The following is a 56,537-nucleotide window of genomic DNA, read 5'->3' on the forward strand; positions in this document are numbered from 1 at the left end:
AGAGATCGCGTAGTCGGTCCCGCTCGGCGAGACCGTCGACCATCGTGTTGAAGCCGTCCTGCAGCACGCCGATCTCCGACGAGTCGTAGACGTCGACGCGGGTGTCGTAGTCGCCGTCGGCGACGCGCTCGACCGCACCGCGGATGTCGCGCAACGGGTCGGTGATGGACCGGGTCACCAGGGCGATCGCCCGCACGCCGCTCGCGAGACAGATGATGGCGAGGACGACCGTGGGGATGTCGAGGACCGTGTCACTCGGGGGCACCCAGCCGATGGCGCGCCCGACGTTGACCAGGACGATCCCGCCCAGCGGCACACCGCTGACGGCGAGCCACAGCACGATCATCCGTTCGCGGACGCCGAGGATCGGCTCCGGCGGCGGGGAGTCCTGCATGGCCGCGGCGACGAGCGGACGGCCGACGCGCTCCAGGATCATGTAGATCGCCGCGGCGCACGACGCACCGCCGAACGCGAAGGCTGTCGCGATGATGAGCAGGTCGATGGCCCCAAGGTCCCGGCCCGCGACGGACGCGTAGGCGACGACGCCGCCGACCCACCCGATCCCCGTCGCCGCCACACCGGTCATCGGCATGCGCTGCAGCGCGAGGCGCCGTCGTTTGTCGGCCGGGACTCCGGAGAGATACCAGCGGATGTGGGGTCGGAGCACGGCGATCGCGGCGACGAAGTCGATGGTCGCGCCGACGAGCAATCCCCAGAAGACACCGGAAACGCTCTGCCCGCCCGAACCGAGGGTCAGGTGACCGCCCGAGGTGGTGAGAGCGACCAGCAGCGCGGTCTCGAGACCGACCGCGACGGTGGCGACGATGATGCCGACCGTCGCCAAGCCCATCAAGCGGGACGCGACGGTGCGCCTGTCCTGCTGGTGGTGTTCGGTCATGGGTCGGCTCGTTTCCGTGTCGGCTGTCGTCGTCCGGCGGCCATCGCAAGTCGAGTTGCGTAAAGCCTACAGAGCGCAACCCCACTTGCGTTAGGGTCATTCCGTGTCGTCGACCACAGGGGGTCACCGTCGGGGCAAGGCGGTCCGCGACAACGTGCTCACCGCAGCCCTGAACGAGCTGCTCAACGTGGGTGTCGACGGTGTCACCGTGGCGTCCGTGGCCGAGGCGGCCGGCGTGCATGTGACATCCATCTACCGGCGCTGGCGGACGCGCGAGCAGCTGATCACCGACGCGGTGCTCAGCCATCTCGACCCGTTGTCGATCGACGTCCCCGACACCGGGTCGGTCCGTGACGACCTGATCGCCCTCCTCGCGAGCCTCGACGAGTCGATGTCGAGTCCGCAGAACTGGGCGCTGCTGCGCCTCGCGACGATGCCGATCGAGATCGACCGCCTGGAGGAGGCGCGCCGCCGGATCACCGACGAGCGCATGACCGAGGTCGCCACGATCCTCGAACGTGGGGTGGCGCGGGGGGAGATCTCCCCGCACGTGGATCATCGCCTCGCCCTCGAGGCGATGTACGGGCCCGTCTACGCCCGGCGACTGCTGACACACGAAGAGGTCGACGAGGCCTATCTCGCCGGCCTCGTCGACCTGTTCCTCGACGGCATCCGCGCCCGCTGACCTACCGGCGGACGCCGAGGTACAGCAGGGCGAGTTCCGCTCGCGCGGATCGTCGTTCCTGTTCGATGTGTTCCCGACGCCGACGGTGGTGCCGCTCGCGGTCGTCGCGGCTCATCGCGACGGAGCGCCGCGTGAGATGCGAGAACGGTTGCGCGAGAACGGTTGTCGGTGACGTGCGGCCGGAGACGGCCGGCGCCGGGACACGGGTCGTGATGACCATGGCTGCCTCCTCGGAGTCGGTGTGGGAAGTGACACCGAGGACGGTAGAGCGCGCCCGATCAGCCTGTCATCCGAATTTCCGCGCGCTCAGGCGGCTTTGGTGGCCTCGATCTCGAGGGTGATGGTCACCTTGTCACCCACGACGGTCCCGCCGGTCTCGAGCGGCATGTCGATGGAGATACCGAAGTCCTTGCGGTTCAGCTCGATCGACGCCTCGAAGCCCGCGACCTCGCCGTGGCCCATGCCCGGGTTCACGCCGTTGAACTCCAGCGGCATCGACACGGACTTGGTCACGCCCCGCAGGGTGAAGGCACCGGTCAGCACGTAGTCGCCGTTCTCGCCGGTGACCGAGGTCGAGACGAACGTGGCGGTGGGGTGGTTGTCGGCGTCGAAGAAGTCGGCCGAGCGGATGTGACCGTCGCGCTGCTCGTTCTTGGTGTTGATCGAGCGGACGTCGATCTCTGCGCGCACCGATGGGGTGCCGTCCTCGGCGATGGCGATCTCGCCGCTGAACGTGTCGAACGTGCCGCGGACCTTGCTCACCATCAGGTGACGGACCGAGAAGGCGATGGCGGAGTGGACGGGGTCGATGGTCCAGGTGCCGGTGTTGAGGCCGGCAGCGGTTGCGGTGGTCATGAGAACTCCCTCGGAGCACGGTGGGTCGGCCTGTCCGGCCCGTCGAGAACTATAAGCGGACCGCGGTCCGATTCATTCCGACAATCCCGGACGTGATCGACATCACGCCATCAGCGCATCGCGGGCCGTGCGGGGCGTCCGGCCGATCAGCTCCGTCAGCAGCGGGTCGACGCCGGCGAAGAAGCCCTGGGCCGCCGCGTCGTACATGCCGAGGGTGAACCGCGCCTGCGGCTCCGGCGCGCCGGCGGCCACCTGCTCGTCGACCCACTGCTGCGCGTCGACGACTTCGAGACCGATCGTCTCGCCGACCAGCTCCGATGCCACCTGGGCCACCTCCGCGAACGTCGGCGCCTCGGGTGCGGTGATCGTCACCGGGCCGTCGTACGCATCGTCGGCGAGGAGGACCGCAGCGGCGGCCTCGGCGGCGTCCTCGCGCGCCGTCCACGAGACGGGGCCGTCTCCCGGGACGCGGATGACACCCGTCGAGCGCCACGGCCCGGCCAACCAACCGAGACTGTGGGCGTAGAAGCCGTTACGCAGCGACGTCCACGGCAGGCCGCTGCGCGCCAGCAACTCCTCGGTCGCGGCGTGGTCGCGCGCCGGGGCGAACGGGCTGTCATGGGCGGCGCCCTGGTGGCTGGTGTAGAGGATCCGACCCACCCCGACCTCGACCGCGGCGTCGACGGCGTTCCGGTGCAGCGTCACCGCGTCGGCGAACGGGTCGTTCGACGACACCAGGAGCAGCTGGTCGGCGCCGTCGAACGCGGCGGGCAGCGACGCCGGGTCGGCATAGTCGCCGCGTCGGACCTCGACACCGCGATCGGCGAGGTGGCCGGCCCGGTCGGGGTCGCGGGTCACGACGACGAGGTCGTCGGCCGGCAGCTGCGTGAGCAGGTGGTCGGTCGTCGCCCCGTTGAGGCCACCCGTGGCCCCGGTGATGATGATCATGCTGGCCCTATCGTTGATCAGACTTTTATGTTTCCGACGATAAAATCGACGGTAACAGACGGTTGTTATCGTCGGAACGTGACGACTTCACCGCCCGAGGAGGACCGCGACGACGTGCGTTCCCGCATCGTCGAGGCGGCGTCTCACCTCCTCACCGACCACGGCGCGTCGGCGGTCACCACCCGGGGCGTCGCCCAGGCGGCGGGCGTCCAGCCACCGACGATCTACCGGCTCTTCGGCGACAAGGACGGACTGCTCGACGCCGTGGCCGAACACGTCATGGCCGACTTCGTCGCCCGCAAGGCCGCCGAGGTCGCCGCCTCGTCCGATCGCGTCGACCCCGTCGAGGACCTCCGCGACGGGTGGTTCCGTCAGGTCGAGTTCGGGCTCACCCACCCCGCGCTGTTCCACCTGTTCGGAGACCCCGACCGCGTCGTCGGGTCGGCGGCAGCGCAGGACGGCCGTCGGGTGCTCGCGGAGCGGGTGCGTCGCGTCGCCGCCACCGGTCGACTCCGCGTCGAGGAGTCCCGCGCTGCGGACATGCTGTCGGCCGCCGGCAACGGCGCTGTCCGCGTCCTCCTGTCGATGCCGGCCGATGGCGTGCACTCTCCACTCGCCGACGACATGTGGCGCGCCGTCGCGACCGCGATCCTCACCGAGGCACCGGATGACCCGACGGACGCCGTGACCGCGACGGTGACCGCGTTCCGTGCCGTCGCTCCCCACGTCTCCGGGCTGAGCGGGTCGGAGCGTCAGCTGCTCCTGGACTGGCTGGACCGCATCCGCACGACCGGGTGAGGCGTCAGCGCCAGGCGAACACCGGCTGCTCGAGGTCGGCGACCCGGGTCGGGCGCCCCGCGATCACCTCGGCGAACTGATGGATGATCGCGGCTGTCGGCGCATGGATCAGCGCGCCCAGCATGGGCAGCTGGATCACCGGTCGCGGGGACTCCGGGATCGTGATGAACCGTGGCGCGACGGCGATCTCGTCGAGGGTGGCGAAGTACAGGTGCGCCACCTCGGCGGGGTTCGGCGCCACCTGCCGGTCGGGGCCGGCCCAGCACACGATTGGCGACATCACGAAACCCGATCGGGTGGCGTAGTCGTCGAGGCGGCCCAGCACGGCGTCCCGTCCGACGTGCACGCCGACCTCTTCCTCGAGTTCGCGCAGTGCCGCGTCGATCTCGTCCTCGCCGGGGTCGATGGACCCGCCCGGGAGCGCGTACTGCCCCGGGTGTGACCGCATGTCGTCGGGACGTTTGAGAACCCAGATCCCGCACCGCTCGTCGACACTGGTCACGGTGACCGCGACGGCCGCTCGGCGTGCACCGGGGAGGTCGATCCTGCGCACCTCGAACGCGTCGAGGCGCGCGGCGATCTCGTCGGGGGTCACCCGATCACTGTGCACCCTCGTCGTCGGCGGCGGCCACGGCACCCGGCCGGGACACGGTCGGCGACACCGCGCCGACCAGCTTGCGCGAGACCTGCGCGACCGGGGTGTTGGTCTCCTGCGACAGCGTCGCGAGCATCGAGAACGCGCGGTCGGCGTCGACACCGAACCGCTCCATGATCATCCCCTTGGCCTGCCCGATCACGTCGCGCGAGGCCAGTGCCTGCACGAACTGCTCCTCGCGGCGCGCGGCGGAGGCGGCGATCGCCGCGTGGACGCCGAGCATCTGGGCGACCTCGATGCTGTCGGCGTCGAAGGCGTGGGGATGCTCGGAGTGCATCACGATGATGCCGATGTCGCGGTCGGCCGCCGTCATGGCGACGCACAGCGACGATCGGATCGGCGTGTCGCGCCGGACGACGTCCATCAGCTGCGGCCACCGGCGCTCGTCGTCGACGTCCTCGACGGTCACGACAGCCCCGGAGAGGATGGCCTCGATCCCCGGGCCGGCGCCGTCCTCCCACTGCGTGTTGGCGAACAGGCGGGACGGGCCACCGGTGGCCACCGTCTTCTCCCGCAGGACCCGTCCCGACCGGTGATGCCGGACGAGGGAGATCGAGACGTGGTCGACCGGGGGCAGCAGACGACACGCGGTCGACGCGACCATCTCCAGGACGTCGTCGACAGGGACGGCCCGCCCGTTCACACCATGCGCGGAGAGGGACATGCGAGCGATCTCGTCGTGGACGTCGACGCCACCAGCAATCCTCTGTGCACTGACAGTCATCTCATCACCACCGCTGTCGGATCTGACCCATTGTCGCAGCTTCGGCGCGACGGGTCCATCGAATCAACGAACACGAAACACGCACGCATGAAACACATCTCCGACCAGCGGTCGCACACCATAAGCCATCCCACGGCACGCGTGCGGAGCTGCAACCGTCAAGACACGACCGCGATGCGGCCGTCGTCGGAGCGACGCACAAGACCTTCCGACTCGAACGCGGTCAGCCACCCCTCCATCGGCCACCGACCCCAACGTCTGTGGAACACCGCGGAATTGGACACTATGTCCCCCAGGTGTTCACGCGGCGGCCGCGACACGGGGTGGTGCTGGTGGTAGGCGTCGGCCCCACCCACCCACGACATCCCCACGCCCAGTCTCGCAGCCGTGGCCGCGAAATCGGTGTCCTCACAGCCGTATCCGGCGTACTCGGTGCAGAAGCCGCCCACACGGTCGAACACCGCGGGACGCACCGCGAAGGACAGGGACCAGAACAGATCGGGATCGTCGACGCTCCACAGATGTCCCGCCGGCGGCGCCGGACGCGCGGGATGGGGCGCGGTGTGGACGGACCAGTCGTCGGGCCAGCCGTCCCCGGGGACACCCGGCGGCAGGTAGGTCACCGGCCCGCAGTGGATCTCGTCGGGACGCGCGACAGCCGCCGTCAGGTAACGGCGCAGGGTGTCCGGCGCGGGGATGCAGTCGACGTCGAGGAACACCATCAGCTCCCCGCCCGCGGTGCGCGCCGCGTCGGCGCCGAGATTGCGTGCTCGCGCCAGGGGCAGGCGCCCGTCGGGGTCGCGCGGACAGTCCACGACGACGGTGACGATGTCGGACCCGGCGACCACCTCCGCGATCGCGGGATCGTCCATCGCCACCACCACGTGGACGGGCTCGACGGTCGAGTCGGCGAGACCGCGTCGCTGCGCGCGCAGATGGTCGTGCCGCCCGGAGACCACCGTGATCACCGCGACGGTCGGTGTCACGCGGCGACCCCGGCGATGACGTCCGCGGCGCGTCCCGCGGCGCCGGCGGTCCGCAGGTCGGCCCAGCGCGACGAACCGACCGCGAGCGCATCGTCGACGGCGTCGGCGATGGTCCCCGGTGCCGGCCACTCGTCACGGACGGCGGCCACACGGTGGCCGGACAGGGCCGCAGCCGTGCGTGACTGCTCGGCGAAGGGCCTGCTCTGCGGGACGATCACGGCGGGTCGCGCGGCCGCCGCGACGTCGGCGACGGCGTTCTGCCCGGCGTGGGTCACCACCACCGCCGACGAGGTGAGCACCGGCCACACGTCCGCGGTCCAGGGGCCGCCCACCGCGCCGACGGCGCGGTAGTCGAACCTCGGGTCGGCGTCCTGCCATCGGGCCACGTCGCCGACGGTCACCGCACCACCACCGGCGCCGCCCAGCACGGCCACGGTCGGGCGGGCCCGTGGTCCCGGATCCGGCCGGACGCGGCCGTCGAACCGACTGATGCTGCCGACCCACGTGGTGGTCGCGGCCCGCGCGGACAGCCACGACGGGTCGTACACCGTGCGCGACCACGGCGCGATGATCGCGTCGGCGGCGTCGTAGGCCAGCGTGTGCGGGCGATCGTCACGATCGCCGGGCATCGCCATCACGACGACCGGCACGCCCATGAGCCGCACGAACAGGGCGACCTCCACGGACACGTCGACGACCATCACCGACGGGCGGGTCCGCGCCACCCAGTCCGCGATGGCCGCCATCCGCGCGGTGAGGCCGGGGGTGTCCCGGGGCGCCCAGTGCACGACGCCGCCCGCGCTGGGGTCGGCGGCGTCGGAGCCCGGGGCCACGTCCATGGGCAGCCGGAACCACACCGCGGCCGCATGGCCGGCCGGTCGGGGCCGGGAGGAGAGGACGGTGACGGGTTCGTCGAGCGCCCGGGCGATCGAGTCGGCGCGGTGCGCGTGGCCCATCCCCTGGTGGTGGACGTACCAACCGATCACGCGATCGACCTCGCGTCCTCACCGATCCGTCCGCGGGCGACCACCTCGCGATAGAGCTCGACGTAGGCGTCGACCATCTGCTCCGACGAGCAGTGCCGCTCGGCGCGGCGCCGCGCCGCGGTCCGCGACAGTCGCGCCGCACGCGGGATGGCGGCGGCGAGGCTGGCGACGTCGTCGGCCGGGGCGAGCACGCCGCAGTCCGCGTCGACGATCTCCGGCACCCCGCCCCGGCTGAACGCCGCCACCGGTGTGCCACACGCCAACGCCTCCGCGACGACGAGGCCGTAGGGCTCCGCCCACACCGGCGTCACCAGGGCCACCGACGACGACCCGACCAGCGCGGCGAGGTCGGCACGGCCGAGGTGCCCGACGTAGTCGACGCCGTCCCCGAGGCGGGGCGCCACCTCGTCGGCGAAGTACTGCGGGTCGTAGACGGGCCCGGCGACACGCAGGTCCACCCCGGCCAGCCTGGCGGCGTCGATCGCGAGGTGGGTCCCCTTCTCGGGGGTGATCCGTCCCGACCACACCGCCGCCGGGCCTCCGGGACCGACCGGCCAGTCCTCCAACGGGATCCCGTTGCGGATGACCGTGGCGTCGGGCACCACCGTCGCCCACTCGGCGGCGTTGAAGTGGCTGACCGCCGCATAGGTGTTCACGTCCCGCGGCGCCAGCGCCACAGCCGATTCCAGCCACGGCACCGGTGGCGTGTGCAGCGTGGTGATCATCGGCATCGGCAGCGTCGCCGACATCGCCGGGGGGAGATAGTGCAGTGAGTGGTTGTGGATCACGTCGAAGTCGTCCGCGAGATGACCGGCGAAGTCCAGCATCACGCCGAGATAGGCGTGATGCTCCTTCACCGCGGTCGGCGTCATCACGGGATCCACGAGCGACGCGGGGCTGAGATCCAGTGTGTGCACCGGCAGTGTCGTGATGTCCTTGTCGAGCGACGAGCCGGGCGCCGCGAACAGGCTCACCTGGTGACCGCGTTCCCGCAGGGCGCGCGACAGGTTGTAGACGTGCGCCTCGAGGCCACCCGCGAACGGTTGCTCGATCGGGAAGCTCGACGACGCGAGGACCGCCACCCGCAACGCATCGGGCCGGCTCATGCGCTCACCATCGCCCGGCGGTACACCTCGGCGTGTGCGGCCGCGACGGCCTCTCGCTCGCGTCGACGCTCGTCGGGGTCGGCCGCGCGTGCGGTCGCCGAGGCGGCGACGACCTCGTCGACCGCCGCGGCCAGCGACGCGACGTCGACACCGGACTCGTCGAATGCGTACGTGGCACAGCCGTGTTGCTCGTCGAAGTAGCCGCATCGCGGGGCGATCACCGGCGTGCCGACGTCGTGACAGGCCTCGAGCCAGCCGGAGTGGGTCCCGAACCGGTACGGGAGCACCGACGCGTCGATCTCCCGCAGGTACGCCCACAGTGCGTCGTCGTCGAACCGCGCATGGATCCGCAGGTCGAGACGGGGATCCTGCGCGAGCGACCGGAGTTCGTCGACGACGTGCGGCGCGAACCAGGTGCTGTCGGGGTCGACGACGGCGTCGTCGAGGTCGACGCGGACGCGGACGTCGCCGCGGTCACGGGCGATGTCCAGCAGTGCCCGCGCGACGGGGACCGGGTCGCTGTTCGCACGCAGGTGTTTCGCGTGCAGACCCAGCACGGCGGGCAGGGATCGTGTGGCGCGCTCGGCGAAGTCGTCGAGCGGGACCACGTGGGGATGCGGGACGACGGTCGCGGTCACGCCCCACCGCTCGGCGACCTCGCGCGCGGCACCCGAGGTGAGGGTGATGACCTCTGCGGCGGCGGGGACGAGCACCGCCAGCCGGGCCAGGTGCGCGGTCGGGTCGGCCTCGTGGGGGTTGTGGAGATCGTGCACGGTGAGCACCAGCGGCACGCGATGCGTCGCGAGCGCCGCGACGGTCTCGGCCAGGTCCGCGGGAGTCGACGACTCGAACCCGAAATGCACGTGCAGCACGTCGATCTCGATCGCGTGCTCGGCGATCCAGTCCGGCCGCAACATCACCGGCGGCCACCACTGCCCCGGCACGGTGACACCCGCGGGCGTCGGATCCGGCGGGCGGACGACACGGTCGTCGTCACCGACGGCGTCGACGGGTTGCAGGTGGTGCACGTAGACGTGCGCGGACGGGACTGATCCCACGGTGAGCATACGTCCTCTCGGCCACGACGAAGGGACGGGCCGCACTGCTGCACCCGATCGGGACATGCTGTGCCACAACGGTTCACAGCAGGAAGTTTCGAAAAGCGGTGCGTGACGGGGTGTACCGTGGGCACCGATGGAGATCGACGGTCGGACACGCCACTACGGCGGCTTCTACGGCGTAGGCGGCGCTGCGGTGGCCGCTGGCTCGACCGATCACCCGGTGGTGCTCGTGTGGGGCAACTGCCAGGCAGAAGCACTCCGGGTCGTACTGAACACTGTGAACACTACCCCCTGGGGGACCCTGCGTGTACCTCCGGTGCACGAGCTCACCGAGGACGACCTCCCCCACCTCGACAGACTCCTCCGCCGCACGCGTGCGGTTCTCTCGCAACCCGTCCGCCGCGGATACCGCGGCCTGCCCATCGGCCTCGACGACCTGCGCGAGCGGCTCCCGGCCGACGTGCCCGTCCTCCGTTGGCCCGTGGTGCGCTGGTCCGCACTGCATCCGTTCCAGGCGATCGTGCGGCACCCCGACGACCCGTCGATGGACCCCGACGGCGTCCCGTACCACGACCTGCGCACGGTGGCCGCCGCGCGTGACGGCCGGTCCGCCGACGACCCATGGGACGTCGACGTCCCCGACGAGGCGTTCCGCGAGGTGGCCCGCCGCAGCGGCGAGGAGCTCCGGCGACGGGAGGCCCGTGACACCGACATCGCGGTGTCCGACATCCTCGAGGCCGTCGGCGCCGAGGCGACCCACACCATCAACCACCCCCAGAACGGGGTGCTGCTCCGCCTCGGTCAGCGCATCCTCGACGAACTGGGATGGGCCGGCACCGTGCAGGAGCCCGGCCGGACCCTGCTCGGCGGCATCCGGGCGCCCGTCGAGCAGCGTGTCCTCGACGCCCTCGGGCTCACGGGGACAGCGCGGTCCGCGTGGTCGGTCCACCTGCGCACGGTGTCACCCGACGAGATCCACCGCATCCAGATGGACTGTTACGCAAGGCATCCGGGCTTCGTCGATGCCGCGGTCGCCCGCCACGGCGAGGTCATGGACCTGCTCGGTCTCGGCCCCTCGTGACCACCGTGACGCATCTCGTCGTCGGACCGGAGCGTCACGGTGTGGTCCGGTGGGCGTGCGACATCGCCGACGCACTCGGCGCGCCCGTCGTCCGGTCGGCCACACCCGACGAGGTCCCGACGTCCGTCGGCGACGGTCCGCTGCACATCCACGTCACCGACCGTCTGTTCGGGCCCGACGCGACCGCCGCCGCCGACCGCTTCGTCGACCTGGTCGAGACGCTCGGCGTGCCGGTGGGCGCGACACTGCACGACATCCCGCAGCCGTCGGACGGCGGCGCCTACGAACGCCGCGCCGCGGCGTACCGGCGGATCGGGGCGGTATGCCGCGGGGTCGTCGTCAGCAGTGACCACGAGCGGTCGCTGCTGCGCGAGTCCGGGTGGACCGCGCCGGAGCCCGAGGTCATCCCGCTCGCACTGACCGCACCGGAGCGTGGCCCGCGCCCGTCGTCCGCGACGACGCGAGACGTCGGCGTCTTCGGCTTCGTCTACCCCGGGAAGGGGCATGCCGAGGTGCTCGAGGCGGTGGCCCACCTCGACGACGGTGTCGGCGTGGTCGCGATCGGGTCCCCGTCGCCCGGACACGACGACCTCGTCGACGACCTGCGTCGTCGCGCCGACGAGCTGGGCCGGCCGTTCCGCATCACTGGGTTCGTCGACGACGCCGACCTCGACGCGACACTGCACGCCGTCGCGGTTCCGGTCGCCCACCACCGTCACATCTCCGCCTCCGGGTCGATCCCGACGTGGATCGCGGCGGGACGCCGTCCACTCGCGCCGCGAGGTCGCTACATCGACGAGTTCGCCGAGCGCTCGCCCGGCGTGCTGACGACGTACGACGACGACCACCTCGTCGACGCGCTGCGGTCGGCGCTCGACGATCCCGGCCGGACATGGCTGGGTGACGTCGACGTCCGACCGTCCTGGCGAGACGTGATCGCGATGCATCACGCGGTGTTCGCCCGGTGGGCGGCATGACCGGACGGCTCCCCGACGGGCGATGGCTGCTACCCGACGGCCGCTGCGTCCTGCCGGGCAACCGGTGGGATCTGGCCCCGCGTGACGTCGACCCCCCGACGGTGTCGGTTGTCGTCCCGTTCTACGAGCAGCAGCCTCAGCTCGAGCTCGTCCTCGCGGCGCTCTCGGTACAGACCCATCCGGCGACGCGGTTGCAGGTCGTCGTCGCCGACGACGGGTCGTCGGTGCCGCCCGATGTGGGTGCACTGGAGGGGACTGTCGTCGTCCGCCAGGAGGATCGCGGGTTCCGCGCGGCCGCCGCGCGCAACCTGGGTGCACGAGCAGCTGACGGGTCGGTGCTGTGTTTCCTCGACGCCGACACCGTGCCCGAGCCGACGTATGTCGACCGGGCCGTGCGCCTGTCGGCGGGTGCCGCCGATGTCGTCGCCGTTGGTCGACGACGGCACGCGGATCTGGCCGGTTGGTCACCGAGTCGGCTGCTGGAGTGGTTCGACGGCGGCGCCGCGCCGACGGAGCTGACCGAGCCGCGTTGGCTGCGTGACGCCTACCGCGAGTCCGACGACCTGCTTCACGCCGATCATCGGTCCTATCGCCACGTGATCAGCGCCGTCCTCACATGCGAGCGCGATTTCTTCTGGGCCGTCGGCGGTTTCGACGAGGGGTTCGTCGGCTACGGCGGCGAGGACTGGGAGTTCGCGGCGCGCGCGTGGGAGCGGGGCGGGGTGCTCGCGCACGTGGCCGAGGCCGTCGCGTGGCACGACGGGCCCGATTGGGCCGAGCGGTCGACGTCAGACCGCGTCGGCAAGAACGCGGAGGCGTTGGCCCTGGCGTCGCGGATCACCGATCCGGCCGCCCGGCGGCACGGCATCCGGTTCGCCCTCCCGGACGTCCGCGTCGTCGTCGACACCGACGGGCATTCAGCGGCAACTCTTCTCGTCACCGTCGGCGCAGTCCTGCGTGACCTGGACGCGACCATTCATCTCGTCGGTGAGAACGCGGGTGCCCTGCGCGCGAGCTGGGGCGATGCCGACCCGCGGATCGTTCTCGGCACCCCGGGAACAGGGGCGCGGTCACGCATCGTGGTGCACATCCGTCGACCGATCACCGCGGAGCCCGGCGCGCTCGGCGACCGCGTCGCCGAGCTCGACGACCACCGGGCCGGGCGCCTCGACGTCGTGGCCGGTGACGACGTGATCGTCGAGATCCGTTCCGTCCGTGCCGATGCCCGCGCGCAGCGGCACGCTGCGGCACTCGCGTGTGACGCCGCGACGCTGGCCGAGGAATTGTTCCCCGTCCTGCGCCGCGACGTCGCGACGACGGCGCTCGAACTCCTCGACGAGGAGCCGCGCCTCGACTGGTGAGCCCTAGGGCTTCAGGACGATCTTGACCGCGCCGTCCTGCTTCTTCTGGAAGATGTCGTAGGCGTGCGGCGCCTCGTCGAGAGGCAGTTCGTGCGTGGCGAAGTCGTCGACGCCGAGCGGGTCGTCGTCGGTGAGCAGCGGCATGATGTCGGGCACCCACTTCTTCACGTTGGCCTGCCCCATGCGCAGTTGGATCTGCTTGTCGAACAGCGTGAGCATCGGCAGCGGGTCGGCCATGCCGCCGTAGACACCGGTCAGCGAGATCGTGCCGCCGCGGCGGACGATGTCGATCGCGGAGTAGAGCGCCGCGAGGCGGTCGACGCCGGCGTGTTCCATCATCGGACCCGAGATGGCGTCGGGGAGCAACCCGGCCACCTGCTGGATGGCCTTGGTCGCCACCGACCCGTGCGCCTCCATCCCGACACAGTCGAGGACGGAGTCGGTGCCGCGACCGCCTGTGCGCGAACGGATCTCGTCGCCGAGATCATCGACCTCGTCCATGTTGACGACGTCGATGCCGCGCGCCTGCACCCGGGCGAGACGTTCGGGGACACGGTCGACACCGATGACGCGGTACCCCAGGTGGGTGGCGATGCGGGCGGCCATGTCACCGATCGGGCCCAGGCCCAGCACCGTCAGCGACCCGCCGTCGGGCACGCCGGCGTAGGCCACGCCCTGCCAGGCCGTCGGCAACACGTCCGAGAGGTAGACGAAGCGCGAGTCCGGCGGGCCGTCGGGGACGGTGATGTGGGTGAACTGTGCCTGCGGGACGCGCAGGTACTGCGCCTGGCCGCCTGGGACGGCGCCGTAGAGCGACGAGTATCCGAACAACGCCGCACCCATCCCCTGGTCGCGGACCTGGGTGGTCTCACACTGCGTGTAGAGGGTGTCCGAGCACATGTGGCACGACCCGCAGGAGATCTGGAACGGGATCACCACGCGGTCCCCGACCTTGAGGTCACCGGTCTCCGACCCCACCTCCTCGACGACACCCATCGGCTCGTGACCGAGGATGTCGCCGGCGGTCATGAACGGACCGAGCACCTCGTACAGGTGCAGATCGGACCCGCAGATGTTCGTCGACGTGACGCGGATGATCGCGTCACTCGGCTTCTCCAGCTTCGGGTCGGGTACCTCGTCGACGCTGACGTTCCGCTTTCCCTGCCATGTGACTGCACGCATGGGATGCGCATGCCCCAGGCTGCGCCATCTCAAACGCGCGTCGGGCTCCCGTCTCGGTAACATCCGACGCGCGGCGACCGACATGTCGCTGTCGGCCACGTGTCCAGCAGGGGGTGACGGCCCGATGACTGGGCGGATCGACCCTTCCGCGGAGCAGGCGGATCGTGTGCTCGACGCCGTCCCCGCCGCTGTCGGCCTGTGGGACCGGCAGATGCGCAACGTCGTCGCCAACGCGGCGCTCCGCCACCTGCTGGGTGTCGACGACGCACACGGACGCACGATCGCAGACCTCGTCGGGACCGACGTGTTCGACCGCGAGCGACCGCATCTCGAGGCCGCCCTGGCCGGTGAGCGGCAGGACTACACGCGGACCGTGGTCGACCCGGACGGTCGCACCAGACACGTCCACATCACGCTGACCCCCGACGTCGTCGACGGCGCGGTCACCGGCGTCGTCGGTCACGTGATCGACGTCCCGTCCGAGGCTGCCCTCGACTCGCAGCGCGACGAGGCACTGGGGCTGCTCGTCAAGACCCTCGAGTTCTCACCGGTCGCGACGGCCGTCATGACGACGACGGACCGCTGGATCGACGTGAATCGCGCGATGTGCGCGCTGCTGGGCTACACCACGGCAGAGATGCTGGAGATGTCGTTCGCGTCCGTCGCCCACCCCGACGACCTCGAGGTCTCGTTGGCCGAACGCGAGGCGCTCCTGAGCGGGACCACCTCGCACGTCGAGTCCGAGGCGCGGCTGATCCGACGCGACGGGTCGTCGGTGTGGGTGCACCGTCACGCGACGATCGTGCGGGCGGCCACCGCCGCGGGTGAGGACATCGTGATCGCGCAGGTGCACGACATCACCGAGCGCCGATCGCTCGAGAGAGCACTGACGCGTCAGGCCCTCACCGACCCACTCACCGGACTGGGCAACCGCCGTCGCTTCATGGGTCTGGTATCCGAACTCGCCGAGCAGGACGAGCGACAGGTGGGTCTGATCTACCTCGATCTCGACGACTTCAAGCGCGTCAACGACACCCACGGCCACTCCGTCGGCGACGAACTGCTCGTTGCCGTCGCCGATCGCATCGGCTCCGTGATCGGTGTGCACGACACGGTGTGTCGCATCGGCGGCGACGAGTTCGTCGTGCTGGTGCGCTCGGCGCGCACCGCCGACGACCTCGACGGCCAACGCATCCGCCTGAAGACGGTGCTCAGCGAGCCGTACACGCTGACGTCCACCGCGACGCCGGTGCGGGTCTCGGTGTCGGCGGGGTCGAGCTGGTCCGGGGACGACCCCGCGGCGCTTCTCCGCGTCGCCGACGAGCAGATGTACCGCGACAAGTCCGCCCGCCCGCGCTGATTTGTCCGAGATCCGCGCCCACACGGGCTTCCGTGGTCATGGCGACCACGGCGACACCTCACAGCGCGGAACTCGGTTCAGGTCCAGTAGAGGAACTGTGCGTCCGGCAGGACGCGGTCCAGTTCGTCGAGGAACCAGGACCTCATCTCGGCCATGGCCTCCTTCGGGTACACGTACTTCACGCCGCCGAACTTGGTCCGCTTCGCCGACCGCACAGACTCGTCCATCTCGAGCTTGGTCGCCGGGTACCAGCTCAGCAGGATCTCCTTGCTGGACTCGGTGAACCGATGGGTGATGATCTCGACCGTCAGGTCGAGGTCGGGCACGTCGCGCAGAGCCTCGGCGACGTCGGCGAGGAGCCGACCGTACTGCTCGCGCCAGTCGGGGACGGGCATCACCGGGGCGATCGTGAGGCCGACGCGATACCCCGCGAGTGCCAGCCGGCGAAGGGCGGTGATCCGCGCCGGCATCCGCGCCGTCCCGCCCTCGAAACGGTGCGCGACCTCGTCGGCGTTGACCGACATCCGCACTCGGGTGCGCCGCCCGTGGTCGATGGTGAGGAGCTCGTCGACGTCGTCGAACTTGGTGGTGAAGCGCAGGGACACCCCGTCCCCGTAGTCGCCCGCGCCGACGCGACGGACCGCCTCGGCCACCGAGCCGGTGACGTGTTCGATGCCCAACGGGTCGGTGTAGCAGGACAACTCGAAGGTGGTGCCCTCGTGTCCGCGCTCGAGCGTCCCCGACGTGACGGCACCGCGCCCCGCGTGGGTGGGGATGCCGTCGAGCACCTCGTCGAGATTGGCGTAGACGCGGGTCACGGGCGGTCCCGACAGCGATCCCGCGAGGTAGCAGTACTGGCAGTGCGCCGGACAGCCGCGGGCGAGGTCGATGCGCCAGTCCGCGCTGGGCGGGATGGGCTGCGGCTTCCGCGCGCTCGGCGGGGCGACCACGACAGCGAGGGTCTTCTTGGCCAAGGCGTACGTCTGGCGTTCGTTCTCGCCGCGCAGGCCGGTCAGACGGTCACCGGTGAGCATCTCGATGTCCTCGACGCCGGCGGCCTCGCACCGCCGCAGGATCTCCGCGCTGTGGGGGTGATCGGCGGCCGAGCGGGTGACCAGGACACGCGACGGCGTCCAGATGCGGGTGGGGGTGCTGAGCGGATCGGTCACCTCTGATGAACGCTCACGACAAAGACGACCATCCCGGCATCCGTGCCCTAGGCTCCATCCGGTGATGACAACGGTCACGTCGACAGACCGGACCCGTCCTGACAGGACCACCCCGCGTCGGCCACGGGTCGTCGACGTCCTCGGTCTCGTGAGCCTCGTCGTGTCGCTGGTGGTGGGGGTGACGGTCGACCCGTCGACGCTGTGGGGATTCCTCCCCATCGCTCTGTACGGGGTGCTCGCCGCGATGGGCATGCCGATCGTGCGGGCGACGATGATCGCTGTGCTCTCCGGGCTGCTCATCCTGCTGCCGGGACCGGCCATGGCGCTCGACATGGCATACGACGCGATCACCGACCAGGTCACCGTCATCGGTGTCGCGATCCTGTTCGGCGGTGCGCTGGCCGAGGTGCTGCGCGTGACCGGCGCCGCGACCACGATCGTCACGACGACGCTCCGCGGTGCCGGGACCACCAGCACCACCGCCGTCGCGGCCGGGATCATGACGACCTGCTGCGTCCTCGTCACCGCACTGGGGACGCTGGCCGGCGCACTCGCGGTCGCCGTGCCCGTGCTCCTGCCCGTCGCGGCCCGTGCGGGACTGACCCGGTCGGCGACGGCATCGGCCGTCTTCATCGGCGGCTGTGCGGGTTTCGGCATCGCGCCGTTCGCCGGCGGCACCATCGCGGTCATGCAGGCCGCCGACGTCGGTTACGTCGAATACCTCTGGCGCGGTGGCATCTGGCTGCCGGTGCTGTCCTTCGCGATCGGCATGCTGGTCGTCCCCTGGATCCAGCGCCGGACGGTGGACAACGACGACCACTACCCCGCCGAGCAGCTCGGCGCGGTGCCGCATGCGGTCGACGACGACACCCGACGACGAGCATCGCGCGCGGCGATCGCCTTCACCGTCACCCTGATCGTCGTGCTCAGCGTGGCGACCGTCCTCACCATCGGCGTGGTGCTGCCGCTGGTGGCGCTCCCCCTTCTCGCCGTGGTCACGGCGGTCGCGGGCGGCATGCGGCCGGCGGCGTTCCTCGGTGCCGTACGACGCGGCGCGTCGTCGTTGGCGTGGCTGTTCGCCCTATTTCTGTTGCTGGCCGTGCTGTTCACCGCGATCGCCCGCATCGATCCGTTCTCGGTTGTGCTCGGGTCCTTCGGCGACGACATCGGACACATGACGCCGTTCCTGTTAGCGATGACGATCGCGGTGATCGGCTGGATCGGCATCCCGGGAGCCACCGGAGCCCAGGTGGTGTTGGTGGACAAGGTCTTCGGTCCGCTCGCCGACGTCGCGGGTATCGGCGCGGCGGTGTGGGTGGTGGTCCTGCTGTTCTCGTCGAAGGCCGACACCTATGGGCCTCTACCGAATCCGACGATGGTCGGGGTGATGGGCCTGTGCCGCTCGACGAACCTGCGGGCGATCTTCCTCACCGCGTGGACCGTCCTCGTCCCGATCGTCGCGGTCTACACGCTGCTGATCCTCATCGGGACACGGTGAGCGGGAGGGTGTTCCGAGCCCCGATGATCGGTGGCGTGCAGCGAGCCCTCGACCTCGGGATCTGCGGGATGGCCGCCGACGACGAACGCGCGATCAGACGTGTCGAGCGCTTCGCCGAGGTCCCCGACGGCGCGTTCGTCTGGACCCGCGACGCCGACGGCGAGTACTTCCTGGGCCGGCTCACGGGGCCGCTGCGGCACGATGAGAGGGACGAGGCAAAGGCCGCAGGACTGACCGAGATCCGTTCCTGCACCTGGACCGAGCAGCCCGTCCCGGAACACGAGGTGCCCGCAGCCACCCTCGCGACCTTCGCCCGCGGCGGCCGCAACTTCCAACAGACCCATCACCCCGACGTGTGGGAGCAGTCGCTGGACGTGTGGCGGCGCCGCGGGCGGTGACTCAGTCCCGCAAGGGGAGCGTCGACGACCAGACGGTCTTGACCGGCGGGGCCGCGACGATCTCGCGCAGTCGGCTGGCGCCCTCCGGTGTGGTGCGCCACTGCGCGTAGGCCGCGTGGTCCTCGGTGCGGGCCCACTGCTCGACGATCATCACGTGGTTCGGGTCGTCGTCGTCGACGCGCACCTCGATGCCCTCGTTGCCCGGCCAGTTCCGGGTCGCGACCAAGGTCTCGTCGATGATGCTCGGCGCGGTGTCGCGCTGCGCGGGGTCGATCTGCAGTTCCAGGAGCACGAGGCATGTCATGCACCCATCGTGCCAAGTGGTCCCTACAGTGGACGCAGTGCGCCGACCGACCCCCGTGGAGAGGGAGACGATGACCTCGCACATCGATCGCTACCTGCGCGAGTTCGGCCGGTTCCAGGACGTCACCGAACGGATGGAGCGGGCGGTGTCGGCCCGCCTGACCGAGAGCTACATCGCCGTCCACGCGGTGCAGTCCCGCACCAAGGAACCCGACTCGGCCGCAGGCAAGTTCGCGCGGCTCGACGACGACGGGGAGCCGGTCTTCACCGATCCGCTCCGCGAGGTGACCGACCTCGTCGGCGTTCGCGTGATCACCTACCTCACGTCGGACATCGAGCGCGTCGAGCAGGCGCTGACGTCGGCGTTCGAGGTCCGCCACCGCGTCGACAGGACCTCCGTCACCCAGAGCGCCGGCACCTTCGGCTACGCGGGCACGCACCTGATCCTGCGCGCCGACGACGAACTGCACTTCGAGGTGCAGATCCGCACTGTGCTGCAACACGCGTGGGCCGAGATCGAGCACGGCATCCGATACAAGGGATCCCGGACGACGCCGTCGGCGCCGATCGACCGCGCCTTCACGCTCGCCGCAGGCCTCATCGAGCTTGCCGACGCCCAGTTCGCCGAGGTCGACACCCTCCACAAGAAAGAGGTGGAGGAGGCGCGTGCCACCGAGGAGATCGAGATCGGGACGCTGCAGGAGGTGCTGACCAAGGCTCTTCCCGACATCAAGCCGGCCCGCGCCGACGCCTACGAGTGGCTGGTCACCCTGCTGGACGCGAACGGGATCGAGGTGCGCGAAGATCTCGACGACTTCCTCGCCGAGGCCGACGTCGACGCGGTCGTGGCGGCCATGGACTACCGGTTCGAACCCACGCACGTCCGGCTCGTCGACGACCTGCTGCTCGCCCGGTTCGGCGAGGACCACATCGCCCGCACCGCCGACGTGACGTCGGACAGGGACCGGGAACCGAAGCTGCGGTACCGCCTGGGGAGGCTGAGCGGGAGAGACGAGACCGACTGAGACGTCGGCCCGGAGCAGGAGGAGTGGCCAGAGTCGGGATCGAACCGACGACCTTCCGCTTTTCAGGCGGACGCTCGTACCAACTGAGCTACCTGGCCGGATGGTGCCGGTGGCACCGATCTCCGGTGTCCACCGGACATCATGAGCGACCCTGACGGGACTCGAACCCGCGACCTCCGCCGTGACAGGGCGGCGCGCTAACCAACTGCGCCACAGGGCCTTGCTGTACTGCTGTGTTCTTCTCCCGCACCCTTCGGCTCGTGGCCTCGGACGCGGGGTCAGAGTACCCCCTACGGGATTCGAACCCGCGCTACCGCCTTGAAAGGGCGGCGTCCTAGGCCGCTAAACGAAGGGGGCCGGTTCTCCGTTGGGAGCCAGGAAAGCTTATGACACGCGCTCGACGATCCCCAAATCACCTGATCGTGGCGATCCCGGCACGACACCGCCCCCGCGACCGGACGGGTCGCGGGGGCGGTGTCAGCCCAGGTCAGGCGTGGACGGCGACCGCACCCTCCGGTGTGGCCGGCAGCTTCCCGGGCCGCACCACGACGGCCGCCAGCACGCCGCCGATCGCGAAGATGATCGCGGCCCACGCGAAGGACGTCGTGTAGCTGTGCACCGCCGCCGTCTGGGCGAGCTGCATCGCCGCGGTCTGGCTCGTCGCCGGGTGATCGGCGAGGTAGCCGGTCAACGCGCTCGACGCGATGGTGCTCAGCAGCGCGGTACCGACCGAGCCGCCCACCTGCTGCATGGTGTTGACCGTCGCCGACGCGACGCCCGCGTCGTCGGCGGAGACACCGGAGATCGCTCCCTGCATGGCCGGCGCCATCGCCGCACCGATGCCGAGCCCGGTGACGATCAGCCCGGGGAGGATGTTCGCCACGTAGGTGCTGTCGGTCGACAGCTGCGTCAGCAGGGTGATGCCGGCCGCGGCGGTCAGCATGCCGCCTGCCATCAGCCATCGCGGCCCGAACCGCGGCAGGATCACCGACGTCGACGTGGTCGCGGTCAGCACCAGGGCACCGATCATCGGCAGGAACGCCAGACCCGTCTTGATCGGCGTGAAGCCCAGGTTCTGCTGCAGGTAGTAGGTGAGGAACAGGAAGATCCCGAACATCCCGATGCCTGCGATGAACACGATGAGGTACGACCCACCGCGGGTGCGGTCGAGCACGATCCGCAACGGGAGCAGGGCGTGCTCGGTACGCGACTGCAGGCGGACGAACACGCCCAGGAGCACCGCGCCGGCGACCAACCAGGTGATGGTGGCCCAGTCGGCCCAGCCGTTGGTCTCGGCGTTGGAGAAGCCGTACACGATCGAGAACAGCGCGGCCGACACGGTGACGACACCAGGCAGGTCCAGCCGCGGACGGTGCTCGCTGCGCTGCCGACCGATGAAGGCCAGGGCGCCGGCGAGAGCGATCGCGGCGATCACCAGGTTGACGTACAGGCACCAGCGCCAGTCGACCCACTCGGTGAGCACGCCGCCCAGCAGCAGACCCAGCGCACCGCCGCCGCCGGCGATCGCACCGAAGATTCCGAACGCGCGACCCCGCTCCTCCGGGTCGGTGAACGTGGTGGTCAACAACGACAGCGCGGCCGGCGCGAGCAGCGCGCCGAAGACGCCCTGACCGGCGCGGGCCATGACCAGCATCTCGAAGTTGACCGCGGCGCCGCCGATCGCCGACATCACGGCGAAGCCGACGAGCCCGATGGTGAACGTCGTACGACGTCCCCACAGGTCCGAGAGCCGCCCGCCGAGCAGCAGAAGGCTGCCGAAGGCCAGCGCATAGGCCGTCACGACCCACTGTCGGTCGGCGTCGTCGAAACCGAGCGACTGCTGCGCGTGCGGCAGGGCGATGTTCACGATGGTCGCGTCGAGCACGACCATCAGCTGCGCGAGGGCCAGCACGCCGAGCACCAGCCACCGCAGTCGGTGATGCCGCTCCTGTCCGGTCTCCGGCGCACCCGATGGCGCCTGGGCCACAGAACTCGTTGTCATGTCGTTCCTACGATTCTCTGGAAGTCCTATGCGGAGACGTTTCCTCCGCTTGGTGAGAACGGTAACACCAACCGGAGATCTTGTCTCCACTTGTTAGACTGTGAGCATGACCACGGTGGACGCAGGCACGGCGACGACGCCGTCCGCAGACCCCTCCCCCAGGCCGCTGCGCGCCGATGCCGAGCGCAACCGGCTGCGCATCCTCGACTCGGCCCGAGAGCTGTTCGCGCAGAGGGGACCTGACGTCACGCTCGACGACATCGCGGCGCACGCCGGCGTGGGCGTCGGGACGGTCTACCGGCGGTTCGCGAACCGCGACGAGCTGCTCGAGGCAATCGTCACCGAGCACTTCGGACTCGTGCAGGAGCGCGTCCAACAGGCGCTCGAGGCGGACGACGCCTGGCAGGGCATCGTCGATCTGGTCACGTTCGTGAGCGAGTCGATGGCCACCGATCGCGGCCTCGCCGCAGTGCTGATGCGCGTCGACCCGTGCGCGGCGTCCGTCGAGCGGGCCAAGGAATCGCTGACGTCGTCGGTCGACGCCGTCTTCGAGCGCGGGCGGCGGACCGGGGTGCTCCGCGAAGACATCGCGGAGAGCGACTTCTTCGCGTTCTTCTGCATGGTGCGCTCCATCGCCGACCTCACCGAGTCGTCGGCCCCGGGCACCTGGCGGCGCTACCTGTCGCTGCTGTTGGACGCGATCCGCGCCGACGGCACACGGACACCGCTGACGATCCCCGCGCTCACCAAGGAGCAGATCCAGGCGGCGAAACACGGCAACCGCGGGGACTGTTCGGGCCGCTGAGGTCTGTAGACTCCTGCGACCAGTGGGTCTTTCGGGACTCCTGCCCCTATAGCTCAGTTGGTAGAGCTACGGACTTTTAATCCGCAGGTCGTAGGTTCGAGCCCTACTGGGGGCACTGCATCGCTCCGCGATGGGGCACGGTTCAGCCGCGATCGTGGTCGACCCGCGCAGCGAAGACGTCGTCCATGTTGTCCTGCGCCCACGTCTTCACCGCGCTGATCACGTCGTTCAACGACAGTCCGAGCGGCGTCAGTTCGTAGGAGACCGTGACGGGCACCGTCGGGACGACGGTCCGCGACACCAGCCCGTCCCGCTCCAGGGCGCGCAACGTCTGCGTCAGCATCTTGGGGCTGATCCCCGCCAACAGCCGCGACAGCTCCGAGTAGCGCATCGCCGTCGGGCCGTCACCGCCGCAGGGGCCGGTCCCCGCGAGACCGGCGATGATGAGCGCAACCCACTTGTTCGAGATCCGTTCCAGCAGATCACGACTCGGGCATCCGGCGAGGAATGCGTCGTACTCGGCCTTCGCCGCGGACCGCTTCTGCGCGGCCGTCGTCGTCGCCATGACCGTCTCCTCCCGAGAGCCGTCGGTGAGTAACGCACCTTCAGGTACCTACTTCCCACCGGGATGTTACCCGCCGAGGATCGAGACGACGCGAGTCAGAACGTACGAGAGGAGAGCCGTGACCACCCGACAGACATCACTGCCCGGCGACACCTGGCAGCTGGGAGACCTGACGATCACCCGATTCGGGTACGGAGCCATGCAGCTGACGGGACCGGGCGTCGTCGGCCCGCCCGCCGACCACGACGCAGCGCTCGCGGTGCTGCGAGCAGCGGTCGACGCCGGCATCACCCACATCGACACGGCCGACGTCTACGGCCCGAGAGTCGTGAACGACCTCATCCGCGAGGCCCTGCACCCCTACCCGGATTGGGTGCACATCGCCACCAAGGTCGGTGCGACGCGGGACGCCGACGGCAACTGGCCGACGGCTCGCGAACCCGACGACATCCGCCGCGCCGTGCACGACAACCTCGACGCACTCGGGGTGGATGCACTCGACGTCGTGAACCTGCGGATGGGCGACGCGACCGGCCCGCAGGACGAATCGTTGGCCCGGCCGTTCGAGACCCTGCTCGGCCTGCAGCAGGAGGGCCTGATCCGGCACCTCGGCGTCAGCAACGTGACGGTCGGGCAGGTCGCGGAGGCGCGGCGTCTGGGTCCGATCGTGTGCGTGCAGAACATGTACAACCTGGCGTCCCGGCACGATGACGACCTGATCGACGAACTGGCCGACGCGGGGATCGCGTACGTGCCGTTCTTCCCGCTCGGTGGTTTCACCCCGGTTCAGGCCGAGGAACTCTCCGCCGTCGCCTCCGCACGCGGCACCACCCCCGTCGCGGTCTCGCTCGCCTGGCTCCTGCAGCGGTCGCCGAACATCTTGGTGATCCCGGGAACGTCGTCGGTCGACCACCTCCGCGAGAACATCGACGGTGCCGGCCTCGTCCTCGACGACGCCGATCTCGCCGCGCTCGACCGGATCGGCCGGATCGGCCGACCGGGCCGCTGACATGCGGTACGGCGCTCGCGCGACCGTTCCTGCTTCCGGCGACCGTCGCACCGGTCGCGGGAGGTGGGAACGGTCGCGCTGAGGACGGGAACGGTCGCGGCGGGCGGAGTCGGTCGCGGGAACGCGAGACCGCCCGGCGTCGCGTGGGGTGCGACACCGGGCGGTGGGTAGACGGGTGTGGTCAGCGGCCGCCGAGGAACGACCCGAGCTGGGTCAGGGCGTTCGTTCCCGCGGTGCCGAGCTGGGTCTGACCGTTCGTGCCGGCCGTGCCGAGCTGCGTCTGACCGTTCGTGCCGGCCGTGCCGAGCTGCGTCTGACCGTTCGTGCCGGCCGTGCCGAGCTGCGTCTGGGCGTTCGTGCCCGCGGTGCCCAGCTGGGTCTGACCGTTCGTACCGGCCGTACCGAGCTGCGTCTGAGCGTTGGTGCCCGCGGTGCCCAGCTGCTGCGAGCCGTTGGTGAGGGCGGTACCGAGCTGCTGCGAGCCGTTCGTCAGCACGGTGCCGAGCGAGTCGGCCGACGCCGGGGAAGCGACCAGGACGGCAGCGAAAGCGCCTGCGGCAAGCGCAGATCCGGTGAGAGCGGTGATGCGTGCGACGCGTGTGGTGGAGGTCATGATCGAAAGCAAACACCGCCCCGTGAGCGCCCACCAGACATTCAGGCCCCCTACGCAACAGGTGTAGGGAAGTGCCCCGACTCCCCTAACGGCCCCCGATCCCCATCCCCCTGACCCCTACGCGGGGTTCACGATCTTGTATTCCTGCTTGGGGCGTCCGGTGGTCCCGTAGCGCAGGGCCATCTCCAACCGACCGTCGGCGACGAGACCGGCGAGGTGGCGACGCGCCGTCGGGGCGGAGATGCCGACGGCCTCGGCGATCTGGTCGGCCACCATCGGTCCGTCGTGCCCGGCGACCGCCGCCAGGATCGCCTTCTCCGTCTGCGACACCTCCGGTGCCCGGGACGCCTGCGGGCGCTCCCCGCGCACGGCACCCATGGCCGAGTCCACCTGCGACTGCGTCACCGTCGGCACCTCGACGATCCGTCGGTACTGCGCGTACCCGGCCAGCCGGCGCGCGAGGTCGGTGTTCTCGAACGGCTTGATGAGGTACGCCATCGCGCCCGCGGTGACGGCGTGTCGCAGGGCGGTCGCGCTGTCCTCGGCGGTGACGACGAACGCGTCGCAGCGCAGTTCGCGGATGAGTTCGACGCCGGACCCGTCGGGCAGGTGGACGTCGACGAGGGCGAGGTCTACCTCGCCGACCGTCGCGACGGCCTCGCGGGCCTGCGCGATCGTCCCGGTGCGGGCGACCGTCTCGAAGCCGATCACCGCATCGACGATCGAGGCGTGCAGGGCGGCGACACGGAAGTCGTCGTCGACGACGAGGACCCGGATCGGCGCACGCGCCATCAGCCACCACCTCGCAACACCCCGGGGATCCGCGCGACCATGATCGCACCGCCCAGCGGGTTCTCCGGACCGACGACGCCCCCCGGGTCACCGATGACGACGTCGCCGCCGTGCCCGCGGGCCGACTGCCGCGAGAGCGCGAGGCCCATCCCCCGCCCACCCGGCACGGTGGGGTCCGTGTGCGAGGTGACGCCCTCGGTGAACACCGACTGCGGGTCGTCGGCCATCGCGGCGTCGGTGCCGAGTCGGAGGCCACCGATGCCGTCGCCGCTGTCGGCGACGGTGATCAGCACGGTGTCACCCTCGGCGACGATCTCGACCTCCACCACCCGCGGGTCCCGCGACCCCTCCCGTGCGGCGTCGATCGCGTTGTCGACGAGGTTGCCGAGGATGGTGACGACGTCGACCGGGCTGACGAGCTCGCCGTCGACCCACGTCTGCGGGCCCAGCGTGAGCGTCACCCCGTGCTCGCGGGCTGCCGCCGCTTTCGCGTCGAGGAAGGCGTGCAGATGGGGTTCGGCGACGTTGTCGAGCCCGGGGACGTCGATCGCGAAACGCCCTGTGCCCGCGACCTCGTCGAGGTACTCCAGCGCCGCGTCGGCCCGCCCCTGCCGGATCAGCCCGGACACGACGTGGATCCGGTTGGCCGACTCGTGCCGCTGCGCGCGCAGGGCGTCGGTCATCGCCTTGATCGACGCGACCTCGCGGGTGAGGCCCTCGACGTCGGTGCGGTCGACGACGGACACCACCAGGCCGAGATCCCTGCCGTCCCTGCGGACCCGGCGCGACGACACCAGGACGATGCGATCGCCGACGGCGGCGGCGCGCGCCGTCTCGACCGGTTCGCGAGCGACCTCCAGCACCCGCGGCGTCAGCCCGATGTCCTCGACGCGGTCACCCACGGAGCCGGTGATCGCGAGCAGATCCCGGGCGCGGTCGTTGGCGACACGGACCACGCCGTTCGCGTCGACGGCCAGCACCCCGTCGCCCACCGAGTGCAGGACGGCCTCCTGCTCGCGGACGAGTTCGGAGAGCTGGTCGGGTTCGAGGCCCAACGTGAGGCGTCGCCACCGCCGCGACAGGGCGACCGAGCCGACGACGCCCACGAGCAATGCGCCCCCGGCGATGCCGGCGGTGGTGAGGAGGTCGTCGCGGAGGTCGCGGCCGAGCCGCCGCGTGGAGATGCCGACGCTGACCAACCCGACCACGCGTCCGTCGTCCGCGTAGATCGGGGTCTTCGCCCGGACCGACTCCCCCAGCGTCCCCCGGTCGGTGGAGAGGTCTTCCTGGCCGGACAACGCCCGTCGGGGATCCGTCGACAGCGGCGCCCCGATCTGGTCGGGTTCGGGATGCGCCAGTCGGATCCCGCGGTCGTTGGCGACGACGACGAACAACGCGCCGGTCCGTGCCGCGATCGCCTGCGACTGCCGTTGCAGCGCCGAGGCTTCCAGCGCCGCGCGCGTCGGCGTCAGCGGGGACGAGGCGTCGGCGGAGTACCGCGTCGTCTCCTCGCGGACCTGCGGGTCCACGGCCACCGACCGCGCGATGGCGAGCGCTCGCTGCGCGTACTCGTCACGCAGCCGCTCCCCCGATCCGGCGATGAGCACACCGAAACCGACACCGAGACTGAGGAGGATCACCACGATCTGCAGGACCAGGACCTGGGTGCGCAGCCTCATGCGCGACGACGCCCGACGCGAGATCCCTGCACGCGACAACAGTAGGCATCCGCCGGATCGCGATGGCGCGATCCGGCGGATGCCGTGGGGTGGAGCAGGGGTCACGCGGTCAGAACGGGATCGACCCGACCAGCACGCCGACTCCGAGCATGGCCACGGAGACCAGGCACGCCCGCCACAGCACCTTCTTGTGGTGATCGGCGAGGGAGACGCCGGCCAGCGCGACCAGCAGCAGGATGGCCGGCACCAGCGGGCTCTGCATGTGGACCGGCTGCCCGGTGATGGAGGCGCGGGCCACCTCGGCCGGGTCGATTCCATACTTCTGGGCGGTCTCCGACAGGACGGGGAGCATGCCGAAGTAGAAGGCGTCGTTGGTCATGAAGAACGTGAACGGGATGGAGAGCAGGCCGATCACGATCGCGAGGTGCGGGCCCAGGAACGTCGGCAGGATGCCGGTCAGCCAGTCGGCGATGGCCTCGACCATGCCGGTGCCGGAGAACACGCCGGTGAGCACGGCGGCGGCCAGGACCATCGACACGACGGCCACGATCGACGATGAGTGCCGCGTGATGGCGGCCGACTGGTCCTTCACCTTCGGGAAGTTCACGACCAGCGCGATACCGGCGGCGATCATGAACAGGACCGGGATGGAGATGACATCCATGCCGAGGACGGCGAGCAGTCCGATGGTCAGTGCGGCGTTGAACCACAACAGCTTCGGGCGCAGGGTCTCGCGGGTCGGGTCGAGCGCGCCGTCGGTGAAGGTGGGACGCGGCTTGTCGTCGGACGACGGCTCGTCGGCGTCGGGGCCGTCGAGGGCGATGTCGGCCGAGCCCGAAGGACGCTGCGGGGGGACTGTTCCCGTACCCAGGCCGTCGAGGACGGCGACACCCGAACCGGTTCCGCCACCCGAGCGGGCCAGCACCGACTCGCGGATCTCGATCTTGCCGATGCGACGACGCTCCAGAACCCCGAGGTGGTAGGCGAACAGCAGCACGATGACGAGGCCGACGACGAGCGACGGGATCATCGGGACGAACACCTCGGACGGCGAGATCTTCAGCGCGGACGCTGCACGGGCCGTCGGCCCACCCCACGGCAGGATGTTCATCGTCGCGTTCGACAGGCCGGCGACGACGGTCAGGACCACCGGGCTCACACCGAGTTTCAGGTAGAGCGGCAGCAGCGCCGACGTCGTGATGATGAACGTGGTCGAGCCGTCACCGTCGAGCGAGACGATCATCGCCAGCACCGCGGTGCCGACGACGAGCTTCGCCGGGTCGTCGCGGACCAGCTTGACGACGCCGCGGACCACCGGGTCGAACAGGCCGACGTCGATCATGATCCCGAAGAAGACGATGGCGAAGAAGAGCATCGCCGCCGTCGGGGCCAGGTCCTTGATCCCGTCGGTGATCATGTCGCTGATCCCCAGGCCCGCGCCGGCGAAGAGGCCGAACGCCACCGGGACCAGCATGAGCGCGACCACGGGGGTCGCTCGCTTGGTGATGATGAGGAACATGAACGTGACCACCATCAGGAGGCCGAGTGCCACAAGCATGTCGATACCGTCGCTTCCGTGAACTGCCGGAGTGATCTCCGCTACTGGTGAAGCGTCGAGGTGTCGACGATCACAGTCACGCTTGAGCGCGTAACCGCGACTTCTGCGCGTTTCGCGCGTCGCGCGGGGGTTCTGCGCGCGGGTGCGCTCAGCGGGCCTGCCGCGCGATCGCGTCGGCACCGACCGGCGTGAACAGGTTGACGAGGTTCCCGTCGGGATCGCGCATCAGCAGAGACCGGTTGCCCCATGGCATCGTCGTCGGGGTCTGGACCACGTCGTCGACGGCGGCCGACAACCGCTCCCACTCCGCGTCGACGTCGTCGACGCGGAACTCGACGATCGCGCTGTGGTTCTCGGCCGGTCGCGCCGAGTCGGCACCGAACAGCGCGACCGTGGCGACGTCACCGATCGCGAGCGTGCCGCCGGGCGTGACGATCTCGGCGAACACCGGCGCCGGCCGGTCCGCGGTGGTCCGGGTGACGGTCTCGTAGAACGCGACGAGACGGTCGACGTCGGCGGTGATCAGGCGGACGGAGACGAGCTGCATGAGGAGACTCCTGGGTGCGGGGCGGGACGTCGTCGACGCTAGGAGCGATTGCGGACGCCGACGGTCCGGTATCGCGCGGCGCCCGCCCGCGCCCGACCGTCTGGGCGTTTCCCGATCGATCGCTCGGTAGCACCTGGGATAGTGGAGGCCGTGATCGACATCGACCGTCCACAGATCGAGGGATCCGTCGCCGTCGGCGACGGCCGGCGGATCGGGTTCGCGGAGTTCGGTGACCCCCAGGGCCGGGCGGTGTTCTGGCTGCACGGGACACCCGGCGCGCGACGGCAGATCCCGCTGGAGGCCCGGCGGTGGGCCGGCGAGAACGGCGTCCGACTGCTCGGCCTCGACCGTCCCGGCGTCGGGTCGTCGACGCCGTACCGCTACTCGAACGTCCTCGGCTTCGCATCCGACCTGCGCGTCGTCGCCGACAACCTCGGGATCGACCGCTTCGCGGTCATCGGGCTGTCGGGCGGCGGGCCGTACACGTTGGGCGTCGCGAAAGCGATGCCGGAGCGGGTCGTCGTCGCGGGGGTGCTCGGCGGTGTCGCGCCGACCGTCGGTCCGGACGCCATCGAGGGCGGCGCGATGGAACTGGGGAAGCTGCTCGCGGGCACGCTCGAGATCGCCGGCGCACCGATCGGACGCGTGGTCAGTTCGTTCGTGCGGGTCGCACGTCCGATCGCCGATCCCGCGATCGCCGCGTTCGGGTTGATCTCGCCCCGTGCCGATCGACAGTTGCTCGCGCGGCCCGAGTTCAAGGCGATGTTCCTCGACGATCTGCTCAACGGCGGCAGGCACCGCATGGAGGCGCCGTTCGCCGACGTCGTCGTGTTCGCCCGCGACTGGGGGTTCCGTCTCGCGGATGTGACCGTGCCCGTACGGGTCTGGCATGGCGACGCCGACTGGATCATCCCGCACGAGCACGGCGAACACGTCGCGAGCAGACTGCCCGACGCGACGTTCCACACCCTGCCCGGCGACAGTCACCTGTCCGGTCTGCAGATGGCCACCGACATCATCGCGGAACTGCTGTCGGTGTGGGACAGCCGGGTGTGACCGCCCAGCGGCTCCTGTGCGCCTTGGCCATGACGGCGGTGACGATCACGGCCGCGTGCTCGACCGGCACGTCTGCACCCGACCCGTCGTCGTCGGCTGCCGCGCCCTCCTCCGGGGCCATCCCTGGCGTGGGCACCTTCGACTACCAGCTCGGTGGCGCCTCGGCCATCCCCGACGGCGCGCGCATCGTCGTCCGCGACGCGTCGGCGTGGCCCGCGCCCGGCGTGTTCTCCGTCTGTTACCTCAACGCTTTCCAGACCCAACCCGGCGATCGGTGGCCGACCGACCTGCTCGTCCGCGACGACGACGGGCGCCCGATCGTCGACCCCGACTGGCCCGACGAGAACATCCTCGACATCGCGAAACCGCAGCGCCGTACACAGGCGGCCGCACGGGTCTTCGCGACGCTCGACCGATGTGCACGAGCAGGTTTCGCCGGCGTCGAGCTGGACAACCTGGACTCCTACACGCGCTCGGACGGGGCCTTCGACGCCGACGCCGCCCTCGCGTTCGGGCGGGTGCTCGTCGAGCACGCGCACCGGGCGGGCCTAGTCGTCGCCCAGAAGAACGCCGTCGACCTCGCCCGGCGAGGCCGGGACGACGCAGGGTTCGACTTCGCGATCACCGAGGAGTGCGACCGCTACGGCGAGTGCTCCGAGGCGTCGGACGTCTACGGCCCGTCCGTCCTGGACGTCGAGTACACCGACAACCTTCGGGGCTCGTTCGACGAGGTCTGCGCGCGGACGCCGGTGCGCACGATCCTGCGCGACCGCGCATTGGTCCCGGCGGGTACGCGCGGGCACGTCTACGCCCACTGCTGACGCGGTCGGTGATTGGATCGGTCATGGCCTCTGTCCGGCGCGCGAGCGTCCGCATCTGCCTCGCCGTCCTCGCGGTCCTTCTCGCGACGGTCGCGCTCCCGATCGGACGCCCCGCCGCCCACGCGGCACCGTCGCTGCCGACGGTGGAACCCGGTGTCCTGACGGTCGGGACGGAAGGCACCTACTCGCCGTTCACCTACCACGTGAACGGCACCGGACCGCTCACCGGCTTCGACGTCGACGTCATCACCGACGTCGCCGAGAAGCTGGGCCTGCGAGTGAAGTTCGTCGAGTCGAACTTCGACAGCCTGTTCCCCGCGCTGGAGGCCGGTCGCTTCGACGTCATCGCCAACCAGATCTCCTATTCGGCCGATCGCGCTGCGAAGTACGACCTGTCCGAGCCGTACGTGCAGACCGCGAGCGTCGTCGTCGCACGGTCGGACGACGACTCCATCAAGTCCGTCGGTGATCTCCGCGGCAAGACAGCAGCGCAGTCCCTGACCAGCAACTACGCGCAGATCGCCCAGTCCGCGGGCGCGGTGGTGGAGCCGGTCAGCGGGTTCGACACCGCCATCCAGTTGCTGAAGGCCGGCCGGGTGCAGGCCACGGTCAACGACGAACTCACCGTCAAGGACTTCCTGACCAGGACCGACGACAAGTCCGTGAAGATCGCCGCCACCACACCCGACGTGAGCAGGCAGGTGTTCGCGGCCCGCAAGAACTCCGGACTCATCCCCGCCATCAACACCGAGATCACCGCACTGCGGGACGACGGCACCCTCGACAAGACCTACGCGAAGTACTTCGACGCGACGGACCGGGCTCCGAGCACGTGGTCGGTGGTGCGCAGCAACCTGGTGCCGCTGCTGAAGGCGACGGTCACGGGCACCATCCCGCTGACCGCGATCAGTTTCGTCATCGGCCTCGCGATCGCGTTGGGCGTGGCGCTGGCGCGGATGTCGTCACGGCGGATCGTCTCCTCGATCGCGCGGCTCTACATCTCGATCATCCGCGGCACGCCTCTGCTCGTGCAGCTGTTCATCATCTTCTTCGCGCTGCCCGAGCTCGGGATCGTCGTGAGCCCGTTCCCTGCGGCGATCGTGGCGTTCAGTCTCAACGTGGGCGGCTATGCCGCGGAGATCATCCGCGCCGCCATCTTGTCCATCGATCGCGGGCAGTGGGAAGCATCGGAATCCCTCGGTCTGTCCCGCTGGGAGACCCTGCGGTCGGTGATCCTCCCGCAGGCCGCGCGGACCGCTGTGCCGCCGCTGTCGAACACGCTGATCTCGCTGGTGAAGGACACGTCACTCGCCTCGACGATCCTCGTGACCGAGCTGTTCCGCCAAGCACAGATCGCCGCGGCGAGCACGTTCGAATACCTCGCGCTCTACAGCACGGCCGCGCTGTACTACTGGGTGATCTGCCTGGCGCTCTCGTTCGCCCAGATCCGCCTGGAGGTCCGCCTGAGCCGCTTCGTCGCCCGCTGACCCCGCCCCGAGCGTGCACCAGATCTCGTCGACCGTGCATCAGATCGCGCCGAGTGGTTCACGAGTGCACGGGCGCGGGGATCTAGTGCACGTTCGCGGGGATCTGCCGCACGATCGGCGAGCGGTTTCGGCACGGTCGGGGAGTCGTTTCGGCGCGGTCGGCGACTGGTTTCGGCACGGTCGGCGAGTCGTTTCGGCACGGTCGGGCAGTCGTTTCGGCACGGTCGTCGAGTTTGACCAAGCGTTTGCTTAGTATCGATCCATGTCCGGTTTCACGGCCGACGAGTTGTCGGCGGCGTTCGCGCGGTTCGAGGCGACGACGGAGGCATGCGCGGCGACCGGCGACTGGAACGCGTGGGCCGAGCAGTTCACCGTCGACGCCGACTACATCGAGCACGCGATGGGGACGATGAAGGGCCGCGAGGAGATCCGCCCGTGGATCGCGAAGACCATGGGCTCGTTCCCCGGCAACCACATGGTCGCGTTCCCCTCGCTGTGGCACGTCTGCGACCCGTCGACGGCCCGGGTGATCTGTGAGATCGACAACCCCATGCGCGACCCGGGCGACGGGTCGCGTGTCTCGGCCACCAACATCACGATCCTCACCTACGCCGGCGACGGGCAGTGGTCGTGCGAGGAGGACGTCTACAACCCTCTCGAGTTCGGCAAGGCTGCCCTGACCTGGTGCGTACGCGCCGAGGCCACGGGGCAGATCACCCCCGAGGCGCGGCGCTGGATGGAGACGACGGGGGCCTTCTTCCGCTGAGCCCGCACCCCGTCGACGGCGAGGTCGCGCGGGGTTTGGGAACAGTCACGACCACGCCTCGTGAACTTGGGCCGCACCGACCGCTCCCGTAGGCTGGACCACTGTTCGCGCACGTCGTCGAGGAGGGTGGACCCATGGCACGCGAGATGACGCAACTCGAGCTCCTCAAGGAGTTGTCGCCTGCTGCCGAGGAGAACGTCAATCGTCACCTGTCGGTGGCGAAGGACTGGAACCCGCACGACTACATCCCGTGGGACGAGGGACAGAACTTCGCCGCGCTCGGCGGCCAGGACTGGAGCGAGGACCAGTCGGAGCTCGGTGACGTCGCCAAGGCCGCGATGATCACGAACCTGCTCACCGAGGACAACCTCCCCTCCTACCACCGCGAGATCGCCAACAACTTCTCCACCGACGACGCGTGGGGCCACTGGGTCGGCCGCTGGACCGCCGAGGAGAACCGCCACGGTCTCGCCATGCGCGACTACCTCGTCGTGACCCGCGGCGTCGACCCCGTCGCCCTCGAAGAGGCGCGGATGATCCACATGACCAACGGCTTCACGTCGGTGGGCGTCGGCGGCGACCGCGCGGACGAGGTCGAGGCCCACGGCGGCGAGCTCGGTCTGCTGTACACGGTCGCGTACGTGACCTTCCAGGAGCTCGCGACCCGCGTCTCGCACCGCAACACCGGCCGGGCCTGCAACGACCCGATCGCCGACAAGCTGCTGCAGCGCATCGCGGCCGACGAGAACCTGCACATGATCTTCTACCGCAACATCGTGGGTGCGGCGATGGACCTGACGCCGGACCAGACGCTGCGCGCGATCACCGACGTCATCTGCAACTTCCAGATGCCCGGTGCCGGTATGCCGAACTTCCGTCGGCACGGCGTGCTGATGGCCAAGCACGGCATCTACGACCTGCGCCAGCACCACGAGGAGGTCGTCATGCCGATCCTCCGCAAGCTCAACGTCTTCGACCGAGACGACTTCGGCCCCGAGGGCGAGAAGGACCGCGAGCGCCTGCACGCGTTCACCGAGAAGCTCGCTGAGGACACTCTGAAGTTCGAGGAGATGCGTGACCGCGCCCTGGCCCGCGAGGCGGCCAAGCGCGAGGCCCGCGCGTCCTGAGGACCTGTGTGACAACACTTCTCGACCCCGCGACCGCCGCACCCGATCCCTCGGGCGCGGCGGTTTCGGCATCCGCTCGTGCCGCGCTGCGCATCGGTCCGTTCGACCTCGCCAGCCCCGTCGTGCTGGCGCCGATGGCCGGCGTCACCAACGTCGCGTTCCGCACGCTGTGTCGTGAACTCGAGATGGAACGCACCGGCACGGTGTCGGGCCTGTACGTGTGCGAGATGGTCACCGCACGCGCTCTCGTCGAACGGCATCCCACGACGATGCACATGACGACGTTCGGCCCCACGGAGACGCCGCGGTCGATGCAGCTGTACACCGTCGACCCCGAGTACACCTATGCCGCGGCGAAGATGATCGTCGACGAGGACCTCGCCGACCACATCGACATGAACTTCGGCTGCCCGGTCCCCAAGGTGACCCGCAAGGGCGGCGGCTCGGCGATCCCGTACAAGCGGCGTCTGTTCCAGAACATCGTCGCCGCCGCCGTCCGCGCTGTCGAGGGCACCGACATCCCCGTGACGGTGAAGTTCCGCATCGGGATCGACGACGACCACCACACCCACCTCGACGCCGGGCGGATCGCGGCCGCCGAGGGCGCGAAAGCCGTTGCGCTGCACGCTCGGACGGCATCGCAGCGGTATTCCGGCGAGGCCGACTGGTCTCAGATCGCCGCTCTCAAGGAGCACGTCACCGAGGTGCCCGTGCTCGGCAACGGTGACATCTTCGAGCCGACGGACGCGGTCGCGATGATGGAGCAGACCGGCTGCGACGGCGTCGTCATCGGACGTGGGTGCCTGGGTCGGCCCTGGCTCTTCGCCGAACTCAGCGCCCACCTCAACGGCCTGCCCGCACCGACACCGCCGACCCTGGGCGAGGTCGCGGACATCATCGTGCGCCACGGTCGCCTTCTCGCCGACCACCACGGCGAGGACAAGGGCATGCGGGAGATCCGCAAGCACGTCGCCTGGTACCTGCGTGGCTTCCCCGTGGGCTCGGATCTGCGGCGTGACCTCGCGCTGGTCACCACCGTCGAGCAACTGCGTGATCTCGTCGGTCGCCTCGACGCCGACGTGCCGTTCCCGCGGGACGGACACGGCCCGCGCGGACGGCAGGGGTCACCCGCCGCGGTGGCGCTCCCCGACGGCTGGCTCGACGACCCCGACGACGACTGCGTCCCCGACGGCGCGGAGGTCATGCACTCGGGCGGATGACCGGCCGGAATTGCCAGCTTGCGGCCGTACCATGGCCTGACCCCCGCACCTTCAGAGGAGTTCAGTGAGCGACGAGCAACCACCCGGATCCCCGGGTCCGGGCGATGCCTCGCGCCGCGACGACCCCTCCGACGGATCCGGACGTCTCAGCCGCGACGAGATCCTGCGTCGCCTCGAGCAACCCTCCGACGAGGTGCTCCGCGAACCCACCGACCGGGGGCGCATCCCGTCCGACGGCCGCCGCCGCACCGTCGCCGACCTCCTACGGGAGATCGAGCAGCGCGACGGTACGACGACGCCGCCGGCCGCGCCGCAACAACCCCGGCGCCCGAACCCCAGGTCTCGACCCGCGCCGCCCGCGCCCGGTCCGACTGCCCCGAGCGCGGACAGTCCGGCCCCGCCGCGCCCTCCGGAGGACGCCGACCGGACGGAGACCATCCCGCCCGTCGCCGACCCGCGGCCGGCGGCCCCGTCCGGCACCGACCGTTCGTCGACACCGGACCATGCCGAAACGACGACGATCCCGCCGGTCGTCGACGCACCGACAGCGGACTCGCCGGCCCCGGCACCGGGCGGTCGTCGTCGCCGTGCCGCCGGGCCGGCGGTGCTGCCGGCCAGCGGGACCCGCCTCGCCGCGGCGGACCGTCGGGCCCGTCGCCGTCGTACCGCGACGACGGGCGGGCGCGTCGTCGTCGCACTCGCCTGCGTGCTGTCGCTGGTCGGCACCGGGTTCGTGTGGGGGTATCTGCGCACCACGAACGGTGGTTTCCGCACCATCTCGGCGGTGAACGCCGACGACAAGAACATCCGCAACAAGGGCGCGCAGACCGGTGACCAGACCTATCTGATCGTCGGCACCGACACCCGCGCCGGCCAGAACGGCCGCGTCGGCGCCGGCACCACCGCCGAGGCCGACGGCGCCCGGTCGGACACGGTCATCCTCGTCAACGTCCCGGCCAACCGCAGTCGCGTCGTCGCGGTGTCGTTCCCCCGCGACCTCGCCGTCGACCGCCCCGAGTGCCGGAGCTGGGACAACAACACCGGCACCTACGGGACCGACATGGTGCCCGCCGAGACCGGCGCGAAGCTCAACACCGCCTACGGCGACGGCGGCCCCGAGTGCGCGGTCAAGGTGATCCAGCAGCTGTCGGGTCTCAACATCAACCACTTCATCGCCATGGACTTCTTCGGGTTCGAGCAGGTGGTCAACAAGCTCGGCGGGGTGCAGGTCTGTTCCCCGACGCCCCTCTACGACTACGAACTCGGCCAGATCCTGTCGCGCCCCGGCAAGCAGATCGTGCGGGGGTCCCGCGCGCTGAACTACGTCCGCGCCCGCACCGTCGAGAGCGAGGGCAACGGCGACTACGGCCGCATCAAGCGACAGCAACTCTTCATGTCCTCGCTGCTGCGGAGCATGCTCTCGGGTCAGGTGCTCTCGAACCCGGCGAAGCTGAACGGGATCATCAACACCTTCATCAAGTACAGCCTCGTCGACGGCATCGACACCGACAGCCTGTTGAACCTGGCCCAGTCTCTCGACGGCCTGCAGGCGGGTCGGGTCACGTTCCTCACCGTCCCGACCGCCGGAACCACCACCGACGGGTCGAACAACGAGATCCCGCGCACCGACGACATCAACGCCATCTTCGACGCGATCATCAACGACGATCCCCTGCCCGGTGAGCAGCGGGCCGCGACCCCGCCGTCGTCGTCGCGGTCCGAGTCGTCGACCCCGTCGCCGACCACCAGCGAGGCGCCCACGGAGGTCACCGTGAACGCGCAGTCACCCGAGAGCGTCGGCGTGCGTGTCCTCAACGCCACCGGCACCACGGGTCTCGCCACACGGGTGTCCGACGAGATGTCCACCAAGGGGTTCGACGTCCGCGGTGTCGCCGACGCGTCGCAGAACCAGGATCAGACCGTCGTCCGCTACGGCCCCGGCGCGCAGGCGGCCGCGGCGACGGTCGCGGCGATGATCCCGGGCGCGGTGATCCAGCCGGACCGGACCGTGAAGTCCGGCGTGGAGGTCCTGCTGGGCAGCCAGTTCTCCGGTTCCCTCGGCGAGGTGCCGACGCAGGGCTCGGCCGTGCGCGTCATGCAGAACCCGCAGTCGAACGAGACCGTCGAACTGCCCAACGACCTGAGCGTCACCAACGGGGCGGACACCAGCTGCAACACGTGACCCGGTTCACGTCCCGTTCACCGCTGCACAACCGTCTGATCGCCGGGTGTGAGTAGTCTCGGCGTATGCGTACTGCGTATCACGAGCAGATGGCGGAGTTGAACGCCGTTCTCGGCCAGATGTCCGAGCTCGCGGGCAAGGCCATGGAGCGGTCGACCCGGGCGCTGCTCCAGGCTGATCTCGCCGTCGCCGAGTCCGTCATCACCGACCACGAGGAGATCGTCCGACTCTCGGCGGCCGCGGAGGAACGGGCCTTCGCCCTCCTCGCCCTGCAGGCCCCCGTCGCGGGTGATCTTCGCGCCATCGTCAGCGGTTTCCAGATCGTCGCAGACGTCGACCGGATGGGCGCGCTGGCGCTGCACGTCGCGAAGGTCGCACGCCGCCGCCACCCGAACAAGGCGCTGCCCGAGGAGGTCAACGGCTACTTCGCGGAGATGGGCCGGCTCGCCGTGCAGATGGCGCTCAACGCCCGCGAGGTACTGAACAACCAGGACCCGACCGCCGCGCTGCGCCTCCAGAGCGACGACGACGCCATGGACGACCTGCACCGGCACCTCTTCACGGTCCTCATGGACCGCGAGTGGAAGCACGGTGTGGCCGCCGCCGTCGACGTGACGCTCCTCGGCCGCTACTACGAGCGCTTCTCCGATCACGCCGTCCTCATCGGACGTCGGGTGGTGTTCCAGGCGACCGGCAAGACCCCCGAGCAGTTCGCCGAGATCGACGCCTGACACCCCACTCGCCGCGCGCGAGTCCTCCCGGCGTCGAGTGGGCGTTTCCGGACGTCGAGTGGGCGGTTCCCGACGTCGAGTGGGCGGCCCAGCACACTTGATCGGTCCAACCGCCCAGTGAACGTCCACAGCCGCCCAGTCGACGTCGGTGACCGCCCAGTCGACGACGTTCAACCGACAGACGAAGGCCCCCACCGGATCCCGGTGAGGGCCTTCGTCGTGGCGCGGTCGATCAGCCGAAGCGGCCGGAGATGTAGTCTTCCGTGGCCTTCTGCTCCGGGTTGGAGAACATGGTCTCGGTGTCGTTGATCTCGATCAGCTGACCGGGCTGGCCGACGCCGGCGAGGTTGAAGAACGCCGTCTTGTCACTGACACGCGCGGCCTGCTGCATGTTGTGGGTGACGATGACGATCGTGTAGTCCTTCTTGAGCTCGGTGATCAGGTCCTCGATGGCGAGGGTCGAGATCGGGTCGAGCGCGGAGCAGGGCTCGTCCATGAGGAGCACCTCGGGCGAGACGGCGATCGCACGCGCGATGCACAGACGCTGCTGCTGACCACCGGACAGACCGCCGCCGGGCTTGCCGAGCCGGTCTTTCACCTCTTCCCAGAGGTTCGCGCCCCGCAGGCTGCGCTCGGCGACCTCGTCGAGCTCCTTCTTGTTGCGGACGCCCTGCAGCTTGAGTCCGGCCACCACGTTGTCGCGGATCGACATGGTGGGGAACGGGTTCGGGCGCTGGAACACCATGCCGATGGTGGAGCGGACGCTCACGGGGTCGATCCCGCGGCCGTAGATGTCCTCGCCGTCGAGGAGCACCTTGCCCTCGACGCGTGCGCCCGGGGTGACCTCGTGCATGCGGTTCAGGGTCCGCAGGACGGTGGACTTGCCGCAGCCCGACGGGCCGATGAAGGCGGTGATGCTGCGCGGCGCCACCTCGAGCGAGACGTCCTTCACCGCGTGGAAGGCGCTGTAGTAGATGTTCAGGTCTTTGACGTCGAGACGCTTGGCCATGATGTCGGTCCGTTTCGATCGTGGGTGGTCGGGGGCGGGAGCCGGAGCCCGCTAGGCCTTCTTGGGCGCGAACAGCTTGGAGACCAGCTTCGCGCCGAAGTAGACGACGGCGACGAGGATGACGAGGGTCAGGGCGGCGCCCCACACCTGGTCGAAGGCGTCGGAGCCGTTGTTGTACTGCTGCACCATCATCAGCGGCAGCGACTGCTGGTTGCCCTCGAACGGGTTGTTGTTGATCGCCCGCGTCGACCCGACGAGGATCAGGACCGGTGCGGATTCACCCATGACGCGGGCGACGGCGAGCATGACGCCGGTGACGATGCCCGACAGTGCGGTGGGCAGCACGATCGACGCGATGGTGCGCCACTTCGGGACGCCGAGCGCGTACGACGCCTCCCGCAGGTCCTGCGGGACGATCTTCAGCATCTCCTCGGTGGAGCGCACGACGATCGGCACCATCAGCAGCACCAGCGCGAGAGCGACGACGAAGCCCGACCGCGGGAGGCCCAGCGTCGTGCGCCACACGGCGTAGATGAACAGGGCGGCGACGATCGACGGGACGCCCGAGAGGATGTCGACCATGAAGGTGGTCACCCGCGCGAGCACCGACTTGCCGGTGGCGTATTCGACGAGGTAGATCGCGACGAAGATGCCGATCGGGATCGAGATGACCGCGGCGAGCAGCGTCTGCTGCAGGGTGCCGATGATCGCGTTGAACGCGCCGCCGTGCAGCTCGTCGAACTGCCACCACTCGACCGACAGGATGGGGCTGATCCCGCGGGCGACGAGGGTGACGATCAGCCACACCAGGGGCGCGAGGGCGATCAGGAGCGCCAGGCTCACGAGGATCAGCGCGATGTTGTCGGTGATCTTGCGCCGCAGGGTGACCGGGGTGAAGCCGGCCGGCGTGCGCTTGACGGGGCCGAGCTCCGGGCGCTCGGTGGTGGTCGCGGTCATCACTTGGCCTTCCGGGTCACGACCGAGCGGGCAGCCGCGTTGACGACGAACGTCAGCACGAACAGCGCGAGGCCGGCGGAGATGTACGCGCCGGTCTTGAGCGGCGAGTCGAACTCGGCGGCGTTGTTCGCGATCTTCGTCGCGAAGGTCTCACCGCTCTCCATCAGGTTGAAGTCGAGCGGGCCGGCCGTCGAGATGATGAGCAGCAGGGCCATCGTCTCGCCGAGAGCGCGGCCGAGGCCGAGCATCGATCCGCTGATGTACCCGGAGAAGCCGAAGGGCAGGATCGCGACCCGCACGACCTCCCACTTCGTCGCGCCGAGCGCGAGGGCGGCCTCACGGTGGCCGACCGGGGTCTGCACGAACACCTCACGGGTGACCGCGGTGATGATCGGCAGGATCATGACGGCCAGCACGATGCCACCGGTGAGCATCGTGCCGCCGGTCGACATGTTCGCGACCTGCGTCGGCTCGTTGAAGAACGGCAGGAACGACAGGTTCCCGACGAGCCAGGTGTTCACCGGGACCAGCGCGGGACCGAGGACGAGGATGCCCCACAGGCCGTAGACGATCGACGGCACGGCGGCCAGCAGGTCGACGAGGTAGGTGATCGGTCCGACGAGGCGCTTCGGCGCGTACTGCGTCAGGAAGATGGCGATGCCGAGCGACACGGGCATCGCAAGGATGAGCGCGATGACCGACACCACGACCGTGGCGTACAGCAGGTTGAGGATGCCGAACTGCAGGGTGTCACCGTCGGTGACCCAGGTGCCGGTGTAGGTGAAGAAGTTCTCGGAGTTCTTCGCCAACGCGGGGACGGCCTGGATGATCAGGAACAGCGCGATCAGGCCGATGATCAGGGAGACGAGGAGACCGGAGCCGACCGACAGCGTCCGGAAGATCCGGTCGCCGAGGCGGGTGACGGTGCCGGAGCCGTTCTCGGGACGGTCGGCGTTGTCGCCGGTGGGGATCGGACCGGGGATCACCCCGTCCATCGGGTCGGGTCCGCTGAGCGAGGATGTCGTCATGGATCCTTCGGGGTCGGCCGTTGCTCGACCGGCGCGCAGTTGGTCGCCGTGCACTTCGGTCATGTCAGGGGTCTCCCAAGTGTCTCAACCGGTGCCGCGGGGTTGCAATCTCACGCGTGAGATCGCGAACCCCGCGGCCGGGTCAGCCGACGATCAGCTGAGGGCGTTGATGGTGCCCATCAGGGTCTGCTTGTAGGAATCGGGCAGTGCGACGTACCCGATCTCGGACAGACCGCTCTGTCCCTGGTTCAGGATCGTGGTGAAGGCCGACTTCAGCACCGCACCCTTGTTCCCGGTGTAGCCCTTCGAGCACACGACCTCGTAGGTGGTGAGCATCAGCGGCCACGAACCCTGCGTCTTCGTCGCGAACAGCTTGTCGGTGTCGACCTGCAGGTCCTTGCTGCCCGGGGTCTTGAACTGCACCTCGGACAGGGCCTTCGCGGCGGTGTCGCCGGTCAGCTGGGTCGCACCCGAGCCGAAGTCCATCTGGGCCAGACCCAGGTTGTTCTGCTCGGCGAAGCCCCACTCGACGTAGGTGATCGCGCCGGCGGTCTTCTTGACGGTGTCGCCCACGCCGGTCGACTTGGCCGCTGCCGAGCCGCCCTGACCCTTGAAGGTCTTGTCGTGCTCGTAGGGCCAGTCGCTCTTCGCCGTGTCCGACAGGAACCGCTGGAAGTTGTCGGTGGTGCCCGAGCTGTCGCTGCGGTGAACCGGGACGATCTTCGTCGACGGCAGGTTCTTGCCCGGGTTCAGCGCGGCGATGGCCGGGTCGTTCCACGTGGTGATCTTCGAGTCGAAGATCTTCGCCAGCACGCTCGGGTTGAGGGTCAGGCCCTCGACGCCGCTCAGGTTGTAGGCGATGGCGACCGGGCCCGCGACCAGCGGGATGTGCCATGCGTCGTTGCCGGCGCAGCGGGTCTTGGCCTGCGCGGCCTCGCTCTCCTTCAGAGCCGAGTCCGACCCGGCGAAGTCGACGTCGCCGGCGAGGAACTTCTTGACGCCGTCCCCCGAGCCGCTGCCGGTGTAGTTGAGGACGATGCCGCCGTTGCTGGAGAGCACGTCCTGGAACTTCTGGACGGCCTTCTGCTGCGCGGTCGAACCCTCGCCGCTGACCGACTGCCCGCTGAAGCTGTTGTCGGCGCTCGAACCGCCCGACGAGCTGCTGGAATCCGCCCCGCCACTGCAGGCCGAGAGGGTGAGAGTGGCAGCGGCGACGATGCCTACGGCGATCGCGCCGGTCCGTGTCGCCGAGCCCCTGTTGAGATTCACGCCAGAGTCCTCCGATGGATGTGTGCCGGGGAGCAGTCGAGCACCTGCCCCGCGTCTCCTCACGAGGTGACGCGCGCAGGGGACCACCGCCCCGGTGCCGTGTGGTCGGGTTGAAAGCTATGGGCCGGTGGTGGACGGTCGACCGACGTCCGGTGAACGGAGGGTGAATTGATCCCACCTGCACGCGGCTCTCCGGCGAACACGTGACTCAGGTCGTTACCCGAGGTGACGAGGTGTTTCGTGCAACGATTCGGACCGCGGTCCGACGCCGAGTGATCCGGACCACCCGGCCACCGTTCAGCCGTAGGCGACGTCGACCGTGTGGCGGGTGAAACCGAGCCGGTCGTAGGTGTGCAGCGCGGCGGCGTTGTCGCCCTCGACGTACAGCTCGACGACGGTCAGTCCCTCGCGCTCGAGGTGCGCGATCCCCGCCAGCGTCAGCAGCCGGCCGAGGCCCCTCCCCTGCGTGCCGGTGTCGACTCCGACGATGTAGACCTCGCCGATCTCCGGTTCCTCGTCGGTCGCGGGATGCACCTTGGTCCAGTGGAACCCGAGGAGGGTGTCGGGGTCGGAACGGTCGAACACGAGGAACAGACCCTCGGGATCGAACCAGTCCGACGACGTCCGCGCGTCGATCTCGTCCTGCGACCACCCACCCTGTTCGGGGTGCCAGTCGAAGGCCGCGTTGTTGACGCGCAGGATCTCCGCGTCGTCCTCGGGTCCGGCGTAGGTGCGCAGCAGCAGGTCGTCGGGCACCTCGAGGTCGGGCAACGGGAGATCGGGGTCGTTCAGGGAACGTCGCATCGACAGCAGTTCACGCAGCGGCTTCAAACCGAGCGACGCCGCGAGTGCTTGCGCCGCAGGGAGATCCCCGTGGGCCCAGACACGCGCCGAGCCGGCGGACGCCTCGAATGCGGCCTGGATCAACGACTTCCCGTGACCGACGCCGCGGCGCTCGGGGTCGATCGCCGCCTCGATCATCGCGGGCTCGTCATCGCGGCCCGGGGTGATGTTGGCGTAGCCGACCACCCGCCCGCTGTCGTCACGCGCGGTCAGGTGTGTCACCCGGTCACCGTCGATGGCCGCGACCGCCTGCTCCGAGAGCCCGGCGACGCCGTCGGCGCGTTCGACCCGGTCGACGAGTTCGTGTGCGGCGCGGGCGGTCTCGGCGTCCAACGACTGCGACTCCGCGACGGTCAGGTCAGCCACCGTTGCTCATCGACCGCAGTTCGTCGTCCAGTTCCTCGGCGCCGTCGGCGAAGTCGTCGTCGAAGTCCTCGGCGGGGCCGTCGGAGTCGTCGCGGCCACGCGCGGGGCGGACCGCCTTGTAGCCGACGTTGCGCACGGTGCCGATCAACGACTCGTGTTCGGCGCCCAGCTTCGCGCGCAGACGCCGCACGTGGACGTCCACGGTACGAGTGCCGCCGAAGAAGTCGTATCCCCAGACCTCCTGCAGGAGTTGCGCTCTGGTGAAGACGCGGCCTGCGTTCTGCGCCAGGTACTTCAGGAGCTCGAACTCCTTGTAGGTCAGGTCGAGCGGGCGGCCGCGCAGCCGCGCGGTGTAGGTGCCCTCGTCGATGACCAGTTCCCCCAGCGACACCTTGCCCGCGGCCTCCTCGCTCTCCCCGCCGCGGGTGCGGACGACGAGCAGTCGCAGGCGGGCGTCCAGCTCGGCCGGTCCGATCGTCGGGAGCAGGAAGTCGTCGAGGCCCCACTCGGCGTTGACCGCCACGAGTCCACCCTCGGTCAGCACGGCGACGACCGGGACCGAGGCCCCGGTGCTGCCGAGCAGACGGCACAGTCCGCGGGCCGCGGCGAGGTCGGTGCGGGCGTCGACGATGGCGACGTCGGCGTTGCCGGCCTCCATCAACGACGACACCTCGGTCGGCGCGACGCGGACCGTGTGGGCGAGAAGCGCGAGTGACGGGACCACCGATTCCGGCGCGGGGTCGGCCGTCAGCAACAAGAGATCCATGGGAACTCCGATCTCCGACGGTGGTCTCTCACGTGTGTACGCTGCAGCGACGACGGTGCAGGGTAGGGAAAGAATAACGCCTGTCCCTGTACGAGCCCGTATCGGCGGCGCGGTGAGGAGCCTGGAGTGGTCGGCAGCCCCCGACTCCGTCGCCCCCTCCGCCGCATCCTGTGGACACTTCTCGTCGTCATCGTCGTGGCCGTCGTCGGGGCCCTCGGCGTCGACACCGCCATCGCGATCAACGCCGAACGCAGCTTCGCGAAGGCGCTGATGTCGTCTCGCTCGGACGACGGAGAATCCCCCGCGCTCCGCTTCGAGCCCGAAGTCACCATCTCCGGATTTCCTGCGTACAGGGCTGTCGAGGCGGGGCGGTATTCGCAGATCGGGATCACGGCCCGCGCGGTGGACGTGACCGGCCCCGCCACCTTCCGCTACAACCAGCAGCCCCGGATGCCGCATGGGTGCACGGGCGACGACCCGTGTCGAGCGGACGTGCGGACCCGGCTGACCGATGTCCGCGTCGGCGGCAAACATTCGATGACGAGACCCTTCAGCCCATGGGTGGGATTGAAGGTCGGTTCGGCGACCACCTCGACGACCATCGACTCGGTGGCGGTCGGCCGGATGCTCGGCATCGACGACCTGACAGTGAACACGCCCGCACCGGAAGGCGAGGCCGGCAGCGGCGGACCCCAGGACGGCCTGCTGTCGCGGACGAAGGGCGTCCTGCTGACCGGCACGGTGCGCACTCCGGCACCCGACAACCGTGACGTGAAAGTCAGCGTGACGGTCGACCTGTCCATCAGGGGCGGGGCGCTCCACCTGCAGGCGACCGGTTTCTACACCGGCCCCGAGGAACACTCCGACACAGTCGTGCCGAAGGCATATGCGGCGCAGGTCCTCGAGCGTTTCACCGCGACCCTGCCGACTCTCCCGACGTCGTGGGGCGCGATCCCGACATCAGCGCGCAGCAGCGGTAGCGACCTCATGGTCGAGGGCACGCCGAACCTCGAGTACGCGCAGTCGCCCGAACTGTTCCTCAATCCCGCCGGGAGCGCGTTCTTCATGTACACCTGCCGGTCAGGTGGTCAGTTCCACCGACCGCCCTGCTGAGCCGCCCGGCAGCTCAGGAGGTGACCTTTGTTACTGTCGGCCCCATGCAGTCGCGTCGTGAGTACCTGCTCACCCGCCGCCGGGCGATCGATTTCTGTCGACTCGCCACCTGCTGCTGTCGCTGACACAGGTCCGCGACGCGCAGTCGTCTCGTGGCCGTCCGTGCCGACGGTCTGAACCCCTCACCGTCCGCCGTGTCGGCTCACGCCCGTTCTCCTGCCGCTCGTCGCGGTCCCCGTGTCGGCTCGCTCGACATCCCGATCACCCACCGTCCCACCCGAAAGGACCACCATGGCTCGCTCCGATGTCCTGGTCAGCGCAGACTGGGCTGAGCAGAACCTGAACACCGACTCCGTCGTCTTCGTCGAGGTCGACGAGGACACCAGCGCCTACGACGGCGGCCACATCCAGGGCGCCGTCAAGCTCGACTGGAAGACCGACCTGCAGGACCAGGTCCGTCGCGACTTCGTCAACGCCGAGCAGTTCGGCGACCTGCTGTCCTCGCGCGGCATCTCCAACGACGACACCGTCGTGCTGTACGGCGGCAACAACAACTGGTTCGCCGCCTACGCCTACTGGTACTTCAAGCTGTACGGCCACCAGGACGTGAAGCTGCTCGACGGCGGCCGCAAGAAGTGGGAGCTCGACGGCCGTCCGCTGTCGACCGACACCGTCTCGCGCCCCGCCACCAGCTACAAGGCCTCCGACCCCGACCTGTCGATCCGCGCGTTCCGCGACGAGGTCGTCGACGCGATCGGCAGCAAGAACCTCGTCGACGTGCGCAGCCCGGACGAGTTCTCCGGCAAGATCCTCGCGCCGGCCCACCTCCCGCAGGAGCAGAGCCAGCGTCCCGGCCACATCCCCGGCGCGATCAACGTGCCGTGGAGCAAGGCCGCCAACGAGGACGGCACGTTCAAGTCCGACGAGGAGCTGGCCGAGCTGTACAAGGAGGCCGGCCTGGACGGCGAGAAGGACACCATCGCCTACTGCCGCATCGGCGAGCGGTCGAGCCACACCTGGTTCGTGCTGAAGGAGATCCTCGGCCACCAGAACGTCAAGAACTACGACGGCAGCTGGACCGAGTACGGCTCGCTGATCGGCGTGCCGATCGAGCTGGGAGAGGGCAAGTGATGTGCGCAGCACCCAAGCAGGGGCAGAAGTTACCCGCCGGCGTCGACGTCGAGAAGGAGACGGTCCTCACCGGGCAGGTCCTCGACGGTGACGGCCAGCCCGTCGGCGGCGCCTTCGTGCGTCTGCTGGACGGCACCGGCGAGTTCACCGCCGAGGTCGTGGCGAGCGGGACCGGCGACTTCCGGTTCTTCGCCGCACCGGGCATGTGGACGCTGCGGGCGCTCTCGCCCCGCGGCAACGGCGACGTGACCGTCCACCCGGACGGCACCGGCGTCTACGACCAGGACGTCACGGTCGCGAAGGCGAGCTGACACCGTTCTGTCCGATCGCCCCCGCTCGCGCCCTGCGAGCGGGGGCGTCGTCGTCTCCGGGCCCTACCGCGGGTCGAGGAAGGTGTAGAGCTCCGCGATCCGACCGTCCCGCACGTGACCGATGTCCATGCCGGACACGACCGTCGGCCCGTCGGCGGGACCCAGCGCCCAGGAGATGCGGCCGAGATCACGCACCGAACTCGGCGGGACCGTCACCGTGAAGACCAGCCCGGGCGTGTCCTGCTGCAGCGATCGGATCTTCGCGTCGATCGCATCGTGGCCGGTGACCGTCCCGTCCTCGTCGTGGAATGCCGCGTCGGGGTGGTAGAGCTCCTCGACCAGTCCGCGGCGCACCGCATCGTCGGTGGTGGTGAACACCTCGACGACGTTGCGCTGCATCACGTCCGCGATCATCGCGGCCGGGGTTGCGTCGTCGGACATGAGACCTCCCGGTGTGTCGACGGGCTACGCGACCGCGGCCGCCCGGTGCCGACCCCATCCGCGCCGGGGGCTCGTCGTAGACTGGTCGCGTGGTCATCTTCTTCGAGGTCCTGCTGGTGATTGCGACGGTCGCGATCGTGTGGTTCGGGCTGTACACGCTGTACCGCCTCATCACCGACGAGTCCTGACACCGCCCGCGTGAGCGACCCCTCCCCCGACGGCCCCGTCCCGGGCAGCGCCGACGAGGCGATCGCGGATGCCGCGCGCCGCGCGGAGACCACGGCGATCCGCAACATCCCCGTCCTCGCGGGTCTCGACGTCCCCGACGACACTGCCAACCTGCGCCAGGGCCCCGATCTGAACCCGGCACTGCTGGGTCTGCTGCCGCTCGTCGGCGTGTGGCGCGGCCTGGGCGAGGGGAACGACCCGGAGACCGGTGACTACCCCTTCGGTCAGCAGATCGTCGTCAGCCACGACGGCGGCCCCTATCTGATGTGGGAGTCGCGCACCTGGCGCATCGACGACGACGCCCACCACATCGGACCCGACCTCCGTGAGACGGGGTATTGGCGGATCTCGGGTCCCGATTCCGACGAGACGATCGAGTTCCTCGCCACGCACGCGGAGGGCTGGATCGAGCTGTTCTACGGCAAGCCGCTCACCCAGACGTCGTGGGAACTCGTCACCGACGTGGTCATCACCTCGGCGTCGGGATCCGCCGGCGGCCGGAAGGTCGGTGGCGCCAAGCGGCTCTACGGTCTCGTCGACGACGGCGACCTCGCCTACGTCGAGGAACGCGTCGACGCCGACGGCGATCTGGTGCCCCGGTTGTCGGCGAAACTGTCGCGACACGTCGGCTGACCCGCCACATCCGCCGGAGGACTGATGCACCGCCGCATGCGTGGTGGGAAGCTTGTCCCATGATGATCGCGACCGCCAGCATCCCCGGTGAACGGGAGACCCTGATCGAGATCTGGGGCGACCAGCGCAAGAGCCTGTTGGTGACCGTGGACGGCATCTCCGAGGAGCAGGCCCGCACGCCGGGACCGGTCGGGACACTCACGCTCGGCGGCCTGATCAAGCACCTCGCGCTGTTCGAGGAGTACTGGATCGCCACGATCCTGGCGGCCGATCCGAACGCCGAGTTCGACGTCGATCTCGAGGAGCGGTACCGCATGGCGCCGGACGAGACGTTCGCGGACTGGCTGGACCGGTATCGCCGTCAGGCCCAGCTGACCGAGGAGTTCGTCGCGACCGTCCCCGATCTCGACGCTCTCATCCCCATCCCGACCGCGCCGTGGGCGCCCGAGCGCCAGCACCACACCGTCCGCCGCATCCTGCTGCACATGTTCCGGGAGAACGCGCACCACTCCGGGCACGCGGACCTCATCCGCGAGTCGATCGACGGGCAGAGCACGACGAAGACGCTGGCCGCGGACGCCATCCGCAGCTTCGAGCGCGGCTGACACCGACCGACACGAACGAAACCCCCGCGTCGGGTGTCGACGCGGGGGTTCGTTCCCCAGACATGGGACGACCCCCGCACCGCCACTTGCGTGGCCGAACCCACCTGGACGGGTGGGGGTGCGGGGGCCGGGTGACCACCGTGGATTCGCTCGGGTGACGGCGCCGCTGCCATGGAGGCGGGCGACCCGCACCGGGTGAACCCCGGGCGTTGGCGCCACCTAGCTGATGGTCACCTCACGTGTCCATAAGTCATGCAACTTCAGACCACCTCCTTCCTCGTGTACGACCGAAGTTACGCGCGGATCCCGGACTCGGCAACGGCTTTTCGCCGGAGGCGAACGACGGGTCGAGCGCCGGAGGCGAAACTCGTTCGTTCCGGTGTCGGTGGGTGTCGCTCAGCGACACGTGGATGCACCGGAACCGACGGGCGTCGTGGCGGTGAGGTCGACGACACGGTCGGCGGTGCAGCGTCGCGGCAGCCGATGGGTGACCACCACGACCGCCCGGTCCGGCTCGACCAGTCCCGAGTTGCGGTCGAGGAGTGCGGCGGTGAGGACGTCGGCCTCGTCGGGGTCGACGTTCTCGCACGGTTCGTCGAGCAGCAGCACGGGCACCGGGCAGATGAGGGCACGGGCGAGGAGCAGTCGGCGCGCTTGTCCGGTGCTCATCGAGTCCGGACCGGAGGCGAGCAGGTGGTCGAGACCGCCGTCGAGCCCGCGCACCCAGTCGGCGAGGCCGACGCGGCGCAAGACGTCCCACAGCCGTACCTCGTCGGCGTCCCCGAGCGCGACGAGCAGGTTCTCGCGGACAGTGGTCGCGAAGACGTGCGCGTCGGATGCGAACCACCGGATCGTCTCCCCGGGGTCGACCGGGCCGTCGTCGTCGTGGACGGTCATGTCGCCCTCGACGGGTGGCACCAACCCCGCGATGGTCGCGAGCAGGGTCGTCTTCCCGGACCCGGACGGACCCACGACGGCGACACGGGATCCTGGGACCAGAGTGAGTCCACCGGCGATCGGCCCGCTCGGCAGACGTCCCGGGTGTCCCCAGCGCAGGTCCTCGGCGACGAGGACGGTGGGCGTCGCCCGCTCGACGGGGCGGACGTCGGCGACGACGGTCGGCTCACCCGCGGCGTCCACCACGGCGAGCACCCGCGATGCGGCGTCGCGGCTGCGGTGCAGTTGCCGGGCGGCGTCGACGAGCGGTGCGGCGGTCTCGAAGGCGCTGAGCGGCAGCAGGATCAGCACGCCGAGGGTGGTCGCGTCGACCGATCCAGCGACCGCCACGCCGACGAGGCACGCGACGAGTACGCACGCACCCGAGACCGCGGGCAGCACGCCGGCCGCCCAGGACCGCACCCGGGTGCCGGTGTCGGCGGCACGGCGAGCGCGTTCCTCGGCCGCAGCGGCGAGAGCCGCGACCTCCTCCCGCCGGCCGGCGATCTCGAGTTCGGCAGCGTGCCAGAGCAGGGTCATCGTCAGCGCCGTCGCCTCGTCCCGGGCGTCGGCGGCAGCCCGCTCGGCGAGCGCGGCACCCCGCACGGCGCACCAGGGTGCGACGACGGCCGCCGCAACCCATGCACCCGCGACCGCGAGACCGGTCCACGGCGAGATGACAGCGAACACCACGACCGTTGCGCACGCGCTCACCGCGGCGGCACCGATGGGGACGACAGCCCGCACGAGGGATTCACCCATGTCGTCGACGTCCCGCCCGGTGCGGGCGACGACGTCGGCCGGGCGGATCCGCGCTGCGAGGGAGCCGGTCCCACCGGCGATGGCGGCGTAGATCCGCGAGCGGGCAGTCGCCATCACCCGCAGCGCGAGGTCATGCGTCGCCAGGCGCTCGAGGTACCGGAACAGCGCCCGTGAGATGCCCAGCGCGCGAACGCTCGTCACCGCGATCGCCACCGACAGCACGGGTGGCATCTGCCACGCCCGGGTGATCAGCCAGGCCGAGAACCCCGCCAACGCGAGAGCGCTGAGCGCCGCGAGAGCGCCGAGCGCGAGCGACCGGACGAGCGGTCGGGTCGGGAGCCCGACGAGCCGCGCGGAACGGAGGAGCGGGTCGTCACGCATCGACCGTCACCGCCTCGTCCGCGCGACGCGACGCGGCGACGTCCAGGACGTGGTCGGCCGCGGCGACCACCGCAGGCCGGTGGCTCACGGCGACCACGGTGGCCCCGGTGGACGCCCGTGCCCGCAGCGCGGCGATGACGTCGGCCTCGGCGTCGCCGTCGAGGTGGGCGGTCGGTTCGTCGAGCAGCAGGAGGTCCACGTCCCCGGCGAGCGCCCGGGTGAGGGCGAGTCGCTGACGCTGTCCGCTGGACAGGCCGACCCCGCCCGCCCCGATCCACGTCGCCGGCCCGTCGGGAAGCTCGGCGAGGACGGCGTCGAACCCCACCGCCGCGGCCGCACGGTCGAGGGCCGCGGCCTCCAGCGGGCCCGCCGCTGCGAGGTTCGCGGCCACGGTGCCCGGGACGATCAGCGGCGGCTGAGCGGTCATCGCGATCCGGCCGACGAGAGCCGCCCGCGGGATGGCCGTGACGTCGACACCGGCGACGGTGACCCGACCCGCGTCCGGGCGGATCAGTCCTGCGACGGCGTGCAGCAGCGTGGTCTTGCCGACGCCGTTGACACCGGTCACGACGGTCAGCGACCCGGGACGCAGGAGACCGGTCACGCCGCGGGGCGCCCACCCGTCCCGGTCGCGGACACCGACGTCGTCGAGGACGACCCTCATCTCCCCCACCGCCGGCACGCCGTCGGTGGGGTGCGGCGTCGAACCCGAGTCGTCGATCAGGTCGAGGACGTCGGCCGCCGCCGTCCTCCCGGCGTCGGACTCGTGGAACCGCGCGCCGACGGCACGCAGCGGGAGGTAGACCTCGGGCGCGAGGATCAGGGCGAGAACACCGTCGTACAGCGACATCTCGCCGTAGAGCAATCGCAGGCCGATCCCGACGGCGACCAGTGCGACGCACAGTGTGGCGAGCAGTTCGAGCACCGCCCCCGACAGGAAGGCCAGGCGCAGCGCGCTCATGGTCGTTCGCCGCGACCGCTCCCCGAGGTCGGCGACGCGCTGCGCCGGTGCCTGCGCACGACGGAGCGCCCGCAGGGTCGGCGCGCCCGCCATCAGGTCCAGAGTCGCTGCGCCCTGGCGGTTCATGGCGTCGAGTCGCGCGCGGGTGCGGTCGCGGGTGAGCTTCCCGATGAGCACCATGAACAGCGGGATCAGCGGCAGCGTCACCACGATGATCAGCGCCGAGAGTGGATCCGCCAGCGCGACCACCACCAGGACGGCCGGGGTCACTGTCATGGTGAGGGCCAGGGTCGGGACGAACGACGTCAGGTAGGGCTCGAGCGCGTCGAGGCCCCGCGTGAGGGTGGTGAGCGCTTCGGCTCGTCGATGCTGCAGGTCCCGGGGCGACGTCCGAGCGGGGTCGGTCAGTGACGCGAGCGCCCGCCGTCGCAGGTCGGCGATCACACGGCCGGCAGCACGAGTGGCGAGGCGGTCGTGGACGACGGCGGTCGCCGCCCGGACGACGACCGCGGCGACGAGCACGATCAGGTGGGTACGGTGCGCCGCGAGCGACCGGGTGGCCGGGTCGCCGACGAGTTCGGACAGGATCGAGGCGACCATCACCGCGGTCACGACGACCGTTGCGGCGGAGACGATCCCGCAGACAGCGGTGATCAGCATCGTCCGTGCCGCCGCGGGCGACACCCGCAGCAACCGCGGGTCGACAGGCGCGCGGGACGTCATCGCGCACCCGCGTCGCGACGGAGTGGGACCCCGATCGACGCCGGGATCTGCTGCAGCGAGATGCGCTGTCGGAACACCCAGTACGTCCACGCCTGGTAGCCGATCACCACCGGCAGCACGACCAGGGACGCCCACGAGATGATCCGCAACGTGTACGCGCTGGACGCGGCGTCGGCGATGGTGACCGAGAACGCCGGGTCGAGCGTCGACGGGATGACAGCAGGCCACAGGGAGCCGAACAGCAGCACCGTGAGAGCGACGATCGCGACGGCGGTGGTCGCGAAGGCCACCGCCTCCCGACGCGCGCTGGGGGTGCCGTGACCCGAGGTGACGACGACCGACGTGGCGATCAGTGCCCCGACGCACGCGACCGCCGCGACAACGGTCAGCGCATGTCCGTGCTCGAGCTGGGTCCACCCGGCGAACGCCGCGACGACGACCGCGGCCGGTGGTGCGAGACGGCGGGCGGCACGCGTCGCCGCGATGCGCATGACGCCGTCGGTCTTGAGCCCGAGGAACACCGCCCCGTGCACCGCGAACAGCGCCACGGTCGTGAGCCCACCGAGCAGTGCGTACGGGCTGAGCAGGTCACCCAACCCGCCGACGAAGCGCCCGTCTCCGTCGATCGGCAGCCCGCGCACCAGGTTCGCGAACGTCAGACCCCAGATGAAGGCCGGGACCCATGAGCCGGCGCCGATGCCGATGTCGCACCAGCGCCGCCACCGGGGGTCGTCGATCTTGCCGCGCCACTCGATGGCGACGACACGCAGGATGAGACCGACGAGCACCAGCAGCATCGGCAGGTACAGCGCGCTGAGCATCCCGGCGTACCAGGCGGGGAACGCGGCGAACATCGCGCCGACGGCGGTGATCACCCACACCTCGTTGCCGTCCCAGACGGGGCCGATGGTGTTGAGGACGACCCGACGCCGCGTGTCGCCCTCGGCGACGGTCTCGCCGCGTCGTCGACCGAGCACGGGCATCAGCATCCCGACACCGAAGTCGAATCCCTCGAGCAGGAAGTAGCCGCCGAAGAGGACCGCGATGGCGAGGAACCAGATCTCGGGCAGGGACATGGCGTGCTCCTAGTAGGCGAACGAGAGGTGTTCGGCGGGTTCGTCGTCCGCGGCGTCGTCGTGCATACCCGGCTCGTCGGAGCTGGTGGGCGACGTCGTGGCGGACGGTCCGGTCTCCGCGTGGCGCTTGATGAGCACGAACCACGCGACGGCCAGCACGCCGTAGATCAGGGTGAACACGGTCAGCGACGTGGCGACCGTCGCGACGGATGTGGCGGACACGCCCTGCTGCACGGTCAGGTGGATGTTCGGGTCACCGTTCGGGTTCGGCACCACCATCCACGGCTGACGGCCCATCTCGGTGAACACCCAGCCAGAACTGTTGGCCAGGAACGGCGTCGGGATCGCGAGCAGTGCCAGTCGGCCCAACCACCGCGCCTGCGGTACGCGACCGCCGCGTGTGAACCACAGTCCGGCCAGCGCCAGCAGCGCCGACCCGGCGGCCCAGCCGATCATCGCCCGGAACGCCCAGTAGGTGACGAACAGGTTGGGGCGGTAGTCGCCCGGGCCGATCGTCTGCTGGTAGTGCTGCTGCATCTCGGCGACACCGGGCAGCGTCGCGTCGAAGGTGTTGGTGGCGAGGAACGATGTGAGATACGGGATCTGGATGAGGTGGGTGACCGAATCGCAGTTGTTGTGCGTCCCGATGGTCAGGACCGAGAACGACGCCGCGGTCTCGGTGTGGCACAGCGACTCCGCGGACGCCATCTTCATGGGCTGCTGCTCGAACATGAGCTTGCCCTGCACGTCGCCGGTGATCCCGAGCGCGATCCCCGAGGCGACTATCACCCACAGCGCCATCCGGGTGATCGGGCGGTGCAGGGTGCGCGCGTCGAGGCGCAGCACGGCGGCCTCGGCCGGCGTCGCGGCCACGTCGGCCCGACGGCGAGCACGGATCATCCACCACAGGCCGATGCCGGCGACGAATGTCCCTGCGGTGAGGAAGGATCCGGCCACGGCGTGCGGGAACGCCGCGAGGGTCGTGCTGTTGGTCATGACGGCCCAGAAGTCGGTCAGCTCGGGCCGACCGGTCTCCGGGTTGAACTGCGCACCCACCGGGTGCTGCATCCACGAGTTCGCCGCGATGATGAAGTACGCCGACGCGTTCACCGCGATCGCGACGAGCCAGATGCACGCGAGGTGGACCTTCTTCGGCAGGCGGCCCCACCCGAAGATCCACAGCCCGAGGAACGTCGACTCCAGGAAGAACGCGACGAGACCCTCGAGCGCCAGCGGCGCCCCGAAGACGTCGCCGACGAACCGGCTGTAGGCGCTCCAGTTCATCCCGAACTGGAACTCCTGCACGATGCCGGTGGCGACGCCGAGCGCGAAGTTGACCAGGAAGAGCTTCCCGAAGAACTTGGTGGCGCGGTACCACTGCTCGTTGCCGGTGACCGTCCACACGGTCTGCATCACCGCGATCATCGGTGCGAGACCGATCGTCAGCGGGACCAGGATGAAGTGGTAGACGGTGGTGATCCCGAACTGCCACCGGGAGATGTCGAGTGCGTTCATCGCCGACCTCGTCGTCGACACGGCCCGCGGGCGGGCCCGTGGGAGCTACTACTAGTCGTAGTACTACGACTGACCGTAGACCGCCATCCATGCCGTGACCAGGGATTCAGGGTGTTCGCTGGGACACAGAGACCCCGGTCACGCTCCCGCGCGGGCCTCGGCGGCCGCAGGGGATGCAGCGCGACGGACGACTGCACCCACAGACCCGGCGTGGATCAGGCGTCCACGCCACGTCTGTGGGTGCGGTGTTCGGTCGGCCCGGACGGGGCCGGCCGGGTCAGTCCTCGATCGCCTTCTCGACGAGGGCCGCGAAGTCCTTCGCCCGGGCGGGTTCCGGCATCTCGTAGCCGTTCAGTTCCCGGACGCGCGTCGCCAGGGTGACGCTCGACAGCAGCCACACCCCGTCGGCGACGATCAGGTCGGCCACACGCAGCGAGCGGTACTCGGTGCGCAGACCCTCCTTCTCC

General features: G+C 70.0%; 56 protein-coding genes and 4 tRNA genes (2 of these 60 running past the window's edge). 25 read left to right on the forward strand and 35 right to left on the reverse strand.

Features of this window, described 5'->3' with window-relative positions:
• Window positions 1–898, reverse strand: partial view of an adenylate/guanylate cyclase domain-containing protein gene (locus LX12_RS10625; RefSeq protein ID WP_253654491.1) — the 5' portion only. 737 nt of this gene lie to the left of the window's left edge; only the first 898 of its 1,635 coding nucleotides appear in the window; its start codon is at window positions 896–898; its stop codon lies off the left edge, out of view.
• Between the two features lie 103 nt (window positions 899–1,001).
• Between LX12_RS10625 and LX12_RS10630 the strand changes: the two genes are divergently transcribed.
• Window positions 1,002–1,583: a TetR/AcrR family transcriptional regulator gene (locus LX12_RS10630; protein ID WP_253654492.1), complete on the forward strand. Its 582-nt coding sequence runs from the start codon at window positions 1,002–1,004 to the stop codon at window positions 1,581–1,583.
• Between the two features lies 1 nt (window position 1,584).
• On the opposite strand, the gene LX12_RS10635 is transcribed toward LX12_RS10630, so the two are convergent.
• From LX12_RS10635 to LX12_RS10645, 3 genes are all read right to left on the reverse strand, one after another.
• Window positions 1,585–1,803 carry a hypothetical protein gene (locus LX12_RS10635; protein WP_253654493.1) on the reverse strand — a complete coding sequence of 73 codons (219 nt, stop codon included), beginning with the start codon at window positions 1,801–1,803 and terminating at the stop codon, window positions 1,585–1,587.
• Window positions 1,804–1,889: 86 nt separating this feature from the next.
• Complete coding sequence (locus tag LX12_RS10640) at window positions 1,890–2,438, reverse strand: YceI family protein (RefSeq protein ID WP_253654494.1); 549 nt, start codon at window positions 2,436–2,438, stop codon at window positions 1,890–1,892.
• Between the two features lie 102 nt (window positions 2,439–2,540).
• Window positions 2,541–3,386, reverse strand: coding sequence for an NAD(P)H-binding protein (locus LX12_RS10645; protein WP_253654495.1), 846 nt, complete (start codon window positions 3,384–3,386; stop codon window positions 2,541–2,543).
• Between the two features lie 78 nt (window positions 3,387–3,464).
• Between LX12_RS10645 and LX12_RS10650 the strand changes: the two genes are divergently transcribed.
• Window positions 3,465–4,184, forward strand: a complete 720-nt coding sequence (locus LX12_RS10650) for a TetR/AcrR family transcriptional regulator (protein ID WP_253654496.1) — start codon at window positions 3,465–3,467, stop codon at window positions 4,182–4,184.
• 4 nt (window positions 4,185–4,188) lie between these two features.
• On the opposite strand, the gene LX12_RS10655 is transcribed toward LX12_RS10650, so the two are convergent.
• The 6 genes from LX12_RS10655 to LX12_RS10680 all read right to left on the reverse strand — a co-directional run bounded on the left by LX12_RS10655 (window position 4,189) and on the right by LX12_RS10680 (window position 9,708).
• Complete coding sequence (locus LX12_RS10655; RefSeq protein ID WP_253654497.1) at window positions 4,189–4,779, reverse strand: NUDIX hydrolase; 591 nt, start codon at window positions 4,777–4,779, stop codon at window positions 4,189–4,191.
• A 4-nt stretch (window positions 4,780–4,783) separates the two neighbouring features.
• A complete protein-coding gene (locus tag LX12_RS10660; RefSeq protein ID WP_253654498.1) occupies window positions 4,784–5,563 on the reverse strand; it encodes a GAF and ANTAR domain-containing protein in 780 nt (259 codons plus the stop codon).
• 158 nt (window positions 5,564–5,721) lie between these two features.
• Window positions 5,722–6,549, reverse strand: coding sequence for a glycosyltransferase family 2 protein (locus LX12_RS10665; RefSeq protein WP_253654499.1), 828 nt, complete (start codon window positions 6,547–6,549; stop codon window positions 5,722–5,724).
• Entirely contained in the window at window positions 6,546–7,535 is a 990-nt protein-coding gene (locus LX12_RS10670; protein WP_253654500.1) for a glycosyltransferase, read from the reverse strand. The genes LX12_RS10665 and LX12_RS10670 overlap by 4 nt, the downstream gene beginning before the upstream one ends.
• Window positions 7,532–8,641: a glycosyltransferase gene (locus LX12_RS10675; protein ID WP_253654501.1), complete on the reverse strand. Its 1,110-nt coding sequence runs from the start codon at window positions 8,639–8,641 to the stop codon at window positions 7,532–7,534. The genes LX12_RS10670 and LX12_RS10675 overlap by 4 nt, the downstream gene beginning before the upstream one ends.
• A complete protein-coding gene (locus LX12_RS10680) occupies window positions 8,638–9,708 on the reverse strand; it encodes a glycosyltransferase family protein (protein ID WP_253654502.1) in 1,071 nt (356 codons plus the stop codon). Before LX12_RS10680 ends, LX12_RS10675 begins: the two co-directional genes overlap by 4 nt.
• Window positions 9,709–9,835: 127 nt before the next feature.
• Between LX12_RS10680 and LX12_RS10685 the strand changes: the two genes are divergently transcribed.
• Genes LX12_RS10685 through LX12_RS10695 form a run of 3 tightly spaced genes read left to right on the forward strand, consistent with a single transcriptional unit; the run spans window position 9,836 to window position 13,121 of the window.
• The gene (locus tag LX12_RS10685; RefSeq protein ID WP_253654503.1) at window positions 9,836–10,783 is read left to right on the forward strand and encodes a WcbI family polysaccharide biosynthesis putative acetyltransferase; all 948 of its coding nucleotides are present in this window, start codon (window positions 9,836–9,838) and stop codon (window positions 10,781–10,783) included.
• Window positions 10,780–11,760 (forward strand): glycosyltransferase family protein, encoded by a 981-nt coding sequence (locus tag LX12_RS10690; RefSeq protein ID WP_253654504.1) that lies wholly within the window; start codon window positions 10,780–10,782, stop codon window positions 11,758–11,760. The genes LX12_RS10685 and LX12_RS10690 overlap by 4 nt, the downstream gene beginning before the upstream one ends.
• Window positions 11,757–13,121 (forward strand): glycosyltransferase family 2 protein, encoded by a 1,365-nt coding sequence (locus tag LX12_RS10695; RefSeq protein ID WP_253654505.1) that lies wholly within the window; start codon window positions 11,757–11,759, stop codon window positions 13,119–13,121. Before LX12_RS10690 ends, LX12_RS10695 begins: the two co-directional genes overlap by 4 nt.
• Window positions 13,122–13,124: 3 nt before the next feature.
• Here LX12_RS10695 and LX12_RS10700 read toward each other — a convergent pair whose 3' ends face one another.
• Window positions 13,125–14,303 (reverse strand): zinc-dependent alcohol dehydrogenase, encoded by a 1,179-nt coding sequence (locus tag LX12_RS10700; protein WP_253654506.1) that lies wholly within the window; start codon window positions 14,301–14,303, stop codon window positions 13,125–13,127.
• Between the two features lie 124 nt (window positions 14,304–14,427).
• Here LX12_RS10700 and LX12_RS10705 point away from each other — a divergent pair, with 124 nt between their 5' ends.
• A complete protein-coding gene (locus LX12_RS10705; RefSeq protein WP_253654507.1) occupies window positions 14,428–15,663 on the forward strand; it encodes a diguanylate cyclase domain-containing protein in 1,236 nt (411 codons plus the stop codon).
• Window positions 15,664–15,740: 77 nt separating this feature from the next.
• Here LX12_RS10705 and LX12_RS10710 read toward each other — a convergent pair whose 3' ends face one another.
• Window positions 15,741–16,832: a spore photoproduct lyase family protein gene (locus LX12_RS10710; RefSeq protein WP_253654508.1), complete on the reverse strand. Its 1,092-nt coding sequence runs from the start codon at window positions 16,830–16,832 to the stop codon at window positions 15,741–15,743.
• Between the two features lie 64 nt (window positions 16,833–16,896).
• Between LX12_RS10710 and LX12_RS10715 the strand changes: the two genes are divergently transcribed.
• Complete coding sequence (locus LX12_RS10715) at window positions 16,897–18,330, forward strand: Na+/H+ antiporter NhaC family protein (RefSeq protein ID WP_253654610.1); 1,434 nt, start codon at window positions 16,897–16,899, stop codon at window positions 18,328–18,330.
• Between the two features lie 23 nt (window positions 18,331–18,353).
• Window positions 18,354–18,728, forward strand: coding sequence for a GAF domain-containing protein (locus LX12_RS10720; protein ID WP_372504984.1), 375 nt, complete (start codon window positions 18,354–18,356; stop codon window positions 18,726–18,728).
• A 1-nt stretch (window position 18,729) separates the two neighbouring features.
• On the opposite strand, the gene LX12_RS10725 is transcribed toward LX12_RS10720, so the two are convergent.
• The gene (locus tag LX12_RS10725) at window positions 18,730–19,032 is read right to left on the reverse strand and encodes a putative quinol monooxygenase (RefSeq protein WP_253654510.1); all 303 of its coding nucleotides are present in this window, start codon (window positions 19,030–19,032) and stop codon (window positions 18,730–18,732) included.
• A gap of 70 nt (window positions 19,033–19,102) precedes the next feature.
• On the opposite strand from LX12_RS10725, the gene LX12_RS10730 reads away from it, so the two are divergent.
• Complete coding sequence (locus LX12_RS10730) at window positions 19,103–20,056, forward strand: GTP pyrophosphokinase (protein WP_253654511.1); 954 nt, start codon at window positions 19,103–19,105, stop codon at window positions 20,054–20,056.
• A gap of 24 nt (window positions 20,057–20,080) precedes the next feature.
• Here LX12_RS10730 and LX12_RS10735 read toward each other — a convergent pair.
• From LX12_RS10735 to LX12_RS10750, 4 genes are all read right to left on the reverse strand, one after another.
• A tRNA-Phe gene (locus LX12_RS10735) sits at window positions 20,081–20,154 on the reverse strand.
• Window positions 20,155–20,202: 48 nt separating this feature from the next.
• Window positions 20,203–20,276: transfer RNA gene (locus LX12_RS10740), tRNA-Asp, on the reverse strand.
• 64 nt (window positions 20,277–20,340) lie between these two features.
• Window positions 20,341–20,413: transfer RNA gene (locus tag LX12_RS10745), tRNA-Glu, on the reverse strand.
• Window positions 20,414–20,543: 130 nt separating this feature from the next.
• Window positions 20,544–22,058 carry an MFS transporter gene (locus LX12_RS10750; protein ID WP_253654512.1) on the reverse strand — a complete coding sequence of 505 codons (1,515 nt, stop codon included), beginning with the start codon at window positions 22,056–22,058 and terminating at the stop codon, window positions 20,544–20,546.
• Window positions 22,059–22,164: 106 nt separating this feature from the next.
• Here LX12_RS10750 and LX12_RS10755 point away from each other — a divergent pair, with 106 nt between their 5' ends.
• Window positions 22,165–22,863 carry a TetR/AcrR family transcriptional regulator gene (locus LX12_RS10755; protein ID WP_253654513.1) on the forward strand — a complete coding sequence of 233 codons (699 nt, stop codon included), beginning with the start codon at window positions 22,165–22,167 and terminating at the stop codon, window positions 22,861–22,863.
• A 42-nt stretch (window positions 22,864–22,905) separates the two neighbouring features.
• Window positions 22,906–22,978: transfer RNA gene (locus tag LX12_RS10760), tRNA-Lys, on the forward strand.
• Window positions 22,979–23,005: 27 nt separating this feature from the next.
• Here LX12_RS10760 and LX12_RS10765 read toward each other — a convergent pair.
• Window positions 23,006–23,428, reverse strand: a complete 423-nt coding sequence (locus tag LX12_RS10765; protein ID WP_253654514.1) for a winged helix-turn-helix transcriptional regulator — start codon at window positions 23,426–23,428, stop codon at window positions 23,006–23,008.
• Window positions 23,429–23,546: 118 nt separating this feature from the next.
• Here LX12_RS10765 and LX12_RS10770 point away from each other — a divergent pair, with 118 nt between their 5' ends.
• Window positions 23,547–24,437, forward strand: coding sequence for an oxidoreductase (locus LX12_RS10770; protein ID WP_253654515.1), 891 nt, complete (start codon window positions 23,547–23,549; stop codon window positions 24,435–24,437).
• Between the two features lie 181 nt (window positions 24,438–24,618).
• On the opposite strand, the gene LX12_RS10775 is transcribed toward LX12_RS10770, so the two are convergent.
• The 5 genes from LX12_RS10775 to LX12_RS10795 all read right to left on the reverse strand — a co-directional run bounded on the left by LX12_RS10775 (window position 24,619) and on the right by LX12_RS10795 (window position 29,626).
• Window positions 24,619–25,050 carry a hypothetical protein gene (locus tag LX12_RS10775; RefSeq protein WP_253654516.1) on the reverse strand — a complete coding sequence of 144 codons (432 nt, stop codon included), beginning with the start codon at window positions 25,048–25,050 and terminating at the stop codon, window positions 24,619–24,621.
• Window positions 25,051–25,167: 117 nt separating this feature from the next.
• Window positions 25,168–25,842 carry a response regulator gene (locus tag LX12_RS10780; protein ID WP_253654517.1) on the reverse strand — a complete coding sequence of 225 codons (675 nt, stop codon included), beginning with the start codon at window positions 25,840–25,842 and terminating at the stop codon, window positions 25,168–25,170.
• Window positions 25,842–27,521, reverse strand: coding sequence for a sensor histidine kinase (locus LX12_RS10785; RefSeq protein WP_253654518.1), 1,680 nt, complete (start codon window positions 27,519–27,521; stop codon window positions 25,842–25,844). Before LX12_RS10785 ends, LX12_RS10780 begins: the two co-directional genes overlap by 1 nt.
• Window positions 27,522–27,630: 109 nt before the next feature.
• Window positions 27,631–29,079, reverse strand: coding sequence for a CitMHS family transporter (locus tag LX12_RS10790; RefSeq protein ID WP_253654519.1), 1,449 nt, complete (start codon window positions 29,077–29,079; stop codon window positions 27,631–27,633).
• Between the two features lie 148 nt (window positions 29,080–29,227).
• Window positions 29,228–29,626, reverse strand: a complete 399-nt coding sequence (locus LX12_RS10795; protein WP_253654520.1) for a VOC family protein — start codon at window positions 29,624–29,626, stop codon at window positions 29,228–29,230.
• A 150-nt stretch (window positions 29,627–29,776) separates the two neighbouring features.
• On the opposite strand from LX12_RS10795, the gene LX12_RS10800 reads away from it, so the two are divergent.
• The 8 genes from LX12_RS10800 (at window position 29,777) to phoU (ending at window position 39,016) form a co-directional block, all read left to right on the forward strand.
• Entirely contained in the window at window positions 29,777–30,682 is a 906-nt protein-coding gene (locus LX12_RS10800) for an alpha/beta fold hydrolase (protein WP_253654521.1), read from the forward strand.
• Window positions 30,679–31,503 (forward strand): endo alpha-1,4 polygalactosaminidase, encoded by an 825-nt coding sequence (locus LX12_RS10805; RefSeq protein WP_253654522.1) that lies wholly within the window; start codon window positions 30,679–30,681, stop codon window positions 31,501–31,503. The genes LX12_RS10800 and LX12_RS10805 overlap by 4 nt, the downstream gene beginning before the upstream one ends.
• Before the next feature lie 23 nt (window positions 31,504–31,526).
• Window positions 31,527–32,990 (forward strand): ABC transporter substrate-binding protein/permease, encoded by a 1,464-nt coding sequence (locus LX12_RS10810; RefSeq protein ID WP_253654523.1) that lies wholly within the window; start codon window positions 31,527–31,529, stop codon window positions 32,988–32,990.
• A gap of 262 nt (window positions 32,991–33,252) precedes the next feature.
• Window positions 33,253–33,756, forward strand: a complete 504-nt coding sequence (locus LX12_RS10815; protein ID WP_253654524.1) for a nuclear transport factor 2 family protein — start codon at window positions 33,253–33,255, stop codon at window positions 33,754–33,756.
• A gap of 134 nt (window positions 33,757–33,890) precedes the next feature.
• The gene (locus LX12_RS10820) at window positions 33,891–34,883 is read left to right on the forward strand and encodes an acyl-ACP desaturase (protein WP_253654525.1); all 993 of its coding nucleotides are present in this window, start codon (window positions 33,891–33,893) and stop codon (window positions 34,881–34,883) included.
• A 134-nt stretch (window positions 34,884–35,017) separates the two neighbouring features.
• A complete protein-coding gene (dusB, locus tag LX12_RS10825) occupies window positions 35,018–36,103 on the forward strand; it encodes a tRNA dihydrouridine synthase DusB (protein ID WP_253654611.1) in 1,086 nt (361 codons plus the stop codon).
• A gap of 64 nt (window positions 36,104–36,167) precedes the next feature.
• A complete protein-coding gene (locus LX12_RS10830; RefSeq protein ID WP_253654526.1) occupies window positions 36,168–38,285 on the forward strand; it encodes an LCP family protein in 2,118 nt (705 codons plus the stop codon).
• A 65-nt stretch (window positions 38,286–38,350) separates the two neighbouring features.
• Window positions 38,351–39,016 carry a phosphate signaling complex protein PhoU gene (gene phoU / locus LX12_RS10835; RefSeq protein WP_253654527.1) on the forward strand — a complete coding sequence of 222 codons (666 nt, stop codon included), beginning with the start codon at window positions 38,351–38,353 and terminating at the stop codon, window positions 39,014–39,016.
• Window positions 39,017–39,248: 232 nt separating this feature from the next.
• Here phoU and pstB read toward each other — a convergent pair whose 3' ends face one another.
• The 6 genes from pstB to LX12_RS10865 form a co-directional block, all read right to left on the reverse strand.
• On the reverse strand, window positions 39,249–40,025 hold the full coding sequence (pstB, locus tag LX12_RS10840; RefSeq protein ID WP_253654528.1) for a phosphate ABC transporter ATP-binding protein PstB: 777 nt from the start codon (window positions 40,023–40,025) through the stop codon (window positions 39,249–39,251).
• 51 nt (window positions 40,026–40,076) lie between these two features.
• The gene (pstA, locus tag LX12_RS10845) at window positions 40,077–40,982 is read right to left on the reverse strand and encodes a phosphate ABC transporter permease PstA (RefSeq protein ID WP_253654529.1); all 906 of its coding nucleotides are present in this window, start codon (window positions 40,980–40,982) and stop codon (window positions 40,077–40,079) included.
• Window positions 40,982–42,010, reverse strand: a complete 1,029-nt coding sequence (pstC, locus tag LX12_RS10850) for a phosphate ABC transporter permease subunit PstC (protein WP_253654530.1) — start codon at window positions 42,008–42,010, stop codon at window positions 40,982–40,984. Before pstC ends, pstA begins: the two co-directional genes overlap by 1 nt.
• Window positions 42,011–42,163: 153 nt before the next feature.
• On the reverse strand, window positions 42,164–43,279 hold the full coding sequence (gene pstS, locus LX12_RS10855) for a phosphate ABC transporter substrate-binding protein PstS (RefSeq protein ID WP_253654531.1): 1,116 nt from the start codon (window positions 43,277–43,279) through the stop codon (window positions 42,164–42,166).
• A 297-nt stretch (window positions 43,280–43,576) separates the two neighbouring features.
• Window positions 43,577–44,488, reverse strand: coding sequence for a mycothiol synthase (gene mshD / locus LX12_RS10860; RefSeq protein WP_372504978.1), 912 nt, complete (start codon window positions 44,486–44,488; stop codon window positions 43,577–43,579).
• A complete protein-coding gene (locus LX12_RS10865) occupies window positions 44,481–45,254 on the reverse strand; it encodes a winged helix-turn-helix transcriptional regulator (RefSeq protein ID WP_253654532.1) in 774 nt (257 codons plus the stop codon). Before LX12_RS10865 ends, mshD begins: the two co-directional genes overlap by 8 nt.
• A gap of 126 nt (window positions 45,255–45,380) precedes the next feature.
• Between LX12_RS10865 and LX12_RS10870 the strand changes: the two genes are divergently transcribed.
• The 3 genes from LX12_RS10870 to LX12_RS10880 all read left to right on the forward strand — a co-directional run bounded on the left by LX12_RS10870 (window position 45,381) and on the right by LX12_RS10880 (window position 47,809).
• Window positions 45,381–46,367, forward strand: coding sequence for an LmeA family phospholipid-binding protein (locus tag LX12_RS10870; protein ID WP_253654533.1), 987 nt, complete (start codon window positions 45,381–45,383; stop codon window positions 46,365–46,367).
• Between the two features lie 291 nt (window positions 46,368–46,658).
• Window positions 46,659–47,498, forward strand: coding sequence for a sulfurtransferase (locus tag LX12_RS10875; RefSeq protein ID WP_253654534.1), 840 nt, complete (start codon window positions 46,659–46,661; stop codon window positions 47,496–47,498).
• Window positions 47,498–47,809 (forward strand): DUF1416 domain-containing protein, encoded by a 312-nt coding sequence (locus LX12_RS10880; RefSeq protein WP_253654535.1) that lies wholly within the window; start codon window positions 47,498–47,500, stop codon window positions 47,807–47,809. The genes LX12_RS10875 and LX12_RS10880 overlap by 1 nt, the downstream gene beginning before the upstream one ends.
• 63 nt (window positions 47,810–47,872) lie before the next feature.
• On the opposite strand, the gene LX12_RS10885 is transcribed toward LX12_RS10880, so the two are convergent.
• Window positions 47,873–48,250 (reverse strand): nuclear transport factor 2 family protein, encoded by a 378-nt coding sequence (locus tag LX12_RS10885; protein ID WP_253654536.1) that lies wholly within the window; start codon window positions 48,248–48,250, stop codon window positions 47,873–47,875.
• A gap of 198 nt (window positions 48,251–48,448) precedes the next feature.
• Between LX12_RS10885 and LX12_RS10890 the strand changes: the two genes are divergently transcribed.
• A complete protein-coding gene (locus tag LX12_RS10890) occupies window positions 48,449–49,111 on the forward strand; it encodes a heme-binding beta-barrel domain-containing protein (RefSeq protein ID WP_253654537.1) in 663 nt (220 codons plus the stop codon).
• A 59-nt stretch (window positions 49,112–49,170) separates the two neighbouring features.
• Window positions 49,171–49,716: a DinB family protein gene (locus LX12_RS10895; protein ID WP_253654538.1), complete on the forward strand. Its 546-nt coding sequence runs from the start codon at window positions 49,171–49,173 to the stop codon at window positions 49,714–49,716.
• A 396-nt stretch (window positions 49,717–50,112) separates the two neighbouring features.
• Here the strand turns inward: LX12_RS10895 and cydC are convergent, their stop codons facing one another.
• The 5 genes from cydC to LX12_RS10920 all read right to left on the reverse strand — a co-directional run.
• The gene (gene cydC / locus LX12_RS10900; protein ID WP_253654539.1) at window positions 50,113–51,795 is read right to left on the reverse strand and encodes a thiol reductant ABC exporter subunit CydC; all 1,683 of its coding nucleotides are present in this window, start codon (window positions 51,793–51,795) and stop codon (window positions 50,113–50,115) included.
• A complete protein-coding gene (cydD, locus tag LX12_RS10905) occupies window positions 51,788–53,479 on the reverse strand; it encodes a thiol reductant ABC exporter subunit CydD (RefSeq protein WP_253654540.1) in 1,692 nt (563 codons plus the stop codon). Before cydD ends, cydC begins: the two co-directional genes overlap by 8 nt.
• Entirely contained in the window at window positions 53,476–54,555 is a 1,080-nt protein-coding gene (cydB, locus tag LX12_RS10910) for a cytochrome d ubiquinol oxidase subunit II (protein WP_253654541.1), read from the reverse strand. Before cydB ends, cydD begins: the two co-directional genes overlap by 4 nt.
• Window positions 54,556–54,564: 9 nt before the next feature.
• Window positions 54,565–56,070: a cytochrome ubiquinol oxidase subunit I gene (locus LX12_RS10915; protein WP_253654542.1), complete on the reverse strand. Its 1,506-nt coding sequence runs from the start codon at window positions 56,068–56,070 to the stop codon at window positions 54,565–54,567.
• Window positions 56,071–56,347: 277 nt separating this feature from the next.
• Window positions 56,348–56,537: the 3' portion of an aminodeoxychorismate lyase gene (locus LX12_RS10920; protein ID WP_253654543.1), read on the reverse strand. Its footprint extends 728 nt past the window's final position; 190 of the gene's 918 nt are visible here — the last part of the coding sequence; its start codon lies off the right edge, out of view; the stop codon is at window positions 56,348–56,350.

Origin of the sequence: Williamsia serinedens (assembly GCF_024171725.1) — a bacterium.
Classification (GTDB): domain Bacteria; phylum Actinomycetota; class Actinomycetes; order Mycobacteriales; family Mycobacteriaceae; genus Williamsia_A; species Williamsia_A serinedens.

Bases quoted from the DNA above. Each gene is read 5' to 3' on its own strand.
- LX12_RS10635 (WP_253654493.1), bottom strand. From the start codon at position 1,803: ATGGTCATCACGACCCGTGTCCCGGCGCCGGCCGTCTCCGGCCGCACG.
- LX12_RS10640 (WP_253654494.1), bottom strand. From the start codon at position 2,438: ATGACCACCGCAACCGCTGCCGGCCTCAACACCGGCACCTGGACCATC.
- LX12_RS10645 (WP_253654495.1), bottom strand. From the start codon at position 3,386: ATGATCATCATCACCGGGGCCACGGGTGGCCTCAACGGGGCGACGACC.
- LX12_RS10660 (WP_253654498.1), bottom strand. From the start codon at position 5,563: ATGACTGTCAGTGCACAGAGGATTGCTGGTGGCGTCGACGTCCACGAC.
- LX12_RS10675 (WP_253654501.1), bottom strand. From the start codon at position 8,641: ATGAGCCGGCCCGATGCGTTGCGGGTGGCGGTCCTCGCGTCGTCGAGC.
- LX12_RS10680 (WP_253654502.1), bottom strand. From the start codon at position 9,708: ATGCTCACCGTGGGATCAGTCCCGTCCGCGCACGTCTACGTGCACCAC.
- LX12_RS10685 (WP_253654503.1), top strand. From the start codon at position 9,836: ATGGAGATCGACGGTCGGACACGCCACTACGGCGGCTTCTACGGCGTA.
- LX12_RS10695 (WP_253654505.1), top strand. From the start codon at position 11,757: ATGACCGGACGGCTCCCCGACGGGCGATGGCTGCTACCCGACGGCCGC.
- LX12_RS10700 (WP_253654506.1), bottom strand. From the start codon at position 14,303: ATGCGTGCAGTCACATGGCAGGGAAAGCGGAACGTCAGCGTCGACGAG.
- LX12_RS10705 (WP_253654507.1), top strand. From the start codon at position 14,428: ATGACTGGGCGGATCGACCCTTCCGCGGAGCAGGCGGATCGTGTGCTC.
- LX12_RS10715 (WP_253654610.1), top strand. From the start codon at position 16,897: ATGACAACGGTCACGTCGACAGACCGGACCCGTCCTGACAGGACCACC.
- LX12_RS10720 (WP_372504984.1), top strand. From the start codon at position 18,354: ATGATCGGTGGCGTGCAGCGAGCCCTCGACCTCGGGATCTGCGGGATG.
- LX12_RS10725 (WP_253654510.1), bottom strand. From the start codon at position 19,032: ATGACATGCCTCGTGCTCCTGGAACTGCAGATCGACCCCGCGCAGCGC.
- LX12_RS10730 (WP_253654511.1), top strand. From the start codon at position 19,103: ATGACCTCGCACATCGATCGCTACCTGCGCGAGTTCGGCCGGTTCCAG.
- LX12_RS10750 (WP_253654512.1), bottom strand. From the start codon at position 22,058: ATGACAACGAGTTCTGTGGCCCAGGCGCCATCGGGTGCGCCGGAGACC.
- LX12_RS10755 (WP_253654513.1), top strand. From the start codon at position 22,165: ATGACCACGGTGGACGCAGGCACGGCGACGACGCCGTCCGCAGACCCC.
- LX12_RS10765 (WP_253654514.1), bottom strand. From the start codon at position 23,428: ATGGCGACGACGACGGCCGCGCAGAAGCGGTCCGCGGCGAAGGCCGAG.
- LX12_RS10775 (WP_253654516.1), bottom strand. From the start codon at position 25,050: ATGACCTCCACCACACGCGTCGCACGCATCACCGCTCTCACCGGATCT.
- LX12_RS10780 (WP_253654517.1), bottom strand. From the start codon at position 25,842: ATGGCGCGTGCGCCGATCCGGGTCCTCGTCGTCGACGACGACTTCCGT.
- LX12_RS10785 (WP_253654518.1), bottom strand. From the start codon at position 27,521: ATGAGGCTGCGCACCCAGGTCCTGGTCCTGCAGATCGTGGTGATCCTC.
- LX12_RS10790 (WP_253654519.1), bottom strand. From the start codon at position 29,079: ATGCTTGTGGCACTCGGCCTCCTGATGGTGGTCACGTTCATGTTCCTC.
- LX12_RS10795 (WP_253654520.1), bottom strand. From the start codon at position 29,626: ATGCAGCTCGTCTCCGTCCGCCTGATCACCGCCGACGTCGACCGTCTC.
- LX12_RS10810 (WP_253654523.1), top strand. From the start codon at position 31,527: ATGGCCTCTGTCCGGCGCGCGAGCGTCCGCATCTGCCTCGCCGTCCTC.
- LX12_RS10815 (WP_253654524.1), top strand. From the start codon at position 33,253: ATGTCCGGTTTCACGGCCGACGAGTTGTCGGCGGCGTTCGCGCGGTTC.
- LX12_RS10820 (WP_253654525.1), top strand. From the start codon at position 33,891: ATGGCACGCGAGATGACGCAACTCGAGCTCCTCAAGGAGTTGTCGCCT.
- dusB (WP_253654611.1), top strand. From the start codon at position 35,018: ATGGCCGGCGTCACCAACGTCGCGTTCCGCACGCTGTGTCGTGAACTC.
- phoU (WP_253654527.1), top strand. From the start codon at position 38,351: ATGCGTACTGCGTATCACGAGCAGATGGCGGAGTTGAACGCCGTTCTC.
- pstB (WP_253654528.1), bottom strand. From the start codon at position 40,025: ATGGCCAAGCGTCTCGACGTCAAAGACCTGAACATCTACTACAGCGCC.
- pstA (WP_253654529.1), bottom strand. From the start codon at position 40,982: ATGACCGCGACCACCACCGAGCGCCCGGAGCTCGGCCCCGTCAAGCGC.
- pstC (WP_253654530.1), bottom strand. From the start codon at position 42,010: ATGACGACATCCTCGCTCAGCGGACCCGACCCGATGGACGGGGTGATC.
- LX12_RS10865 (WP_253654532.1), bottom strand. From the start codon at position 45,254: ATGGATCTCTTGTTGCTGACGGCCGACCCCGCGCCGGAATCGGTGGTC.
- LX12_RS10875 (WP_253654534.1), top strand. From the start codon at position 46,659: ATGGCTCGCTCCGATGTCCTGGTCAGCGCAGACTGGGCTGAGCAGAAC.
- LX12_RS10880 (WP_253654535.1), top strand. From the start codon at position 47,498: ATGTGCGCAGCACCCAAGCAGGGGCAGAAGTTACCCGCCGGCGTCGAC.
- LX12_RS10885 (WP_253654536.1), bottom strand. From the start codon at position 48,250: ATGTCCGACGACGCAACCCCGGCCGCGATGATCGCGGACGTGATGCAG.
- LX12_RS10895 (WP_253654538.1), top strand. From the start codon at position 49,171: ATGATGATCGCGACCGCCAGCATCCCCGGTGAACGGGAGACCCTGATC.
- cydC (WP_253654539.1), bottom strand. From the start codon at position 51,795: ATGCGTGACGACCCGCTCCTCCGTTCCGCGCGGCTCGTCGGGCTCCCG.
- cydD (WP_253654540.1), bottom strand. From the start codon at position 53,479: ATGACGTCCCGCGCGCCTGTCGACCCGCGGTTGCTGCGGGTGTCGCCC.
- cydB (WP_253654541.1), bottom strand. From the start codon at position 54,555: ATGTCCCTGCCCGAGATCTGGTTCCTCGCCATCGCGGTCCTCTTCGGC.
- LX12_RS10915 (WP_253654542.1), bottom strand. From the start codon at position 56,070: ATGAACGCACTCGACATCTCCCGGTGGCAGTTCGGGATCACCACCGTC.